55 protein-coding genes (2 of these 55 only partly in view) are annotated in these 57,671 nt (G+C 47.1%); 21 read left to right on the top strand and 34 right to left on the bottom strand.

Going from position 1 to position 57,671, the window contains the following annotated elements; all coding sequences use genetic code 11:
* The 5 genes in view from ASC49_RS04075 to ASC49_RS04055 are tightly spaced (at most 20 nt apart) and all read left to right on the top strand, a layout consistent with a single transcriptional unit that may run on beyond the window.
* On the top strand, positions 1-598 hold the 3' portion of the coding sequence (locus ASC49_RS04075; protein WP_245624628.1) for an AGE family epimerase/isomerase. Its footprint begins 554 nt before the window's first position; only the last 598 of its 1,152 coding nucleotides appear in the window; the start codon falls outside the window, past its left edge; it ends in the stop codon at positions 596-598.
* A 19-nt stretch (positions 599-617) separates the two neighbouring features.
* Entirely contained in the window at positions 618-1,565 is a 948-nt protein-coding gene (rfaD, locus tag ASC49_RS04070; RefSeq protein ID WP_055461941.1) for an ADP-glyceromanno-heptose 6-epimerase, read from the top strand.
* On the top strand, positions 1,558-2,568 hold the full coding sequence (waaF, locus tag ASC49_RS04065) for a lipopolysaccharide heptosyltransferase II (RefSeq protein WP_072242036.1): 1,011 nt from the start codon (positions 1,558-1,560) through the stop codon (positions 2,566-2,568). Before rfaD ends, waaF begins: the two co-directional genes overlap by 8 nt.
* Before the next feature lie 9 nt (positions 2,569-2,577).
* On the top strand, positions 2,578-3,375 hold the full coding sequence (locus ASC49_RS04060; protein ID WP_055461940.1) for a glycosyltransferase family 2 protein: 798 nt from the start codon (positions 2,578-2,580) through the stop codon (positions 3,373-3,375).
* A gap of 20 nt (positions 3,376-3,395) precedes the next feature.
* On the top strand, positions 3,396-3,959 hold the full coding sequence (locus tag ASC49_RS04055) for an acyltransferase (protein ID WP_055461939.1): 564 nt from the start codon (positions 3,396-3,398) through the stop codon (positions 3,957-3,959).
* Positions 3,960-3,980: 21 nt separating this feature from the next.
* Here the strand turns inward: ASC49_RS04055 and ASC49_RS04050 are convergent, their stop codons facing one another.
* From ASC49_RS04050 to ASC49_RS04035, 4 genes are all read right to left on the bottom strand, one after another.
* The gene (locus ASC49_RS04050; protein ID WP_141656788.1) at positions 3,981-5,063 is read right to left on the bottom strand and encodes a glycosyltransferase family 4 protein; all 1,083 of its coding nucleotides are present in this window, start codon (positions 5,061-5,063) and stop codon (positions 3,981-3,983) included.
* A gap of 5 nt (positions 5,064-5,068) precedes the next feature.
* The gene (locus tag ASC49_RS04045) at positions 5,069-6,085 is read right to left on the bottom strand and encodes a glycosyltransferase family 9 protein (protein ID WP_055461937.1); all 1,017 of its coding nucleotides are present in this window, start codon (positions 6,083-6,085) and stop codon (positions 5,069-5,071) included.
* 188 nt (positions 6,086-6,273) lie between these two features.
* Positions 6,274-7,443, bottom strand: coding sequence for a nucleotide sugar dehydrogenase (locus tag ASC49_RS04040; RefSeq protein ID WP_055461936.1), 1,170 nt, complete (start codon positions 7,441-7,443; stop codon positions 6,274-6,276).
* 67 nt (positions 7,444-7,510) lie between these two features.
* On the bottom strand, positions 7,511-8,356 hold the full coding sequence (locus ASC49_RS04035) for a sulfurtransferase (protein ID WP_055461935.1): 846 nt from the start codon (positions 8,354-8,356) through the stop codon (positions 7,511-7,513).
* Positions 8,357-8,465: 109 nt separating this feature from the next.
* Here ASC49_RS04035 and ASC49_RS04030 point away from each other — a divergent pair, with 109 nt between their 5' ends.
* Positions 8,466-9,224: a TlyA family RNA methyltransferase gene (locus ASC49_RS04030; RefSeq protein ID WP_055461934.1), complete on the top strand. Its 759-nt coding sequence runs from the start codon at positions 8,466-8,468 to the stop codon at positions 9,222-9,224.
* On the opposite strand, the gene ASC49_RS04025 is transcribed toward ASC49_RS04030, so the two are convergent.
* The 5 genes from ASC49_RS04025 to ASC49_RS04005 all read right to left on the bottom strand — a co-directional run bounded on the left by ASC49_RS04025 (position 9,225) and on the right by ASC49_RS04005 (position 16,007).
* Positions 9,225-10,610, bottom strand: a complete 1,386-nt coding sequence (locus ASC49_RS04025; RefSeq protein WP_055461933.1) for an MATE family efflux transporter — start codon at positions 10,608-10,610, stop codon at positions 9,225-9,227.
* Positions 10,611-10,734: 124 nt separating this feature from the next.
* Positions 10,735-13,167 carry an endopeptidase La gene (lon, locus tag ASC49_RS04020; RefSeq protein WP_055461932.1) on the bottom strand — a complete coding sequence of 811 codons (2,433 nt, stop codon included), beginning with the start codon at positions 13,165-13,167 and terminating at the stop codon, positions 10,735-10,737.
* A gap of 144 nt (positions 13,168-13,311) precedes the next feature.
* Complete coding sequence (locus ASC49_RS04015) at positions 13,312-13,932, bottom strand: LysE family translocator (protein WP_055461931.1); 621 nt, start codon at positions 13,930-13,932, stop codon at positions 13,312-13,314.
* 1 nt (position 13,933) lies between these two features.
* Positions 13,934-14,581, bottom strand: coding sequence for a TetR/AcrR family transcriptional regulator (locus ASC49_RS04010; RefSeq protein WP_072242035.1), 648 nt, complete (start codon positions 14,579-14,581; stop codon positions 13,934-13,936).
* 292 nt (positions 14,582-14,873) lie between these two features.
* Entirely contained in the window at positions 14,874-16,007 is a 1,134-nt protein-coding gene (locus ASC49_RS04005) for a GGDEF domain-containing protein (RefSeq protein WP_055461929.1), read from the bottom strand.
* 103 nt (positions 16,008-16,110) lie between these two features.
* Here ASC49_RS04005 and ASC49_RS04000 point away from each other — a divergent pair, with 103 nt between their 5' ends.
* From ASC49_RS04000 to ASC49_RS03990, 3 genes are all read left to right on the top strand, one after another.
* Positions 16,111-17,091 (top strand): glutathione S-transferase family protein, encoded by a 981-nt coding sequence (locus ASC49_RS04000; RefSeq protein WP_055461928.1) that lies wholly within the window; start codon positions 16,111-16,113, stop codon positions 17,089-17,091.
* Between the two features lie 173 nt (positions 17,092-17,264).
* Positions 17,265-18,170, top strand: coding sequence for a glucosaminidase domain-containing protein (locus ASC49_RS03995; RefSeq protein ID WP_055461927.1), 906 nt, complete (start codon positions 17,265-17,267; stop codon positions 18,168-18,170).
* Between the two features lie 151 nt (positions 18,171-18,321).
* Entirely contained in the window at positions 18,322-20,238 is a 1,917-nt protein-coding gene (locus tag ASC49_RS03990; protein WP_055461926.1) for a beta-ketoacyl synthase, read from the top strand.
* 20 nt (positions 20,239-20,258) lie between these two features.
* Here ASC49_RS03990 and ASC49_RS03985 read toward each other — a convergent pair whose 3' ends face one another.
* Positions 20,259-21,149 carry a LysR family transcriptional regulator gene (locus ASC49_RS03985; RefSeq protein ID WP_055461925.1) on the bottom strand — a complete coding sequence of 297 codons (891 nt, stop codon included), beginning with the start codon at positions 21,147-21,149 and terminating at the stop codon, positions 20,259-20,261.
* 144 nt (positions 21,150-21,293) lie between these two features.
* Between ASC49_RS03985 and ASC49_RS03980 the strand changes: the two genes are divergently transcribed.
* Entirely contained in the window at positions 21,294-21,836 is a 543-nt protein-coding gene (locus ASC49_RS03980) for a YceI family protein (protein WP_055461924.1), read from the top strand.
* A gap of 12 nt (positions 21,837-21,848) precedes the next feature.
* Positions 21,849-22,697, top strand: coding sequence for a hypothetical protein (locus ASC49_RS03975; protein WP_055461923.1), 849 nt, complete (start codon positions 21,849-21,851; stop codon positions 22,695-22,697).
* 20 nt (positions 22,698-22,717) lie between these two features.
* Here the strand turns inward: ASC49_RS03975 and ASC49_RS03970 are convergent, their stop codons facing one another.
* The 4 genes from ASC49_RS03970 to ASC49_RS03955 form a co-directional block, all read right to left on the bottom strand.
* Positions 22,718-23,116 (bottom strand): hypothetical protein, encoded by a 399-nt coding sequence (locus tag ASC49_RS03970; protein ID WP_055461922.1) that lies wholly within the window; start codon positions 23,114-23,116, stop codon positions 22,718-22,720.
* A gap of 32 nt (positions 23,117-23,148) precedes the next feature.
* The gene (locus ASC49_RS03965) at positions 23,149-24,036 is read right to left on the bottom strand and encodes a sugar nucleotide-binding protein (RefSeq protein WP_245624627.1); all 888 of its coding nucleotides are present in this window, start codon (positions 24,034-24,036) and stop codon (positions 23,149-23,151) included.
* Positions 24,033-24,809 carry a TatD family hydrolase gene (locus ASC49_RS03960; RefSeq protein WP_055461921.1) on the bottom strand — a complete coding sequence of 259 codons (777 nt, stop codon included), beginning with the start codon at positions 24,807-24,809 and terminating at the stop codon, positions 24,033-24,035. Before ASC49_RS03960 ends, ASC49_RS03965 begins: the two co-directional genes overlap by 4 nt.
* 110 nt (positions 24,810-24,919) lie before the next feature.
* Complete coding sequence (locus ASC49_RS03955) at positions 24,920-26,470, bottom strand: phosphoenolpyruvate carboxykinase (RefSeq protein WP_055461920.1); 1,551 nt, start codon at positions 26,468-26,470, stop codon at positions 24,920-24,922.
* Between the two features lie 499 nt (positions 26,471-26,969).
* Here ASC49_RS03955 and gndA point away from each other — a divergent pair, with 499 nt between their 5' ends.
* Complete coding sequence (gene gndA / locus ASC49_RS03950; protein ID WP_055461919.1) at positions 26,970-28,496, top strand: NADP-dependent phosphogluconate dehydrogenase; 1,527 nt, start codon at positions 26,970-26,972, stop codon at positions 28,494-28,496.
* Positions 28,497-28,585: 89 nt separating this feature from the next.
* Here the strand turns inward: gndA and ASC49_RS03945 are convergent, their stop codons facing one another.
* Positions 28,586-29,314, bottom strand: coding sequence for an RNA methyltransferase (locus ASC49_RS03945; RefSeq protein ID WP_055461918.1), 729 nt, complete (start codon positions 29,312-29,314; stop codon positions 28,586-28,588).
* A 251-nt stretch (positions 29,315-29,565) separates the two neighbouring features.
* On the opposite strand from ASC49_RS03945, the gene ASC49_RS03940 reads away from it, so the two are divergent.
* On the top strand, positions 29,566-30,357 hold the full coding sequence (locus ASC49_RS03940) for an inositol monophosphatase family protein (RefSeq protein ID WP_055461917.1): 792 nt from the start codon (positions 29,566-29,568) through the stop codon (positions 30,355-30,357).
* Between the two features lie 78 nt (positions 30,358-30,435).
* Here the strand turns inward: ASC49_RS03940 and galU are convergent, their stop codons facing one another.
* The 3 genes from galU to ASC49_RS03925 form a co-directional block, all read right to left on the bottom strand.
* Positions 30,436-31,266: a UTP--glucose-1-phosphate uridylyltransferase GalU gene (gene galU / locus ASC49_RS03935; protein ID WP_055461916.1), complete on the bottom strand. Its 831-nt coding sequence runs from the start codon at positions 31,264-31,266 to the stop codon at positions 30,436-30,438.
* A gap of 434 nt (positions 31,267-31,700) precedes the next feature.
* Positions 31,701-32,987, bottom strand: coding sequence for an MFS transporter (locus ASC49_RS03930; RefSeq protein ID WP_055461915.1), 1,287 nt, complete (start codon positions 32,985-32,987; stop codon positions 31,701-31,703).
* Between the two features lie 192 nt (positions 32,988-33,179).
* Complete coding sequence (locus ASC49_RS03925; RefSeq protein WP_162265194.1) at positions 33,180-33,683, bottom strand: Spy/CpxP family protein refolding chaperone; 504 nt, start codon at positions 33,681-33,683, stop codon at positions 33,180-33,182.
* Positions 33,684-33,871: 188 nt separating this feature from the next.
* Here ASC49_RS03925 and ASC49_RS03920 point away from each other — a divergent pair, with 188 nt between their 5' ends.
* Both ASC49_RS03920 and cpxA read left to right on the top strand, forming a co-directional pair.
* Positions 33,872-34,561: a response regulator gene (locus ASC49_RS03920; RefSeq protein WP_055461913.1), complete on the top strand. Its 690-nt coding sequence runs from the start codon at positions 33,872-33,874 to the stop codon at positions 34,559-34,561.
* Entirely contained in the window at positions 34,561-35,961 is a 1,401-nt protein-coding gene (gene cpxA / locus ASC49_RS03915) for an envelope stress sensor histidine kinase CpxA (RefSeq protein ID WP_055461912.1), read from the top strand. Before ASC49_RS03920 ends, cpxA begins: the two co-directional genes overlap by 1 nt.
* 81 nt (positions 35,962-36,042) lie before the next feature.
* Here cpxA and ASC49_RS03910 read toward each other — a convergent pair whose 3' ends face one another.
* The 7 genes from ASC49_RS03910 to ligA all read right to left on the bottom strand — a co-directional run bounded on the left by ASC49_RS03910 (position 36,043) and on the right by ligA (position 41,355).
* On the bottom strand, positions 36,043-37,347 hold the full coding sequence (locus tag ASC49_RS03910) for a TRAP transporter large permease (RefSeq protein ID WP_055461911.1): 1,305 nt from the start codon (positions 37,345-37,347) through the stop codon (positions 36,043-36,045).
* The gene (locus ASC49_RS03905) at positions 37,344-37,850 is read right to left on the bottom strand and encodes a TRAP transporter small permease (protein ID WP_055461910.1); all 507 of its coding nucleotides are present in this window, start codon (positions 37,848-37,850) and stop codon (positions 37,344-37,346) included. Before ASC49_RS03905 ends, ASC49_RS03910 begins: the two co-directional genes overlap by 4 nt.
* Before the next feature lie 2 nt (positions 37,851-37,852).
* Positions 37,853-38,833 carry a TRAP transporter substrate-binding protein gene (locus tag ASC49_RS03900; RefSeq protein ID WP_055461909.1) on the bottom strand — a complete coding sequence of 327 codons (981 nt, stop codon included), beginning with the start codon at positions 38,831-38,833 and terminating at the stop codon, positions 37,853-37,855.
* Between the two features lie 129 nt (positions 38,834-38,962).
* Positions 38,963-39,412 (bottom strand): nuclear transport factor 2 family protein, encoded by a 450-nt coding sequence (locus tag ASC49_RS03895; RefSeq protein WP_055461908.1) that lies wholly within the window; start codon positions 39,410-39,412, stop codon positions 38,963-38,965.
* The gene (locus ASC49_RS03890; protein WP_055461907.1) at positions 39,399-40,118 is read right to left on the bottom strand and encodes an alpha/beta fold hydrolase; all 720 of its coding nucleotides are present in this window, start codon (positions 40,116-40,118) and stop codon (positions 39,399-39,401) included. The genes ASC49_RS03895 and ASC49_RS03890 overlap by 14 nt, the downstream gene beginning before the upstream one ends.
* The gene (locus tag ASC49_RS03885; protein ID WP_055461906.1) at positions 40,115-40,963 is read right to left on the bottom strand and encodes a class III extradiol dioxygenase subunit beta; all 849 of its coding nucleotides are present in this window, start codon (positions 40,961-40,963) and stop codon (positions 40,115-40,117) included. Before ASC49_RS03885 ends, ASC49_RS03890 begins: the two co-directional genes overlap by 4 nt.
* Complete coding sequence (gene ligA, locus ASC49_RS03880) at positions 40,963-41,355, bottom strand: protocatechuate 4,5-dioxygenase subunit alpha (protein WP_055461905.1); 393 nt, start codon at positions 41,353-41,355, stop codon at positions 40,963-40,965. Before ligA ends, ASC49_RS03885 begins: the two co-directional genes overlap by 1 nt.
* A 155-nt stretch (positions 41,356-41,510) precedes the next feature.
* Between ligA and ASC49_RS03875 the strand changes: the two genes are divergently transcribed.
* Positions 41,511-42,740 (top strand): LysR family transcriptional regulator, encoded by a 1,230-nt coding sequence (locus ASC49_RS03875; protein WP_055461904.1) that lies wholly within the window; start codon positions 41,511-41,513, stop codon positions 42,738-42,740.
* Here the strand turns inward: ASC49_RS03875 and ASC49_RS03870 are convergent.
* Entirely contained in the window at positions 42,724-43,740 is a 1,017-nt protein-coding gene (locus ASC49_RS03870; RefSeq protein ID WP_055461903.1) for a lipoate--protein ligase, read from the bottom strand. The genes ASC49_RS03875 and ASC49_RS03870 overlap by 17 nt on opposite strands.
* 278 nt (positions 43,741-44,018) lie before the next feature.
* On the opposite strand from ASC49_RS03870, the gene ASC49_RS03865 reads away from it, so the two are divergent.
* From ASC49_RS03865 to darG, 3 genes are read left to right on the top strand one after another with little or no spacing between them, the layout of a single operon-like run.
* A complete protein-coding gene (locus tag ASC49_RS03865; protein ID WP_055461902.1) occupies positions 44,019-44,948 on the top strand; it encodes a restriction endonuclease in 930 nt (309 codons plus the stop codon).
* 3 nt (positions 44,949-44,951) lie between these two features.
* Entirely contained in the window at positions 44,952-45,599 is a 648-nt protein-coding gene (gene darT / locus ASC49_RS03860; protein WP_055461901.1) for a type II toxin-antitoxin system toxin DNA ADP-ribosyl transferase DarT, read from the top strand.
* A 1-nt stretch (position 45,600) separates the two neighbouring features.
* A complete protein-coding gene (gene darG, locus ASC49_RS03855) occupies positions 45,601-46,689 on the top strand; it encodes a type II toxin-antitoxin system antitoxin DNA ADP-ribosyl glycohydrolase DarG (RefSeq protein WP_055461900.1) in 1,089 nt (362 codons plus the stop codon).
* A gap of 35 nt (positions 46,690-46,724) precedes the next feature.
* Here darG and ASC49_RS03850 read toward each other — a convergent pair whose 3' ends face one another.
* On the bottom strand, positions 46,725-46,946 hold the full coding sequence (locus tag ASC49_RS03850; protein ID WP_055461899.1) for a hypothetical protein: 222 nt from the start codon (positions 46,944-46,946) through the stop codon (positions 46,725-46,727).
* 538 nt (positions 46,947-47,484) lie between these two features.
* Positions 47,485-48,834, bottom strand: a complete 1,350-nt coding sequence (gene ccoG / locus ASC49_RS03845) for a cytochrome c oxidase accessory protein CcoG (RefSeq protein ID WP_055461898.1) — start codon at positions 48,832-48,834, stop codon at positions 47,485-47,487.
* A 229-nt stretch (positions 48,835-49,063) separates the two neighbouring features.
* Between ccoG and ASC49_RS03840 the strand changes: the two genes are divergently transcribed.
* Positions 49,064-50,476, top strand: coding sequence for an aminotransferase-like domain-containing protein (locus ASC49_RS03840; protein ID WP_055461897.1), 1,413 nt, complete (start codon positions 49,064-49,066; stop codon positions 50,474-50,476).
* Here the strand turns inward: ASC49_RS03840 and ASC49_RS03835 are convergent.
* From ASC49_RS03835 to ASC49_RS03820, 4 genes are all read right to left on the bottom strand, one after another.
* On the bottom strand, positions 50,470-50,964 hold the full coding sequence (locus tag ASC49_RS03835) for a DUF934 domain-containing protein (RefSeq protein WP_055461896.1): 495 nt from the start codon (positions 50,962-50,964) through the stop codon (positions 50,470-50,472). The genes ASC49_RS03840 and ASC49_RS03835 overlap by 7 nt on opposite strands.
* On the bottom strand, positions 50,961-52,619 hold the full coding sequence (locus ASC49_RS03830; protein ID WP_055461895.1) for a nitrite/sulfite reductase: 1,659 nt from the start codon (positions 52,617-52,619) through the stop codon (positions 50,961-50,963). Before ASC49_RS03830 ends, ASC49_RS03835 begins: the two co-directional genes overlap by 4 nt.
* 144 nt (positions 52,620-52,763) lie before the next feature.
* The gene (gene cydB, locus ASC49_RS03825) at positions 52,764-53,774 is read right to left on the bottom strand and encodes a cytochrome d ubiquinol oxidase subunit II (RefSeq protein ID WP_055461894.1); all 1,011 of its coding nucleotides are present in this window, start codon (positions 53,772-53,774) and stop codon (positions 52,764-52,766) included.
* 11 nt (positions 53,775-53,785) lie between these two features.
* Positions 53,786-55,177 carry a cytochrome ubiquinol oxidase subunit I gene (locus ASC49_RS03820; protein WP_055461893.1) on the bottom strand — a complete coding sequence of 464 codons (1,392 nt, stop codon included), beginning with the start codon at positions 55,175-55,177 and terminating at the stop codon, positions 53,786-53,788.
* A gap of 232 nt (positions 55,178-55,409) precedes the next feature.
* Here ASC49_RS03820 and ASC49_RS03815 point away from each other — a divergent pair, with 232 nt between their 5' ends.
* Positions 55,410-56,237 carry a methylenetetrahydrofolate reductase gene (locus tag ASC49_RS03815; RefSeq protein ID WP_055461892.1) on the top strand — a complete coding sequence of 276 codons (828 nt, stop codon included), beginning with the start codon at positions 55,410-55,412 and terminating at the stop codon, positions 56,235-56,237.
* 161 nt (positions 56,238-56,398) lie between these two features.
* Here the strand turns inward: ASC49_RS03815 and choV are convergent, their stop codons facing one another.
* A complete protein-coding gene (gene choV / locus ASC49_RS03810) occupies positions 56,399-57,580 on the bottom strand; it encodes a choline ABC transporter ATP-binding protein (protein ID WP_055461891.1) in 1,182 nt (393 codons plus the stop codon).
* Between the two features lie 3 nt (positions 57,581-57,583).
* Positions 57,584-57,671, bottom strand: the 3' end of a protein-coding gene (choW, locus tag ASC49_RS03805; RefSeq protein ID WP_055461890.1) for a choline ABC transporter permease subunit. 758 nt of this gene lie beyond the right edge of the window; 88 of the gene's 846 nt are visible here — the last part of the coding sequence; its start codon lies off the right edge, out of view — the gene reads right to left on this strand; it ends in the stop codon at positions 57,584-57,586.

The following is a 57,671-nucleotide window of genomic DNA, read 5'->3' as shown; positions in this document are numbered from 1 at the left end:
AGAAGGATTTGTCGCAGCGTACCACGCCACACAAGATAGCAAATACGCCGAACGCATCAGCGAAATTTGTGAGTTAGCCGAGCAGTATTTTGTCGAGCCGAACACCCAAACGCTGCGTGAGTTTTTCCAAACAGATTTATCTCTAGATTCAGAAACTGGCCACTTGGTTGAGCCTGGACACCATTTTGAGTGGGTCTGGTTGCTACATCAAACCTATGCCATTACGGGGCGCAAGCAAGACCTAGTGTTGGCACAGCAACTTTGGCACACGGCAACCAAACATGGCTTGGCAGCGAATGGTGGCATTGTGAACAGCATCGATGGCAACACATTTAGCATAGTAGATGGCGACAAGCGCATCTGGCCGATTACTGAATATTTAAAAGCCTGCTGTGTCGCCGATATCAGCGAAAGTGAGCGCCAAGAGCGCCTCAACACAGCGCTTGAGTTTCTAGAAACACATTACTTTATTGACCGTGGTCGTTGGATCGAATATCTCGATGCCAACAATCAAAGCAAGGGCTTCCCATTGCCGGGTACCACGGGATATCACATCTTTCTCGGTTTAGCAGAAGTGCTAAAATGGCGAGATTCATAGAGATTACAGGACTTAGACTATGTATATCGTAACTGGCGGCGCCGGCTTTATCGGCAGCAACATCATTAAAGCATTGAACGAGCGCGGTATTCGCAACATTCTGCTTGTGGACGATTTAACGGACGGCAAAAAGTGTCTAAACCTTTCTGACCTAGACATTGCCGATTACATGGACATGTACGACTTCCTAGATCGTATCAAGTCGGATTCTCTGGACATTCAAGCCACAGCTGTTTTCCACGAAGGTGCTTGCTCTGCGACAACAGAATGGAATGGTAAGTACGTTATGGACGTCAACTACCAGTATTCCAAAGCCGTGTTGAAATGGTGTCTAGACCATAAAGTTGCGTTTTCCTATGCCTCTTCTGCTTCAGTTTATGGCCCAGGTCCCGTTTTCCAAGAGTCTCGTGAAAACGAAAACCCGCTAAACATGTACGCGTTCTCGAAGTTCCAATTTGATCAATACGTACGCGAGATTCTACCCACAGCCTCTTCGCAGATCGTTGGTTTCCGTTACTTTAACGTCTACGGCCCTCGTGAAAACCATAAAGGCAGCATGGCCAGTGTGGCATTCCACCTACGCAACCAAGTACTGGCTGGCGAAAATCCGAAACTGTTTGGTGCTTACGACGGTTACGAACCAGGCGGTCAAAGCCGTGACTTCATCTACGTACAAGACTTGGTGAACACCAAACTATGGTTCCTAGATAACCCCGAGAAATCAGGTATTTTCAACCTAGGTACGGGCAATGCGGAGCCATTCAAGACCATCGCCGAAACTGTGATCGAGCATTATGGCAAAGGTGAGATCGAATTCATTCCATTCCCTGAGCATCTAAAAGGCGCTTACCAAAGCTTCACTCAAGCAGACATTAGCAAACTGCGCGAAGCGGGCTATCAAGGTTCGTTCCGTGGACTAGCACAAGGTGTAAAAGATTACATGGCATGGCTAGATAACCGTGGCTAAGTATCTGATTGTTGGCCCCTCTTGGGTGGGCGACATGGTGATGGCGCAAAGTCTGTTTAAAGCGCTTAAACAGCAAGACCCTGACGCCATCATTGATGTGATTGGACCCGCTTGGTCGAGTCCCATCCTTGAGCGCATGCCGGAAGTGCGTCGTGCACTCACGCTTAAAACTGGCCATGGCGAATGGGGCATTGCCACGCGCCGCAAACTGGGCCAATCCTTGCGTAGCGAGCAGTACGATGAAGCCATCGTTCTGCCGCGCTCTTGGAAATCGGCCTTGGTGCCGTTTTTTGCAAAAGTCCCCAAACGCATTGGCTTTCATGGTGAGCAGCGCTATCTCTTGCTGACAGAGCGTCGCAAGCTAGATAAGACGGTGCTCAATCAAACGGTAAAACGCTTTGTCTCGTTAGGTGTGAATAAGTCGGCTGCTTATCCACCTTTGCATTTGCCCAACCCTGCCCTGACAGTGGATCAAGCAAATCAAGCCGCGTTGTATCAAAGCCATGGTTTCGACAGCGCAAGGCCAGCGGTTGCCATGATGGCGGGCGCAGAATACGGCCCAGCCAAACAATGGCCGCTGGCACACTTTCATGAGTTAGCCGAGCGTTTGATTGCACAAGGCTACCAAGTGTGGATTTTAGGTGGTCCGAAAGACATCGACGATGGCAATGTCATCATCAAAAACTTAGGCCAGCATGCTCACAACCTGTGCGGTAAAACCCAATTAGTCGATGCTATTGATCTTCTGGCAGCGGCGGAACTGGCCGTCAGCAATGATTCTGGGTTAATGCACGTGGCGGCGGCAGTCGGCACCAAGGTACACGGCATTTACGGCTCCACCAGTGAAGCCTTTACACCACCACTGACCGACAACAAAGTCATTCACAACCTGCACTTAGAGTGTTCGCCTTGCTTTAAGCGTACTTGTCCGCTGGAACACACGGACTGTTTAAACAAGCTTAAACCTGAGCAAATCATTCAATCGATCCAATTGGAGCACTAGGACGCCGTGATGAATCACTCTACTAAACGCGCCACGGTGACCGCGGCGTTGATTGTTAAAAATGAAGAGAAGAACCTCAAAACCTGCCTAGACAGCCTCGCGGACTGGGTTGATGAGATTGTGCTATTAGACTCTGGCAGCACGGATCGCACCGAAGAGATTGCCCGTCAGTACACAACTCACTTTTACCGCAAAAACCAATGGGAAGGCTTTGGTAAGCAACGCCAAGCGGCACAAGCTTACGTGAAGACGGATTATGTCTTTTGGATTGATGCCGACGAGGTGGTCACACCTGAATTGAAAACCAGCATCTTAGAAGCCCTAGAGCAGCAGACAGCCAATACCGCGTACAGCGTTAACCGTAAGAGCTGGGTATTTGGTCGCTTTATTACTCATTCGGGCTGGTATCCAGATCGCGTTACTCGCCTTTACCGTGTCAACGAAGGTGGCTACTCCGACGACCTAGTACACGAGAAAGTGTTATTGAAAGATGGCGTCAGTACTCAGCCGTTGTCAGGGGATATGACCCACTATACCTACGATGATCTACACCATTATTTGGTAAAATCCGCCTCCTACGCCAAGCTTTCAGCGGATCAGAAACAAAAGCGCGGTAAGACCACCTCATTGAGTTCGGCCAGTCTACATGCCTTTGCCTGCTTTGTGAAAATGTACCTGGTCAAACGCGGCTTTTTAGATGGCAAGCAAGGCTTCTTACTAGCCGTACTCTCGGCCCACTCCACCTTCGTAAAATACGCTGATCTTTGGGTTCGACAACAATCTAAGCGTCCAGACGACAGCAAATAAAACTTACCAGAGGATGGTTTATGTCATTGGTTAAAAAGCTTAAATTAAAGCTGTTCAACACCTTCCGAGTGCAGCCTAACAACCTTGTTGATATTCACCCTCAGAGTAAGATCAAAGGCTGCCGTATCTCGATCAAAGGCACAAACAACCGTCTAGAAATTGCCCAAGGCTGTAACCTACGCGGTGTGTTGATTGAACTTAATGGTGAAGGCTGCCAAATCAAGATTGAACGAGGCACCATCATTGGCGAAGACTGCTATCTATCTTCACGAGAAAAAGGCACGCAGCTCACCATCGGCGCAGACTGCATGTTTTCGCGTAATGTGAAAATCATGACCAGCGATGGTCATGATATTTTGCGAGGACAACAGCGAATCAATCCCGCCCAATCGATTCATATTGGTAATCATGTCTGGCTAGCAGATAACGTCACCATCTTAAAAGGTGTGAGGATTGGCGACGGTTCAGTGGTGGGCATCAACTCCACCCTTACCAAGAGCATCGCTGAGCAGCAAATTGCGGTAGGCTCGCCTGCCAAAGTGGTGGCAAGCGAGGTTACTTGGCGCGATGAGCTGACCTTTTAATCCGCTCATCTCTTATCAAGCCTAGAGTGCCTGATAAACTCCCAGTAGTTTCTGCACATGCACCTTTTGGTCAAATTCTTGCTGGGCTCGCTGGCGCGCTGCTTGTGCTAAAGCGTCACGCTTAGTTTGATCCAAGCACAAGTCCTGCATCGCCGTCGCGAGCGCCTCGATATTCATCGGATCCACCAACACACCAGTGTTATCAAGAATCTCAGGAATTGCCCCGGTGTTGGCACCAATAATAGCCTTACCCTGAGCCATGGCTTCAATCACCGTCAAACCAAAGGCTTCCAAATGGGAAGGAATCGCCACCACATCCATACCTGACAGTTGCTTTTCCGGGGTCGAGGAGAAGCCATAGAAGGTCACTTTTTGGGCCAAGTTATTATCTGCAACATAGGCCTGCAGCTTAGCAATATAAGGGGCATCGCCCCCTTGTTTGGCGTTTAAGCCACCGACAATCACCAAATGAAAACGCTCATCTAGCTGTCGCATCGCTTGCAGCAATTCGTAATGCCCTTTGCCCGGTGATAAGCGACCAACAATACCTATAATGGCTGTTTCTGGCGGTAAATTAAGCTCTGTCTTGAGATCCAGTTTTTCGCTCAATTGCTCAGGAATGTCAGTGCCTAACCAAAGTGCTTGAATCGCATTTTCCGCCACAGGCAAGGCATGTTTATTATGCGCCAAGGTGAAATGACTGATCGATAATACCTGATCGACATTGCGGTAGATAAAGCGGTGAAAGACATCTTTCTTCGGCTTTTTCACGCCCATATGATCGGTGTAAATCAACTTAAAACCACACAGTTTTTTTAATAACACCGCTAAGGCTAAGTCCGACGACTTATGACAATGGACGTACTGGATTTGATGCTGCTTGATCCATTTCGCCAAGGCCAACACATGGCGATAGCCATAACCACGGCTGTCAATCGCTAAACTATCATCAAACTCTTGCCCCATGACCTCGTCAATGGATGAGCCTTGAAAAGCGATCCCAAACACACGATGACCTTGTTTTTTCATTTGTTTGCCCACCCGTAGCGGATACATTTCCAAGCCACCAAAGCCATAGGACAAACACATGTGCAGAATATTCACGCTGATTACTTCCCTAATGTCTCACACCAAGCTTGGATGTCAGCTAAGTGCGGTTCGACTTCAAACTGTGATAAATCTTCTTGCTGCTCACTTGGCGTAAACGGTAACCAGCGCCCTGCGCTGTTAAGCGTCTGCCAACGCAGAGGCGTCGACGAACGCTTCTTAGGATAAAAACCTATCGTTGGCACATCCAGTGCACCAGCAATATGCAGCGGCCCGGTGGAGCCGGCAATAAATAGATCCGCAACAGAGATAGAGCGCATAAAGTCTTCTACCCCATCGTTCTTATCGTACAGGCTAATACGCTCCACCTGCCCCGTCATAGCATCGACCAACGCCTTGGACACCGCGCTTTCACCTGGGCCAGCTGTAATCACAAAATGGGTTGGAGTTAACTGATCCAAAAAGGCGATCAGTTTGCACCATTGCGCTTGGCTTAGGGTGTTAGAAGAGCCACCCGTGACCGGATGAATAAAACAGGTACGTTCAGCAAAGCTCACACCCAAGGCTTCAGTCAACTTTTCTTTCTGCGCGGCCTTTTGCTCATTGGTAAAAGCCAACAACTGATGTGGCGAGGTAGTTTGAACCTGCCCTTTCAGCACTTCAATCAGGTAATAAGCCAACTCTAGGTTGTATTGAAACTCAGGTTTTTCTGATTTGGATCGACGTTGCTTAAGCGTGTGCGTATAAAGCAATTGCACCCACTTGGTCGCAGGCGCTACACGCACGGGGATACGCGCTTTACGCACCAGCTTGGCATTATAACTATTAGAAAATAGACAGATCGCTGCATCGAATTGCTGTGTCTGTAACAGTTTGGCAAAGCTTTTGATCTGCTCTGGTTTCTGCGGATCAACAATCGCTTCATCAATCCATTCACAAGCGTTAGCGATTTCCAAGGTGTAAGCAGGCACAAGCGCTACCACCTTTGCCTGCGGAAAAGCTTGTTTGATTGCTTTAAAAGCGGGCAAAGCAAGGACAAAATCGCCGATCTTGTCATTACGTACGACTAAAATTTTCATCTGCAGGATCACATTACAAGCATTGATAAGTGTGAATGCACCCTATTCATCAAGGATCACGCACAATGCGGTTATGTCATTATGCAGGGCACACTGTTATAGGGCGATATTTTAAAGCTTATTACCTCTCAAGTAGAGGGGTTGCCAAAAGAAAGCCGCTACAACCGTATGCTTTGAACTAAAAACTGTCAGGCATCCCCACCGAATAGGTCACGGGTAAAGACTTTATCTAACACATCACTGAGATCATCGGTCACGCGATTCGCAATGATCACGTCCGCCTGCTGCTTGAATTGAACTAAATCTTTTTCGACACGAGAATTAAAGAAGCTTTCTTCTATCATTACGGGTTCATAGATAATCACTTCTATGCCTTTGGCCTTGATACGCTTCATCACCCCTTGAATAGCCGAAGCACGGAAATTATCCGAGCCCGCTTTCATCACCAGACGATAAATACCCACCACTTTCGGCCGACGGCGAATAACCTCGTCAGCAATAAAGTCCTTACGCGTACCATTGGCATCGACGATGGCACGAATTAAGTTATTCGGAACCTGATCGTAGTTAGCCAACAACTGTTTGGTGTCTTTAGGCAAACAATAGCCACCATAACCAAACGAAGGATTATTGTAGTGGTTGCCAATACGCGGATCTAAACAAACCCCATCAATAATTTGACGCGTATCCAAACCGTGAGTCGAAGCATAAGAATCCAACTCATTAAAGTAAGCCACACGCATCGCCAAGTAAGTGTTGGCAAATAACTTGATCGCTTCAGCCTCGGTAGATCCTGTCAGAAGCACATCAACATCTTGTTTCTCAGCCCCTTGAGCCAAAAGGTTGGCAAAGGCTTGAGCACGCTCGGACTGCTCCCCAACAATGATACGCGACGGATATAGGTTATCGTACAGCGCTTTACCCTCTCGCAAAAACTCTGGAGAGAAAATAAGGTTTTCGGTACCAAAGCGCTCACAGGCTTCTTTGGTAAAACCCACCGGAATGGTGGACTTGATCACCATAGTGGCACGCGGATTAAATGCAATCACGTCTTGAATCACCGACTCAACATGCTGGGTATTAAAGTAGTTGGTATCAGGATCATAGTCGGTAGGGGTGGCGATGATGATAAACTCCGCTCCCTCATAGGCCTCATTCGGATCTAAAGTGGCACGAAAGTTCAATGTTTCGTTAGCCAAATAGTGTTCAACCTCATGATCCTGAATAGGAGATTTACCTTGATTAAGCATGGCCACTTTTTCGGGCACCACATCCAGCGCCACCACTTCATTGTGTTTCGCTAACAACAAAGCATTCGAGATACCCACGTACCCCGTACCTACTACCGCAATTTTCATTAATGGTCCTTACCTTGTATAACTTTTCTTTTATTGTGCGTCACAAAGATAACAACTCTATGACGAGCTATGCGTTAGCCTCATCTATTTTGCGCAGTATACGTTTCGCCCATTGACTCCAAGAGCCTACGTACACATGCTTGGCTTCCAGCCCCGCATAGTTCATCGCTAAAACATTATGGCACGCTGTCACTCCCGAACCGCAGTAGTAAACAATCGGCTTTTCAATGTCTTGCAGTAGGCTTGTCCACTCTTCCAGCAACAATGATGGCGCTTTCATCAAGCCGTGCTCATTAAGATTTTGCATAAACGGGCGATTAACTGCCCCTGGGATATGGCCAGCGACAGGATCCATGGTTTCATTTTCTCCTTGGAAACGATCTGCCGCTCGGGCGTCCAGCAACTGGAAGCGCTCAGTTTCAAGATTCGCGACCACATCGTCTTCGGACACCAACCAAGGGTAACTAATGGTTAAGCGCTGTTCAGCAACGGTTGCTTGGTTGCATCCCGCCTCAATGGCATATCCTGCCCGCTGCCAAGTAGGAAAGCCACCGTCCAAAACAAAGACTTCAATGCCCTGCTGCACCAGCATCCACCAAGCTCGAGCAGCCATGGCGCCGCCCATATCATCGTACACCACTACTTGTGTCTGACTGTCGATCCCCAGATTCATTAAGGTGTCGGCTAGCTCACTCGGCTCAGGTAATGGATGACGGCCAGTTTGCTCTGTTTCGTCGCCCGCTAACTGATGATGCAGATCGACAAATAGCGCCCCCGGGATATGCCCCAGCTCATATTGCTGACGACCTTTTTGCAAATCCGTTAGGTAAAAACGACTGTCGAGAATCACTAGATCGTTTTGTTCAAGTATTTCATGAAGTTGTGCAGCAGAAATCAACGTTGGCAAAGCCATGAAGGGATCTCCTAAATCAGCAGGTAATGACGAACAATTGACAATAGCCTACTGCGATTCACTCGCTTTTGCTATGATGCACGCGCATTGACTTTAGAAAGCCCAATCTATGAAACGTATCGATCAACTTCTGACTGAAAAACAACTGTGTAAATCTCGCTCACAAGCACAAACTTTTATTAGCCAAGGCAAAGTCTCCGTCCAAGACAAGGGTCAATGGACTGTAGTCGCCAAACCTAGCTTAAAAGTGGCAGACGACATTGAAATCAAACTTGAGCTGGATGAAGACGATCGCTACGTATCGCGTGGCGCGTTAAAATTGGCCGGCGCATTGACTTCGTCTGGATTAAGTCTACAAGGTTTTACGGTACTGGATGTGGGGCAGTCCACCGGCGGTTTTACCGATTGTGCGTTACAACACGGTGCCAGTAAGGTCGTTGGAGTAGAAGTTGGCCATGATCAGCTCGACTCACGTTTACGCGAGCGTGATGAGGTGGTGTGTCTAGAAGGCTTAAACGCACGTCATTTAAGTGCGGAGGATTTAGGCGAGCACCTTCCAGAAGCAGGATTTGATGCTGCTGTCATGGACGTATCTTTTATTTCGCAAACCAAAATCTTGCCGCAACTGCCCTCTTTAATTCGCTCTCAGGGCTATTTAATCACCTTGGTCAAACCTCAGTTTGAGCTAGGTAAAGAAGCCATTGGCAAAGGTGGCATCGTGCGCGATCAACAAAAGGTCAGACAATTAGAATTCGATATGAAGCAGCTGATAGAGCAGCTAGGTTTTGCTGTCATTAGCTATGAAAAAAGCGCCATCAAAGGCGGCGATGGCAACCAAGAATTCGTGCTGTTCGCTCAGCGCCACTGATCAACTATTCGGACAAACGTCTTGCTGCAAAGGAGAGGCTTCCGCAATGGCTACCTCTTCTTTTAATTCCAACTCATGCAAGTATCGACGAGCCATCACAAAGCCGATACAGCCAAAGATTACCGAACCGACTGCCTGTCCGACAATAATCCCGTCCGCGCCCATCAACCAGCCAAACAAGGCAATTAATGGCCAAGTGCCAAGTGTCGCACGGCCAAAGTTGAGCAAGGTGCTACTAAGCGGTCGACCAAGATTATTAAACACAGCAATGGCAATAAATAATAAGCTTTGAAAGAAGAAACTAAACGAGCCGTACGTGGCAAAGAAATGAATCAAACTGGCTGTCTCTTCTGAGGCATTAAAAATTGACACCAAAAAATCTTGCGCCAAATACAGAGCGGTACACAAGAAAAGACAATAGACTAATGCATATATCACTGCGCTAGACATGGCATTGTGCATACGCTGAAACTGACGCGCACCATAGTTTTGCGCCAAAATCGGCCCCACAGCCCCAGACAAAGCAAATAAGCCACCAAACACCACAGGTATAATTCGACCAACGATGGCAATCCCCGCCACCGCGTGATCGCCAAAGTCAGCGGCATACTCCATGACAATGGCATTGGCCAGCGGAGATGACATATTCGTTAACATCGCAGGCACAGCAATCAAGGCAATCGGCTTTAAATCTTTGACACACTCAACAAGATCGAATTGCCCTAACATACGGTGCACTTTCACCACACCATAGTAGCTAACCGCTACCATTGAAAAACGCGCCAACAAGGAGGCAATGGCTGCACCGTGAATACCTAAGCCAAACACAAAAATCAGAATTGGATCGAGCACCGCATTAACCAAGCTACACACTAGGGTTGCATACATCGCCCGACGCGCATCACCTAAGGCTCGCATAATGCCGGAGGCAATCATACCAATCATGACCGCAGGCATGCCCAGTAGCAGGATCTGAAGATACCCCGTCGCCAAATCCAAGGTTCTAAGGTTTGCGCCTAGAAAATAAAGCACTTCCGGAATGTGCGGCCACAAAAACCACACCACTAGGCTAGAAAAGACGATACCAATACCGAGGACATTGGTGGCTCGTCGCTTGGCCAGTTCAATATCCCCTTGCCCCATCGCCCGTGCAACTAAGGCGGTGGCAGAAATGGAGACCGCAATACTGATCGACACCGTAAAAAACATTACCGTACTAGCAAAGCCAACGGCGGCAACAATTTCACGCTCTCCAAGCATCGACAGGAACAGCATATCGACCAAGTCCACCAAGAACATCGCCATCAATCCTAATGCGCCAGTAAACGACATGATTGAGACGTGTTTAAAGGTTGATCCCTTTGTCAATGTTGCCTGTTTCGGCATGCCTATCCTCGAAAAAGAACGAAGCGCTATACGCTGATAATAAAAAAGCCGAACCTTATCAGAGGCTCGGCTTAATTATTATCTCACCTTTTAGCAGGTGGTAGAACGTCAGAATAAGGAGTATTTAGTGAATACCACGGTCAGATTTGGCAAAGACAATTTTTTCTACGTCTGCAAAGCGCTCTGCAAAATGTACTGTCATGTCCGCTTTAACTGACTCAGGCAATTCCTCAAAATCACGACGGTTCGCTTCAGGCAAAATTACTTCATTGATCTTGCTGCGCTTCGCGGCAATGATTTTTTCCCGAATACCACCCACCGGCAGCACCTGGCCTGTCAGCGTTAGCTCACCAGTCATAGCCAATGGGCGCTGTACTGGCTCACCTTTTGCCAACGACATCAATGCCGTCGCCATGGTGATACCCGCGCTAGGCCCATCTTTTGGCGTCGCACCTTCTGGCACGTGTAAGTGGATCATGCACTTATCAAAGAACTCGGCGTTCTTTTGATAGCTTTTAGTGTGGGACAAGACATAAGAGTAAGCAATTTCAGCGGACTCCTTCATGACCTCTCCAAGCTTGCCCGTCAACTTCAGACCACGACTTAACTCATGTACCTTGTTGGCCTCCACCGGCAAGGTCGCTCCCCCCATGGATGTCCAAGCAAGGCCGGTCACAACCCCAACGCCTCGCAGGGTCTTCTCATTGCGGAAGTACGGCATTCCTAGGAAGGTCTCCACATCTTTGACACCAACATTGATGCTGTCTTTCTCACCCGTCATCAGTTGTACTACACATTTACGCAGGATTTTCTGCAATAGCTTGTCGAGACCGCGCACTCCAGCTTCACGTGCATAAGATTCAATGATGTACTTCAGTGCGGCGTCGGTGATGTTCAGCTGCTTCTTCAAAAGCTTATTTTTCTTCAGAAGCTTAGGCCACAGGTGCTGCTTGGCAATCGCCAATTTCTCTTCGGCAATGTAGCCAGACAGACGAATCACATCCATACGGTCTAGCAGCGGCGCAGGAATGGTATCTAACTGGTTGGCAGTACACACAAACAACGCCTTAGATAGATCCACTCGCATGTCTAGGTAATGATCTAAAAATTCCACGTTCTGTTCCGGATCGAGAGCCTCCAACAGTGCAGACGCAGGATCGCCTTGGAAAGAAGAGCCAATTTTGTCGATTTCATCGAGCATGATCACAGGGTTCTCTACTTCTACATCTTTCAATGCCTGCACAAATTTACCAGGTAAAGCACCAATGTAAGTACGACGGTGACCTTTGATCTCGGACTCATCACGCATGCCGCCTAAACTAAAGCGATAGAACTGACGATTTAATGCCTCGGCAATGGATTTACCAATGGAGGTTTTACCCACCCCTGGCGGCCCCACCAATAGCATAATAGAGCCCCCCATTTCTTGACGATGGGCTCCTAATGCGAGGAATTCAACAATGCGATCTTTGACATCGCCAAGCCCAGCGTGATGTTGTTCCAGCACTTCACGAGCCTTGTTGATATCTAGGTTATCTTTGGAATGTACGCCCCAAGGAATGGACGTCGCCCAATCTAGATAATTACGTGTCACGCCATATTCAGGAGAACCGGACTCTAAGATGCTGAGCTTATGCAACTCTTCGTCAATTTTTTTCATGGCCGCTTCCGGCACAGTTTTACCAGCTAGACGCTCTTCAAACATTTCCACATCAGAAGTACGATCATCCTTCGAAATGCCCAACTCTTTTTGAATCACTTTGAGCTGTTCTTTCAAGAAGAACTCACGCTGATGTTTACTAATCTTGTCGTTTACTTCCGCGCTAATCTCTTTCTGCAGACGGGCGATTTCTAACTCTTTTCGCAGTAAGGTCAATGCCGAATTTAAACGAGGAATGATCGGTAAAGTGGCCAACACATCGTAAAGCTCATGCGGGTCAGCAGATGTAATCGAAGCCGCAAAATCGGCTAATAAGCCCGGCTCATTAAAAGAGAAACGACCTAGGTATTGGCGCAAGTCTTCACTGAACAGTGGATTTAAGCGAATCAGCTCTTTGATCGCATCCAGAATCGCAATCGAATAAGCCTTAGACTCATCATCACGCACGGTCGAATCACTGATGTAGCGCACGCGCGCGCGGTAAGGCGCTTCGGTGCTAAGCCATTCAACCACCTCAATACGTTTCAAGCCTTGGGCTAAGAAGGTAATTTTTTCGTCCGTTTTCTCGGCTCGATGAGTTTTCGCCACACAACCAACGTGAGAAAACGTTTCGACTTTCGGCGCACCTGGACCAAGACGCTCTGCATAAATCAAGCCCACCACCGCCTGCGGCTGATCGGCAATGTATTCTAAAGTGTCTTCCCATGGCTCTGCATCCACCATCACTGGCTGAACTTGAGCAGGAAAGAATGGTCGGCTAGACACCGGCAAAATGTAAAGGGTGTCAGGAAGGACATCATCAGGTAAAGCGAGTGCACGCGGGTCACTAATGGACACTTCATCGGTATCAACAACATTATCTTCAGATGGATCTAAATACTTTTCGTCGTCACTCATAGTTTCTATCTCTCTTGGAACCGTTCAAAAAACGGTTAAGGAACAATAAAAACTTATGTAGTGACGTTTGAAAAAATTACAATCCACAAAATGCGGCTGCATCATCTCTCCTTGATATTTGCATTACCCGAGGCTTATTTGAGGTTAGCCTCGTAACGCTAGGAAAGCCCCTGCTCCCGCCATAATGCTACCCGCGCCTTGATTCATGCGTTTCATAGCACGATCTGACTTCATCAAACGACGGGCTTGAGAAGCACTGTAAGAGATCAAGGTCAAACCCAACATTAGCGCCACAAACGCTAGCAATGCCGCAAGCACTATGTCATGACCTTGCAACACCGTAACGTCCATAAAAGTCGGCAAGAAGGCAATATAAAACAGCACAACCTTGGGGTTAGAAGAAGAAATCAGAAAGCCTTGTAACGCGGCTCCCCAACCTTGCTTACGGGTGTTTTCCGTCACTTCTCCAGATTCAATAGAAACCGGTGCGGTCCACATTTTCCAACCAAGGTACAACAAGTAAGCCGCACCAATGTAACGAATGGCGATAAATACCATTTCCCACTGTTGAGCTATCGCCGCTAAGCCAAAGCAGGCCATAACCAAGTACATAATATCGCCACAAGTCATGCCTGCGTACAGTGGCACAGTTTTCATCACTCCATGAGAAATACTTTTGGCAATAATCGCGAACACTCCAGGTCCTGGTGTGATGCCAAAAATAAAGATCGCAATAAAAAAGGTGATGGCACTTTCTAGGGTCATATCAGATATCCTCAATACCGCAGCTTAATAACACCATTCGGGTGACGAACTGTTTAGCTTCGTCAAAATCAGACTCTTCTAACTCATCCTTCTTAAGTAGAATTTTTACCTGCGCATCGAAATCAGCATAGGTCTGAGTCATGGCCCAAATAGTAATAAATAAATGCTCTACCGCAACAGGTTTCATTAAGCCTTGTTCCACCCAGCGATTAATGGTCTGCTTTTCTTTTTGCAGCTCATCAACAAAGAAGCGACGCAAGAATTCCAAAACAAAGGGCTCTTCACCAATCAAAGCCATGGCAAACACTTTCGAAGCATTTGGATTTAAACGCGACTGGTCCAGTTTCTCACTGATGTAGCGTGTTAAATTATAACGCGGGCCGGTTTCAACATTGAATTGGCTCACTGAATCCAGCCATAACTGTAGAATGCTTTCCAGCACAGCTTCGAGCAAATCTTTCTTAGAACGGTAATAATAATGGATATTAGCTTTCGGTAGCCCCGCTTCATCGGCAATCATCTGCGTAGTCGTCTTAGCCAAGCCTTGACGCGCAAACACACGCTCAGCTGTCGTCAAAATCAAGGCCTGATTTTGAGCCCGAATATGACTTTTCAACTGAGTTTTTGTGCGTTTAGGGGATTCTGACACGTTCGCCTCGATAGCAATTATTAAGAATTAAAGACGTGCAAATTATAGGGGGAAATGACAGGAGTTACATTAAAAATGGGGAGCAAAGCTCCCCGTTCCCCTCACAACAGATAGGTGTTAGGCGTACACCTAGTGTGCTGCTGTACCACGTTGGCTCAGTTTACCAATGACTCGACATCATTAAGCAATCTGGTTTTGTCATGCGAACACGACATAAGCTTGAATAGAGATTCAGGTTACACGCTATTATTTTTCTGTGCAAGACAAAACTAACCAATCGTTCAACTTTTTTTTAAGCAGCCACGACAACACGATTTCGACCTTTCTTTTTCGCTTGATACAAGGCTTGGTCAGCACGCTTAATCACTTCACTCGGCGCATCGCTACTATGACCGAGGGCCAACCCCATACTGACAGTGACCGTCACCATTTTCTCTTTACTCTCGGTGGAGACATCTAACTGCTCTAACTGTACCTCTGTGCGAATCTGCTCCAGAACAGCCTGGGCGTCTTCAACGTTCCGCCCCTTGAAAAGCAACGTAAACTCTTCTCCACCATAACGATAGATAGAGGCTCGATTGTCATAACGCTGCATAACCCGCGCAACTTGTTTAAGGGCCTCATCACCTTTAGCATGACCGTAGCTATCGTTAAACTTCTTGAAATGATCTACATCGAGCATCGCAATGGCATAATGTCGTGGCAAAGCCAACATCGCTTCATTCAGCGCTCGGCGACTTGGCAACTGCGTTAACTCATCGCGATAAGCCATACGATGGCTTTCCGCTACCACGAACCAGACCCACACCAGAATTTGCGCGCTACGTACCGCAGACTCTTGATGCACAGTGAAAGACATACACTCAATCAACAATAAGGTTGCCAAACTCACCAATACAGCTGTGGAGAAGCCATCCGCTTTACGCCACCAAGTGATCAAGCTCAAGATTGAGGTCAAAGCGATCATCAACCAGCAGAGAAGCGATGACAGCGATATTTTCAGCAACGGCACAGATATCGCTAAAAAGTTAAAATTGATGACATTTTTCTCATAACTAACACTCCACGCCACCAACATGCCCAAAAACAGAATGCGGTTAAACACAAAACGATTGAAGAAACCGCGCTCTCGCAATAACAGCAACAAGCCCAAACCAATCGCTGCCACCGTAGTAAAACTGCTTGGTAAAGACTCACTTTCCACATATGGATAAAAGGTTGGTAGTAATACCAAGCCACCCGCCAATAGAACTTTACCGCGATTAAAATGCCACGCCATAAATACCATGACGCACGCCAAAACATACGGTAACCATGGTAAAAGATCTAACGCTAATGCAGGCAACACACGTGTGTAGACACTGGCGAATAAACCTGCCAGCAGTATAAAAAGGGGAATAAGCAGGGAGCCTGTTCTTTGAGGCATTCGTTAACCTATCGAACCATTCGATCAAAACAAATCAATATCTTGCCCCGAAAACAGAACATTTTCATTAATAATTAAACAAAACTATCAACAAGAGGTCATCATGGGACTTTTAATAGACGGTAAATGGCACGACCAGTGGTACGACACTGAAGCCACTCAAGGAAAATTCGTACGTTCACAATCACAGTTTCGCAATTGGATAGTGTCTCCAACTGAGTTAGATCCAAACGATGACACCCATTTCCCTGCCGAATCAGGACGCTATCATTTATATGTGTCATTAGCGTGTCCGTGGGCTCATCGCACTCTAATATTTCGCCATTTAAAACAACTGGAACAACATATCAGTGTCAGCTGCGTCCACCCACACATGCTAGAAAACGGTTGGGAATTTAAAGACGAGCCACGCTTTCAAGATAAACATGTCGCCGCTGGCGACCCCCTACATGACTTTCAGTTCGCCCATCAACTGTACACACATGCAAACCCCGATTACTCAGGTCGCGTCACCGTACCCATTCTATGGGATAAACAGAGACATACGATTGTCTCCAATGAATCGGCCGACATCATTCGCATGTTTAATAGCGCCTTCAACCATCTCACCGGAGATCAAGAGGATTACTACCCAGAATCGCTGCGTAGCGAAATCGATACTTTAAATGAACGTATTTACGATACCGTCAATAACGGTGTCTATAAATCCGGCTTTGCGACCACACAAGCCGCTTATGAAGAAGCGCTTCACCCATTATTCGAAACCCTCGAGTTTCTTGAGCAACGACTGGCAAGCAAGCTTTACTTAACTGGCGATCAGATTACAGAAGCGGATTGGCGCTTGTTTACCACTCTCATTCGCTTCGATCCGGTCTATTACGGCCACTTCAAGTGCAATCTAAAACGCATTATGGATTACCCAAATTTGAATGCGTATCTAGAACGTTTATATAAAACCCAAGAGGTGGCAAATACTGTTAACCTCGAACATATCAAGCAACATTACTACTACAGCCACGACACTATAAACCCAACTCGGGTGGTGCCAGTGGGCCCAGCAATCCTTTTTCGCACTGAAATTTAAGGATAAATTTAGGGAAAGTTGAGCACTTTTTGACAATATTCAAACTATCAGCTATCAAATGTTCTGTTTTTTTCAGATAATGCATTGCTCATATATTGAACTTTCAGAGCGAGCATCAGGTTAACCTGCTGCTCGTTTTGTATATAAACGCTCTAATAAAATGATGGTTGAATATGGAACGTAAGTTACTTTGGGTTATCTCGAGTATCGTGATCTTGATTTTATGGTTCAAAATTGAACCCCAGGATACTCAACAAGCTGATTCTAAAATCGGAAGCTCGGAACAAGCTCAAACAAAAGCCAAAATCGCTGAAAAAGAGCCCGTTCAAAGCTCACGTGAATCCTCTATAACGCAGGAAGAAAAGGAATACTTCCAAGGCCATCCTATTGATGGCAGCAAGCCTGATTTTGCAGCCATCACGGACGTGCAGGAACGCAAAGCGGCTTTCTTCGATTACTTGCTTCCATTTGTGACAGAAAAAAACGAGCTTCTGCTTAAAGACCGTAGCCGTATCCAAGCGATTCTAGACAATCCCGAGCCGCCTTCACGAGAAGAGAAAACTTGGATAGGTGCATTACGAAGCCTTCACAAGCTACGTAAGTTAGGGGTTTACACTCATGAAGACATTGCAGTGTTGTTGCGTTACGTAGACATCATCCCTGCATCCTTGGTATTGGCGCAGGCCGCCAACGAATCCGCTTGGGGAACATCACGCTTTGCTTTAGAAGGTAACAACTACTTTGGACAATGGTGTTTCACCAATGGCTGTGGCTTGATACCAAATGCCCGTGGCGAAGACCAAGACCATGAGGTACGCAAATTCTCCGATGCTCGCGAATCAGTATTTGCTTACATTGATAACCTGAACAGCAATTCAGCTTACAAAGAACTACGAAGCATCCGCTCTCAACTTCGCAAGGATGGCGAAAACATCACTGGCCTAGCGTTGGTTCACGGCCTAGAAAATTACTCTCAGCGTGGCCAAGATTATATTGATGAAATCGAAAGTTTGATTGATTACAACGAATTATGGCGTTTCAACGTGCATACCGATGAAGCGACTTATAATAACGAGTAAACAAATGACGAAAACCTAGGGTTTCGCGTATTTCTTTTGCGAACACAGTGTTTTACCGGAAAATTCGCTCCGTATAGGGTGGCGGTGAATCGCCCCCATCCTTTACAATACCGAGCGTTAATATCCAAAATTATAAATCGAGGACATTCCTTTGGCCCGTTTACCTGTTATTGTTGGCTTTGGCGGAATCAATTCGGCTGGACGTACATCCTTTCATCAGGCTTATCGCCGAATCATTTTTGACCTACTTCCCCAGAGCATTCAGCAAGAGGTCCTTCTCGACCTTGCCACCATCACAAACATTGCTGAATACCAAAACGGCGCTTGGCTAACTCACGACGGTGAGGCTTTGGATGCTGACACGCTGATCGACACCTTCGGGGAAGAAATTTTAGCACGCACGTTAATTCGTCGTATTCACCCAAGCTTATTCGATGTCGACAATGTTGTTGTTCACAAAAGTTCAGCTTTAACGTCTGTTGCTGAAGGTGAAAAGCTAAGCTTTAGTGTTAAAACACGCTCCCTTCCGGACAATATTCCTGCCAACTGGCAAGTAAAAGAGCTGTCAAAAACGCACAGTGAAATTACGGTAGATGGCACCCTTGAAGCATTTATCAAGGACTCAAAACCCCTGACAGTGAAAGCTGCAGGGCAGCTACCAACAGGATTTGACCCTTCAAAACTTTACCAAAGTCGTAACCATCCTCGTGGTCTACAGATGACCGTATACGGTGCGTCTGATGCCATTCTAAGCAGTGGTTTGGATTGGGACAAAGTGCGCAACCTTGTGGCACCAGACCAAGTTGCTGTATACGCCGCAAACTCCATCGGTCAGATGGACGACCTCGGCTTTGGCGGCATGCTGAAATCCGCACTAATGGGCAAACGTACCACGTCCAAGCATCTACCGCTTGGCTACGCACAAATGCCTGCAGATTTCGTTAACGCCTACATTTTAGGCTCAGTCGGCAATGTTGGCACCTCTATTGGTGCATGTGCGACTTACTTCTTTAACCTTGAGCGCGCTGTTGAACAGATCAAATCTGGTAAAGTCCGCATTGCCATGGTGGGTGGCAGTGACGCACCGATCACACCGGAAATCATCGAAGGCTTCCGTACCATGGGAGCATTGGCTGAAGACTCTGCTCTGTTGGCACTGGATCAACTAGAAAATCAGAAAGAGCCAGACCATACCCGTAGTTGCCGACCTTTCGCGCAAAACTGTGGTTTCACTATCGGTGAGTCCAGCCAATGGACACTACTAATGGATGATGAATTAGCCCTAGAAGTGGGCGCGACTATCCATGGTGCCATTCCTGCAGTATATGCTTATGCTGATGGCTATAAAAAGTCTATCTCCGCACCTGGTGTAGGTAACTACCTCACTATGAGCAAGGCGATGGCGTATTTGAAGAACATCATTGGTTTAGATGGCCTACAAGATCGTACTTTCATTCAAGCGCACGGCACAAGCACACCACAAAACCGTGTGACGGAATCTCACGTATTGAGCCAGGCTGCCACCAGCTTTGGTGCAACAGCGATACCAGTGACGGCAATGAAAGCTTATTTGGGGCACTCCCAAGGCACCGCAGGTGGCGACCAACTTCATCTGTCTTTAGGCGTATGGGAACATGGCGTATTGCCGGGCATTGTGACCTCATCCGCAGTGGCTGATGACGTCTATACTGACGGTCTTAAAATTCAGCTGAAGCATGAGGAATACGGTGCAGATCATTTTGACGCCGCCCTTCTGAACTCAAAAGGTTTCGGCGGCAACAACGCAACGGCCATTCTACTGTCACCTAAGAAATCGCTGGCAATGCTGAAAAAGCGCTATTCTGCTGAACAGTTCACAGCTTACCAAGAGAAGAACGCTGCCATTAAGGAAGCTGCTGAGGCCTATAATCAGGCAATGATCCGTGGTGAAATAGAGCCGATCTACCGCTTTGGCTACAACGTTCTAGGTGGCGAAGAGCTGGATATCAGCGATACTAAGATCAACCTACCGGGCTACCAATTACCAGTGGATCTAAATGTCAAAAATGACTTTGATGATCTAGTTTAATATCAAGCAACAATCCCCAGCTACGCTGGGGATTGTAGTTTTTGAACTAAGAAATCAATCAACAAACGCACCTTTTTTGGCTGCAACTTTCGCTCTGCATAAACCGCATAGAATTGCCCTGTAAAGGTTTCGTACTCGTCAAACAACGACAGCAGCTCACCACTTTCTAGGTATCGCTCTACCAAAAAGTCTGGTTGCATAATAATCCCTGAGCCCGCCACTGCTAAGCGCGTCAGTGCCCCACCGTTATTGCCCAACAAAGGCCCCTTTACGTTCACCTCAAATTCTTCTTCGGCAGATTTAAAGCTCCATTTACCAGCGTAAGGCGCATTGGTATACACCAGGCAATCGTGTTGCTTTAAGTCTCGAGGGTGGCTAGGTATACCTTTGCGAGCCAGATATTTTGGTGAGGCACAAACGTAACCTCGCATACTGCACAGCGGTCGCGCAATAAAGTGATCTCCCCCCAAGTCTCCACCGCGTACCGCTAAATCGATCCCTGATTCAGTCAAATCCACACGCTTATCACTAAAATCCACCTCCAAGGTTATCTCTGGATACAACTCAGAGAACTCCGATAGAATCGGCACCATATGCGTTAAGCCAAAATCCATTGGCACACTCAAACGTAGACGGCCTTTCGGTTGATGGGTTAAATCACCAAGTTCACCTTCCGCCTCTTCAATCGCCTCAAGAATATTCACACAATGCTGATAGTAGAGCTTACCTGCGTGAGTGACACTAATATTGCGCGTATTACGATGTAGCAGCTTAGCGCCAAGATCCTCTTCTAGGGCATTGATGTAGCGCGTGACCATCGGTCGTGAAATATCCAATGATTCACTGGCTAGCTTAAAGCTTTCTGCTTCATAGACTCGACAGAACACCTTCATTGCTTGCAGCTTATCCATACAACTTACCTTTATCAAAAAAGTTCCACACAAATTATTCAGTATTACGAAATAGTGAATTGTATTTACGAGTGATTATGTATTCTTAGAACAAGATTATACTAGGGCATCTCGTTAATCACTTGTCCTTTTTGGAGGCTCTCTATGAAAGCATTACTTATTTCTTCTGCAGCGGTTCTTGTCTCAACAAGCGTTATGGCAGCGGATTTCAAGGTTGACCCTGCACACTCATTTGTTACATTCGAAGTGGGTCACCTTGGTGTCAGTACCACTACTGGCCGATTCAATGAATTCGAAGGTTCTTTTAACTTAGCAGACGAGGGCAAATCAGGTAACGCAGAGTTCACCATTCAAGCCGCTAGCGTTGATACCAACCACGAAGCACGTGACAAGCACCTACGCAGCCCAGACTTCCTAGACGTTAAACAATTCCCAACGATCACCTTCAAAAGCACATCCTTTGATGGCGAAGAACTGAAGGGTGATCTAACCATTCACGGCGTAACCAAACCTGTTACTTTTGAAGTCGAAAAAGTTGGCGAAGGCAACGACCCATGGGGTGGCTACCGTGCAGGTTTCGAAGCAAGCACAACCATCAAGCGTAGCGAATTTGGCGTTTCTTACTTCATTCCAGGCGTAACCGATGAAACTGAAATCGACGTTTTCATCGAAGGTATTCGCCAATAATTAGGAGTCAACATGTACGAGGAAGCAGGTAACTCAAACCTACTTATGCTACTAAACACAGCGGTTTATCCATTTTTAGTGGCAGCGGTAATCACTTTAATTGGTAAGTTTAGCGCGCGCCTAAGTATCTTAGGTGTTGCAGCTGGCTTCCTCGTTGCTTTAAGCCTGATTCACACAGGCTTAAGCTTTCCACCGAGTAAAGCCTTAGATTTTCTGACCATTAGCGTAATTTTAGGCGTTACTATTAGCTTGGTAAGAGAGTTCAAATTAGGCGTTAAGACACGTAATACAATCAGCTTCATTGGGTTGCTGGTGAGTTTTTACCTATTACTCAATCCCGTATTACAACATCAATCACAGCTATTAAGTATGGCTTGGGCCAGCATCAGTGCGGCGCTGGTCATGCTAATGTTTGGTCTACAAAAAAGTACGGCCGCACCAAACCACTCGCAAGCCTCAATGGCCTCTTTAGCCATTATCTCTGCGGCCACGGCGCCAGTGGTTTCTATTGGTGGTAGCCTATTAATTGGACAACTACTAGGTGGTTTCGCTGCCAGCGTGGTGGGATTTGTGTTGGTGCAACACTTCGTCTGTAAACAACCTAGTTCAAATGCGCTTTTACTAGGTTCTTTTATTTTGGCAGGCTTACTTGCTCAAGCCCATGTACTTGCAGATTTGCCACTCTCAGTGATGCTGAACGCCTATCTTGCAGTGTCGGTTAATATTCTGAGCAATTTACGGATTAAGGAAGACGGTAAAGTGAGCACTACGATTATCGCCTTGATACCACAGATCCTAGTCAGTGGTGTTATTGCCGGAATCTCGTTGTGGTCAGTATGGCCAGAAAGCAGCTTATATTAAGCTGCTTTCTTGGTGTTACCTTACCCTTTAAAAATCGAGCGACTTGCGCGCCAAAAGGGCAGAATAAACCCCGCTATCAAACAGCAGATAAAACCAAACGACAATATATAGCCCACTCCCATCTGCGACATATCAACAAACATACTCATAAAAAGAATGTTCGGCAGCACAATAAACAGCCAACTACTGATCGTCAGCACCAAGCGCTCAAAACTGGAACGTAAATTCGTTTTCGCCAGTAACCAAGCACTAAAAAAAGTATAGACAAAGAGTGCGATGCAAAACCCAACGATACTCGAGACTGACACACCTTCCAGTGCCGGCCCATGCTGGGCGATGTCTGCAGGCGCTGCGGAGTACCAAACCGCCCCCGCTAAAAGCTGCAACGAATAGACCAATAAGATTGCTTTAAAGTTCACCGTTTAACCGCCTTAAATTTCTGTTTGCCACCTCAATTCGATGGAATGTTATACATGTCACGAATCAATGCTCTCAACACTGGGCGCCAAGAACGCTGCTTAATCCCATAATGACCAAAAATCTTACGGCAAGACAAAGATTGTCGCTTGATCTCAGTAGCCATCTCCAAAGCATTGGCAGTATCCCCCATCAGCTCTAAAGCACTTTGCGCCTTTGGATCGAACTGTCCAGCGGTCGTTAATACCGCTTCCACCAACCCCATCCAACTGATTTCTTCAGAGCAGCAGTAGTGGTACACGCCGGAATTGAGCGCTCCGTAGTGACGCTGCTTCACTACAGACAAAAGTACACGAGCCACATCAGAAACAGGCGTTGGACAACCAATCGCCGTATCGTGAAATTCAATGGGAGAGCCTGCACGGACCAGGTTAATTGTATTAGCAATAAAGTCATCTTGGGCGCCGCTGAATAACCAGCCGGTACGCAATACAATATGCCTCTCAGAGGAAAGCACCTTTTGCTCAGCCTCCACCAAACGACGAGCAAAACGACTGCGCGCATCAGGCTCATCAGTTTCCAAGTAAGAAGACTCTTTTTCACCCAAGAACACCTGCACGCCACTCAGCATGTAAAACAGCGGACAAGTATCGCGTAACACTAACGTCCCCAATAGCTCTAAATACTGGTCGTAGTCATTCTGCAAGGCGCTTCGTAGCGAATAAGCATCGATAATGGCATCACAATACTGTTGATCCAATACCGAAGAAGACACCTTAGCCAGCACTTCATGACAAGGCACTTCTAGCCAGTCGAAGTCGTAGTCATTGTCGTAATATTGACGAATAGCACGACCTAACTCAGTATCACTTCCTAGTAGCACCACTCGCATCGGTGCATTGATATTCTCTAGAGTTGTCAATTTTTAACCTTATGCCAATTGGGCAACACTCGTTGTAAGTTAGCGCAGGTATTCTGTGCAACTGCTAACACAGACTGCTGACGCAATTCTGAAACCGTTTGCGCGACATCCAGTACTCGCAGGGGGGTATTTATTTGACCTTGATGGCCACAAATAGGCATATCTGGGGAATCCGTTTCCAAAACATAATCACGATCATCTAACGCCTGCAACACACGTCGCGCTTTTTGTGCTCTTGGATAGGTCACCGTCCCACCAATACCTAGCACGAAGCCCAAGTCAATAAAACGCTTCGCTTGCTCTAAGCTACCATTAAAAGCATGCACGATTCCGCCTTGGGAAAACTTGCTTTGACGCAACAGTTTCAGCAGATCGTCTTCACTTTTTCGCGCATGGAGAATCACAGGCAGTGACTGACTACTCGCGATTGCAAGCTGGGCCAAAAAGACTTTCTGCTGTAACCTGTAATCCGGTAAATTAGGCCACTTATCTAGCCCTATTTCCCCCACTGCAACAACCTTGTGCTGTGCTAGACAACACTCTAATCGCTGCAAATCACTCGACTGGTAATGCGCTAAAAAATAAGGGTGTAAACCCAATGCCACCTTAATGGCTGGATAGTCCTGTTGCAGCGCTAAGACATCAGACCATGAAGCAGATGCCGTACTGGGCACGAGAAATTCCGCGACGCCAGCTGCCTGACTCTGATGTATCAGACTAGCTAAATCATCGAATACAGGAAAATCTAGATGGCAGTGACTATCGATAAACATGCACAAAGATTACATGATCAGACTTGAACACTCTAGCAGGAAGATAGGTAGGAATGTAAAAAAGCCGCGCATTTAGCGCGGCCTTTTTGTAAAGCTTTGTCAGAATAAAATTAAAGCTTTGGACCAGCGTTAATAATTTCTTCCGATACCGTCTCAAACTTCTTGAAGTTCTCAACGAATTGCGCAATCAAGCCTTTCGCCTGCTCATCGTATGCGGCTTTGTCTTCCCAAGTATCACGAGGATTCAACAGCACAGAATCCACCCCTTCAACTTGAGTTGGCACGTCTACATTTAGTTGCTCTAGATGAACCGTTTCAACGTCTACTAGGGCTCCAGATTGGATTGCAGCAATCACAGCACGCGTTGTTGGGATGCTAAAGCGTTTTCCGCCTTTACCATGAGCACCACCAGTCCAACCAGTATTTACTAGGTAAACTTTACTACCGAATTCTTCAATACGCTTAATCAGTAGGTCGGCGTACACATCGGCAGAACGCGGGAAGAATGGCGCACCAAAACACGTAGAGAAAGTAGATTTGATACCGCTACCCGCACCCATCTCAGTAGAGCCTACTAGCGCTGTGTAACCGCTTAGGAAGTGATAAGCAGCCGCTTCTTTTGTCAAGATAGACACAGGCGGCAATACACCAGTCAAATCACAAGTCAGGAAGATCACGGAATTCGGTTCGCCAGCGCGATTGTGCTCTGAGCGCTTATCAACACTTGTCAGTGGGTAGCCCGCACGACCATTTTGCGTTAGAGAAACATCTGTGTAGTCCGCGTGACGCTGACCATCCAACACTACGTTCTCAAGAACTGTACCGAATTTGATCGCTTTCCAAATCACCGGCTCATTCTTTTCAGAAAGGTCGATGGTTTTGGCGTAGCAACCACCTTCAATGTTAAATACCGTTCCTTTACCCCAACCGTGCTCGTCGTCACCAATTAGGAAACGAGATTCATCGGCAGAGAGGGTTGTTTTACCGGTACCAGATAGACCGAAGAACAAAGTTACATCGCCTTCACTGCCTACGTTCGCCGCACAGTGCATTGGTAGCACATCTTGCGCAGGCAACAGGTAGTTTTGCACTGAGAACATGGCCTTCTTCATTTCACCCGCGTAACGCATGCCGGCAATCAGAACCTTACGTTCTTTAAAGTTTAAGATGACGCAACCATCAGAGTTAGTACCATCGCGCTCTGGCTGGCATTCAAATGTTGGAACGTTCAAGATTTTCCATTCATTTTTCGCCGCTGGGTTGTAAGACTCAGGATCAATGAATAGATTGCGACCAAACAAATGTTGCCAAGCCGTTTCAGTTCGCATCTGCACAGGGATGTAATACTCATCGCCAGCACCAACATGAACTTCTGATTGGTAAGACTTTTTCGCATCTAGGTACGCTTCAACGCGATCCCAAAGCGGTGCGAATTTTTCTTCAGGAAATGGGCGATTTACTGGACCCCAATGAATCGTATCTTTTGTTGTATCTTCTTCAACAATGAAACGATCCATAGGAGATCGACCTGTACGAGCACCAGTTTCTACAACTAGAGCGCCAGTATCTGCCAGAACACCTTCACCATCAGCCAACGCATTCTCTACTAGCTGAGCGGTATTTAAGTTACGTAGGATTAGGTCATTAGTTCTATTGTTCATACTCTATGGTCCTCTGAACAAAAGGTTACACATTTTTTTAATAGTTATTATTGGGGATGGATCTATAGTAACAAACGAATCTAAAAAAACATATTGATATAACAAAGTGTTATTTTATTTCAACTCAACACAACCAAAAACGACACTTAAGTTGTTGATATAGCTAAGCTTTAGGTTTGAATAGATGATAGATAGATTAATATTTAAACTGTAATAATAAAATATTTATGAAAATAAATTACAGTTTTGTTTTTATATTACATTTTTCTATAGCGTAAAGTTATATAGCCTGTGGTTTACGTATTTTTTAGAACTAACGACTATTTCAGGATTATTGCTCGAAATTACGCGAATTCTCGACTAAAATCCCCGCTGAAATTATTAACTTCCACAATAATTCAACTTTTAACCTGCCCATAAGTCAGGCTTGAAAGCCCAGGTTCATGGTAGGATTCTTTCTAACCTTCCCCCTGTTCGAAACAAAGGTAGACCTAAAGCTATGCAAAACGTGAATCAGAGCTGCAACATCGGATTCGTTGGACTAGGTGTCATGGGTAAAAACTTGGCCCTTAACCTAGCCGACCACGGTTATCGCGTTGCGGGTTTTGATCTCGACAAAGATAAAGTACAAGACGTACTGGCAACTGAAGCCAAAGAGCGTCCTGACTCCGTCGACGAAGCGAGAATCATTGGTTGTGACAACATTAAGCAAATGCTCGATATGCTGGTTAGCCCACGCGTTATTGTGGTTCTAGTACCAGCGGGTGACCCAGTGGATGCGGTTTGCCAAAACTTGATTGAAGCAGGCCTGAACCCTGAAGACATCGTTGTAGATTGCGGCAATAGCCAATGGACAGACACTATTCGCCGAGAAAGCCAGTACAAAGATCAATTCAAATTCTTTGGTACAGCCGTATCGGGTGGGGAAGTTGGTGCTCGTTTTGGTCCTTCTCTAATGCCAGGCGGTGACGCAGACTCTTGGAAATACCTGCAGCCAATGTGGGAAGCGGTAGCAGCCAAAGTCGATGCCAACGGCAAGCCTATTGAAACTCGCACACCTGGTCAGCCTGTTAAAGAAGGTGAACCATGTACCGCCTACTTAGGCCCTAATGGTGCCGGCCACTATGTTAAGATGGTCCACAATGGCATCGAATACGCGGACATGCAGCTTATTTGTGAAGCCTACCATTTACTTCGCTCTCTACTGGGCTACGAGCCAGCAGAAATCGGCAAGTTATTTGAAAAATGGAACCAAGGCGTTCTGAACAGCTACCTAGTAGAAATCTCCGCCGACATTCTACAGCAGTACGACGCTAAAACAGGCGCGCCGCTGGTCGACATGATTCTGGACAGCGCTGGCCAAAAAGGCACAGGACGTTGGACATCAATTAGCGCTACACAAATGGGCGTGCCTGCAGGCATTATCAGTGAATCTGTCTACGCTCGCGCGCTGTCAACTCTGACAGCAGAACGTGAGAAAGCCTCTAGCTTCCTAACCGCAGACATCGACTTCTCCGAAATCGATGCTGATGCCGTTGTACAAGCCATCGAAAACGCACTCTACTGCGCCAAGATTTGCGCCTACGCACAAGGCTTCCAGTTAATGCGTGCTGCGCAAGCAGAATATAACTGGGAACTGAACTTTATCGGCATCGCTAAAATTTGGCGTGGTGGTTGTATCATTCGTGCCTCTTTCCTACAAAAGATCGCCGATGCATTTGAGAAAAACCACGAGCTGGAAAACCTATTACTAGACGACTACTTTGCTAACGCGATGGCAGAGAAACAAAAAGGTCTACGTGATGCAGTGGTATTGGCCGCTCAGTCAGGTATCCCAACACCGTCATTCTACTCTGCCCTAGCTTACTTCGATGGCTACCGCTCAGAAGTGCTACCTGCGAACTTGCTTCAAGCACAACGGGACTACTTCGGCGCTCACACTTACGAGCGTATCGATGCTGAACCGGGTGAGAAATTTCACACCCATTGGCAGGAAGAAGGCCGCCCAGAAACAAAAGTAAAATAAGCTTTTGTAGTGCCTCTCAGCTCATACTAAAAGGCCCGCTTAGCATGCTAAGCGGGCCTTTTGTTTGCTGAAAAAAAGCCGCCAAAGGTTTATTCTCCTTTAGGCTGCTGCTTCTCAATAGCCGTTAACATGCCACGCAACATGCCTACTTCCTGTTGATCTAATTGTGAACGTTGAAACAAGCGACGGAAACGGGTCATGACCTGACGTGGCGCTTTAGGATCCAGAAATTCAATGTCTCCTAATACTTTCTCAAGGTGACCAAGCATGTAATCCAGTTGCTCAGAAGTCGCTGCTGGAACATCCCACTTACTCTTTACAATTGGACCGTCCTGCAAGCTCAACTCTTGCATACGCAGTTCGTAAGCAATCACTTGCACCGCAGCAGCTAAGTTCAGTGAACTAAAGCCTTCTACCGATGGAATATGAACATGGTAGTGGCAACGCTGTAGCTCTTCGTTGGTTAAGCCTCGATCTTCACGGCCAAACACAAATGCGGTTTTCAGCTGCTCTTTAAAAACCAAATCCGCTGCCTGACGAGGATCCACTAGTGGCCATGGTATATGACGTTCACGGGCGCTCGTACCAATTGCCAACTGGCAATCTGCGATCGCTTCCTCTAGGGTCGCAACAATTCTAGCATTGTCCAAAATATCGGTTGCGCCAGAGGCACGACTGACCGCTTCATCATGAGGGAAAAGCTTGGGATCAACCAATACCAGTTCACTCAATCCCATGTTTTTCATGGCGCGTGCTGCGCCACCAATGTTGCCGGGATGGGACGTATTCACCAGCACGATTTTAATGTTTTGTTGCATATCGACGTTATACCAATGTTCTCAGGTGCAATAAGGACACCATGGTATCAGAGAATTAACAATAACCCAGCATTTGAACAGAATTTAACCACTTTTTAGCTAGATTAGTCTGAGCTTTTGGGCTAGAATTCGCGCCCACTGAAATTGATGCGTAAACAGTATCATTGCATCAAACACGCTCTTTAACACTTTAACCGCAACGAACTGTCCACAAGACAGTAGCTGCCCTATTGATTCAATATTGGTATCCCATGCAACCACGAATTAATGTCGCTATGAAAGCGGCTCGCGCTGCCGCAGACTTCATCATCCACGCGCAAGAAAAAATGCTTTTTGACAAAGAAGCAGGTCAAAATGCTGCAGAAGTTTATCAAAACGTATGCACAGGCGCAGAGCGTAGTATTGTTCACCACTTAGAAAAAGCTTACCCAGCAGACAAGATTACTACTCGTCTACAGGGCACCGTTCAAGAAGGTAAAGAAGGTGAATGGGTGGTAGATGCAATTCAAGGCCAGCACTTGTTTACTCGTGGTCTATCTGGTTACGCAATCACTATTAGCTACCTAGTTGCGGGTAAAGTGGAGCATGCTCTACTAGTTAACCCATCTACTCGTGACGAGTTTTACGCAAGTAAAGGTCGTGGCGCATACCTAAACAACTCTCGTATTCGTACTGGCGCTGCACGCTCTCTTGAGAACACTACGCTTGCGACTCAGTTCCCTGGTACGGAAAATACGATTGCCTACGCAACAGGCCAATTTAAAGTACTAGAAGAAGTAGCCAACAAAGGCGCACGTGTTGTTATGCAGGACGCTCCTGCAACGATGCTAGCAAACGTTGCGGCAGGTCGTTTAGACGCTGCTTGGGGTCTTGACCTACGTGAATGGGAAGTACAAGCGCCGCTATTTATCGCGAAAGAAGCTGGCTGCCTATTTGCTGGCTTTGATGGCGCGCCAAACTACGAGACTGGTAATGTACTGTGTGCCAACCCTCGTCTATTCAAATACTTGCTACCAATCCTAAACAAGCAACTCGGTGCGTAAGCCCTGTGGTTTGATTGCGTTCAAAGCATAAAAAAGCCAGCTCATTCGAGCTGGCTTTTTCGTTTCAAGCTAAAACACTTACTTCGCTTTGTAGATGTTCTCGTAGCAGTAGTTGGTTGCTTCAACAAAACCATCCACACTACCACAGTCAAAACGGCGACCTTTGAATTTGTATGCCAACACACAGCCTTCTTGGGCTTGACGCAAAATCGCATCGGTAATTTGCACTTCACCGTTGGCACCTGGTGGTGTTTCGCGGATCTTTTCGAAGATATCCGGTGTTAGGATGTAACGCCCAATGATCGCTAAATTAGAAGGCGCATCTTCTTTCTTAGGTTTTTCCACCATGTTAGTAACACGGAAAATATCATCACTAATGGATTCACCCGCAATCACACCGTACTTGTGCACCTCATCTTCAGGCACTTCTTGAATAGCCACAATCGAACAACGGAACTGTTTAAACAGCTTCGCCATTTGCGCCATCACACCATCGTATTCGCCACCAATGCATAGGTCATCGGCCAACACTACACCAAAAGCCTCATCACCAATTAATGGCTCGCCGGTTAAGATCGCATGACCCAACCCTTTCATTTCATGTTGGCGAGTGAACGAGAAATTTACCTGATCAATGATTTTACGAATACCAACTAAATACTCTTCTTTGGCCGTGCCAGCAATTTGGTGTTCAAGTTCGTAACTGATATCAAAGTGGTCAGCGATGGCGCGTTTACCGCGACCGGTTACAAAAGTAATGTTATCAAGACCCGCTTCAACCGCTTCCTCAACACCGTACTGCACCAACGGCTTATTAACGATAGGAAGCATTTCCTTTGGCATAGACTTCGTTGCAGGTAAGAAACGCGTGCCATAACCCGCTACAGGGAACAAACATTTACGAATCATAATCTTTCCTTATAAAACAAGCTCACAGGCCGCCTATCCAATACCGCACGGCAGACCCCAATAAAATAACACTGTTCGAGTGGCACTCTGAACAACCTGAGTTAAAAACTCTAACACAGGGCTTCCCAACTCATATCCATACTCTAAAAACAGCATGGGAAACGCCAAAGTAGGAAAAGAGAACTGGGGTTGCCACTCTACAGCGTCTCTTAAATGTGTACCCTTATTATCGAAGCATAGACCGTGCCAGACTCTTTAATGCGCAAGATTCGAAACTGCACATCGCTCTTAAGCAAGACCATACTCTTTACTCAGGGAAACTTAGTGGAACACATCATAAACTCAACCGAGCTTCCCTGAACAGAGGCGTTTGACAATGTTCACAAGTTTTACAACGGACTTACTTAGAGATTACTGACATCAGCGAAAACGCCCTATAACTTCATTTCAACTTCATTAGACTGTGATGTATTAGGGGTGTTTACATCTGCTTCAGAGAGCATTTCTGCTGCCACCACAGGCGACATGGCAATCCCCACATGCACATGATCGCCCTGCTCTTCCACTGTGATTGGCGCGGCCTTAGCGCGAATACGTGTCCAAGCAAAAGCAGCCATCGCTAGATTCATGCAGGCAATCATGACAAACAACGCATCGAGATGCAGGAAGTCCATCATCGCCGAAGCCACCAACGGTCCTAAAACACCACCAGCGCCATTGAGCAAAATCAAGCCACTACTGGCCGACAAAATCTGCTCTGGGCGTAAGTGATCATTTAAATGAGAAGACGATAGAGAATACATCGGGAAAGTGAACGCACCGACCAAGAACATACCGATCATCATGACAACCAAGCTCTCCATACCGTGACCGATTGGTACGACCAACGCCGTAATACCTGCCACAACGCCCACCCACAAAATAGTCATGCGACGATCTTGGTTATCAGAAAACTTGCCGATTGGCCATTGCAGCAACATGCCACCAATGTAGCTAGCCCCCATAAAAATGGAGATTTCCGCCACATCTAAACCGATACTTTTACCATAGAGCGCCCCTAAGCCAAGGATCGCCCCAGAGGTAATCCCAGCCACAAAAGCGCCGCTTGCACCTAACGGCGCAGCCTTGATGAGTCCCGCCAAATTAAGCTTCTCTGGTACTTCGATCGTAGGGGATGGGGTACGCACCAGCAGTAACGGTACCAATGCCATAGAAATCAAGACGGAAGTCAGAATGAAAAGGCCATAACCACTTGGAGAAGAGACGTTTAACAAGAACTGGCCGAGGGTTTGGCTGGCCCAAATTTCGATAATATAGATCGAAAACAAACGCCCGCGAGTATTATTGGTTGCAATACCGTTTAGCCAGCTTTCCGTAACAATAAACAAACCGGCATAACATAAGCCTGTCCCCATCCGCATGCTCATCCAAAACCAAGGATTCACGACCACAGATTGCATCAGAATAGTGACAGAGGCCAAGGATGCTACCGCTGCAAAGACACGAATATGACCGACATTCTTTACCCATATCGGGACTAAAATCGAACCTAAGATAAATCCGACATAGTAGGACGACATGATCAAACCTGTGGCCGTCGTATTGAACGCTTCAATTGAAGCTCGGATACCAATCAACGAACTTTGCAACGCACTGGCCATCGTAATAATGGCCACCCCAAACAATAGGCTCCAAATCGGTAGCAAGGTTTGTTTAAACACGAATCGCACTCCTAGGATTCACAGCGTTATCAACATGTGTATAGCATACACTGTGTCACTAAATCCTTTAACTGTATAGGGAATTGTTCACGCAACTCACATGCAGCACGACCTTGTTTAAACAGCAAACACCGCAGAGCAATGCGCTGCGGTGTTTGGCGTTAATCATAAAACATCAACAAAACAAGATTACTAATTTTTACCGTGACGTTTCTTACCATGCTCGTCTTGGCAGGCTTGCTTTTGCTCCTGCTTAAGCTTGGCGTACTTCACTTTTTGTTCAGCGCTTAATAGACTCACCATCTGATGTTCGGCTTGCAGTTTTTTCACCATCATACTGGCCTGCTTTTGCGCTTTACCATCCGCTAATTTTTGTGCTGCCTTTTCGTCGAACGAGTCTGCCATGACCAGTTTTTGCATGTCAGCTTGCTGTTTTTGTCGCTCGGCCATCATCCCTTCACCGTGCTGCTCGAAATACGCCTTCATTTGCTCACGGTTCGCCTGACGCAAAGCTTTGACTTCAGACTTTTGCTCATCGGTTAAATTCAGCTCGGCCATCAGAGCCGATTCATCACCACAAGCACCGTGTCCTTTTTTAGCGTGACTACCTTTATCACCTTGATGACCATCTGCGTAGGCAGCAGAGCCTAGGAACAGTGGTAATGCTAGCGCAGCAGCGATTAGTTTTTTATTCATGTTCATCTTCAGTACCTCTATCAATGGGATGTCGTTTGGCTGATGTCTCAGCGCTTGAAGATAGAATAATTCGCGCAAGGTAAAGCGCTGTCTGGCAAAGGTAAAGTATCGTAAAGACAGGACAGCCTGAGGCGTTTCTCAGTACACTTAAGACAATTTTTTTGCACAACCCGACACGCGAGACATTCATGGCCCATATTCTTCTTATCGACGATGACGTAGAACTGACTGAGCTACTGACCGAAGTATTCACCTATGAAAATTTTACGGTATCAGTCGCTCATGACGGAGAAGCTGGATTAGCGATGCTCACTCCGCAGATCGATCTGATTCTGCTGGATGTGATGATGCCTAAGCTGAACGGTATCGACACCCTACGTCGCTTACGAGAGCATTCAGATACACCGGTGTTAATGCTGACCGCTAAAGGCGAAGAGATTGACCGTGTTGTCGGACTAGAGCTTGGTGCGGACGATTACTTGGCGAAACCTTTTAGTGAACGAGAGCTACTGGCGCGCATGCGCGCGATTTTACGGCGGGTACAAACTCGACAACACTCGCCCCATGCCGATGTCATTGAATACTTCGATATCAAACTTTATCCCGGCAAGATTGAAGCCTACTGCGACGATACGTTACTGGAGTTGACCAGCACCGAGTTTGCGCTGTTGCATCACTTCTTGTTACATCCGGGCCAAATTTTGACGAAAGAAAGTCTGAGTCTCGATGTGCTGGGCAAACGCCTTGCGCCTTTTGACCGTGCCATAGATATGCACGTCTCCAACCTACGAAAAAAACTCCCCGATTGGGATAATGGCAAACCACGAATCAAAACACTTCGTGGCCGTGGTTACTTACTCACCGAAGGCGATAGTTGATGCGTCTACCCAAAATCACCAACCTTTACGGTCGCATCTTTGCCATTTTTTGGTTCACCATGTTTTTGGTATTGATGGCAGTGCTGTCATTACAGCACCTTGATCCACGTAAAATGACCGATGTACCAAAAGACCACTACCAGCGCTTACTTGAGATACGAGACCGCATCGAAAAACAATTTGCCGATCAAAACGATATTAAAAGCATCGTTTGGCAAATCAAACAACGCACCGATGAACGTCACCAACACAATGCACATGGCAATGACGGCGGTTTAGAGCTGTTTATTACCGACGCCGAAGGCAATCTATTATCCCCCTACGAGCATCGCTCAATGAGTGCGCGCGCACTGCGAAACTTTGTCACGAATATTGAAGATGACAAGGTGCCGCAGCAACGATTGTATGGGCGCTTTCTATTGGCAGGTCCAATGCCCATCCAACTGGCTAACAGCGATTACGTGCTGTATGTCGGTATTAAATGGGCACGCCCGCCGAGCTTTTTAATCCAACTGTTTGATCACCCCTTCCAGCTGTTATTAGTCACCATGTTGATTAGTACACCGTTATTATTATGGCTCGCATGGGCGTTAAGCCAGCCCGCACGCCGTCTTGAAAAAGCCGCTCAACGGGTGGCTCGTGGTGAATTTAGCATTGACCCAGAGCTTGAAAAAGGCAGCACCGAATTCCGACAGGCTGGCGCCAGTTTTAATCAGATGGTAGAGGCGGTGAATCAAATGATTTCTCGTCAACAACGCTTACTGTCAGACATTTCCCACGAATTGCGCTCCCCCTTGACGCGACTCGGTATGGCGAACTCTCTGGCCCAACGAAAACTCGGTCAAAGCCCCGAACTGACACGCATTGAAACTGAAGCACAGCGTTTAGAATCCATGATTAGCAACCTATTAGAATTGTCACGCATGCAGGTAGATAGTCATAATCAGCGAGAGCAGCAACCGCTGCAAAGCCTATGGGAAGAGCTACTTAAAGACACTCAATACGAAGCTGAGCAGATGGGAAAAAACCTTACCTTTTCCCACATCCCTGATCGTACGATTCTATGCCATCCGCCACTCTTGATGAGTGCTTTGGAAAATATTGTACGCAACGCTATTTACTACGGTAAATCGAACATTCTCGTGACCCTGACTGCAGACCATCGACAATTGACTATCCTCGTCGAAGACGACGGTGACGGCGTCGAGGAAGAGGAACGAGAAGCCATCTTCCGCCCCTTCTATCGAGTCTCTACCGCCCGTGATCAACACTCTGGCGGCACAGGCTTAGGACTGGCTATTACCGAGAATGCGATCCGTCAGCACAATGGCAGTATTCGCGCGCTCAGAAGTGATCTAGGCGGATTGAAAATAGAAATTAAACTGCCGCTCGTCAGCTAAAAAGCACAATTCAATTAATACAAAAGTGGCTTTAAATCTTCATTTAAAGCCACTTTCTTCTCCTATCAGCAAAATTTCAAGCTAACCAAACATGGTATTGGGTAGCACCAATACAATTTGCGGGAAAGCCATCAACAAAGCCACGGCTAAGATCATCATCAACCAGAATGGCAACACGCCACGGAAGATATCACCCAACTCCACATTCGGAGCGACCGATTTCACAATAAACACGTTAATTCCCACCGGAGGAGAAATCAGCCCCATTTCAAGGGTCAACACAGTGAGCACACCAAACCAAATGGGATCAATGCCTAGCTGCATTATGATCGGAAAGAAGATCGGCAAGGTCAGCACCAACATCGCAAACCCTTCCAAGAAGCAGCCCAGCACCAGATAAATCATTAAGATTAAAATCAACGTCCCAGTCACCCCAAGATCCAGCATCGACAAAAACTCACCGACGGCCGTGGGGATATGACTAAGCGCCATAAACGGATTAATCATGTGTGCAGCAATCAAAATTAACATCACCGTAGCGGTCGTGACTACCGCATCGCGGGCCGCTTTCCACAGCATTCTTATGTTTAAAGAGCGACTAACAAAGCCCACTAAAATGACAAAACCTGCCCCCACGGCCGCTGCTTCAACAGGTGAAAATAAACCACCGTAGATGCCGCCAATCGTCAGCAAAATCACCGCCACGATCGGACCTGCGCCAAGAATCGCTTTGCTCTTTTCTTGTAAATTCGTCTTTGGTCCCGCGGGACCAAAATCCGGTTTGAAATAGCAAATCACCATGATCATGACGATGAACAGTAGCAGCAACAGAATGCCCGGCAACACGCCTGCTAAGAACAAGCGCCCAATGCTTTGCTCGGTTAAGATGGCATAGATGACAAAGCCTGTAGACGGCGGAATCAAGATTCCCAAAGTACCACCCGCCGCCACCACACCCGTCGATAAACGAGTGTTGTAGTTAAAACGATCCATCTGCCCAAGCGCTACCTTACCCATCGTCAAGGCTGAGGCCACCGACGAGCCCGATAACGCGGCAAAACCACCACAACCAATCACCGTCGCGGACGCTAAACCGCCTCGAAATTGGCCAATAATGGCATAGGCCGCATCGTATAAGCGTTGGCTCATACCCGTGACGGATGCCACATTCCCCATCAGAATAAACAACGGAATCACCACTAGCTCAGGAGACGACGCTAAGGTAAAGCTCTCTGAGGCTAATAAGCTAAACGCCGAGCGACTACTGTCCAGAATGGTAATGCCAGCGAAGCCTACCGCAAACATGGCAAACGCTACGGGTACGCGTAATACCAGCAACACAAACATGATCAGAATACCGAGCATGCCAATCATTGAAGCACTCATACTGCGCCCCCCTTACGTACATCACGTCCCGAAAAAGTGAGCTCTATTGCGCGCAGCAATATACCTATTGCCGTTAACAACGCGAACACTGACAAACCATTTTGAAACCAGACTTTTGGCAGGCGCAGCAAGTTGGTCGACAAGTTCAACATGGCAGATAGCTTGGCACTTTCATTCACCGCGTAGGCAATACCAACAAAGATGACGACACCCAATAAAGCAGCAAGAATATCAATGACACGGTTCAGCCAAGTAGGATAGGTACGCTCAAACAAGTCCACAGAAATATGGCCACCTGTGCGATCACAGATGGCCATAGCACCAAATACCACCACCGTCATCGACATGGTAATAATGTCCTGCGAGCCGTACATGGGCGAACCAAAAGCCCGCCCAATCACGTCCACAAGGATCACCAACATAATGAAGATCAGACCCAGCGCTCCGATTGCAGCGGACAGGCTAATTAGCCCATCCGCCAGCTTTCTAATGGTGATCAGCATACTTAATTGCCTTGCATCGCCGCTAGGGCATCTTCACCGTCAACGCTTTTCACATAGCTATTTACGACACCGGAAACCGCCTTAGTAAAGGCCTCTTTTTCAGCATCGGTTAGCTCGACGATGGCATTGGCACTGTCTTCGCGCGCGGCTGCTAACGCGGCATTAGCCGTGGCTAGCCAAGCATCTTCGGCACTTTTCGATAACTCAGCACCGCTGGCTGCGTCCACCGCTGCCTGCTGATCCGCACTAAGGTCGCTATAAACCTGCGCATTTAACACGGTAAAAAATGCCAAACGTCCTAGTGGTGCGCCGAGAGTTAAGGCATCGGCCACTTCGTCCAATTTAAAGTCTTTCAAAGTGGATGCGCCCGTAATTACGCCGTCAATCAAACCGGTTTGCATGGCGTTATACACTTGGCTAATAGGCATTTGCACTGGCGTAGCACCTAAGGCTTTTGCCACCTCTGCAGCGGTAGCCCCAGCGACACGCACTTTCAGCCCTTTTAAATCTTGCGGTGAACGAATCACTTTGTCTCGCATAATGAAAATGTTGGGCTCAGACGTCCAAAGCGCGAGCGGTTTAGTGCCTGGGAATTCTTGGCTAAGGTTGTCATCAAATGCACGCCACAACGCTTGATAGCCTGGCATGTCTTCTGGAATTGCCCCCGGTAACTCAGCAATCATGGTTTTACCAAATTGTGAGGAGGTATAGCCAGGTAAGCCCCACGCCATATCCGCAGCGCCTTGTAGTACACGAATGTATTGCTCTGCAGGGCCCGAGCCCAACTCGCCGCCATGATAACCACGTACCGTCAACGAACCATTGGTCGCGGCAGATAAGTCATTGTTTAGTTTTTCAATGACTGAGGCATTAATGGTATGAAATGGTGGTGTGAAGTTGGCAAACTTTAGTTCTTCGGCAACCACTTGGCTGGTCAATACAATCGCCGTCGATGCGGCAATAAGCAGTTTACTGACATTCATATGATGACTCCCATCTTGATCTTAGTGCCCTAAAAGGACGTTTTTTATTTTGGACCGAAGGACGAAGCTTATCTGTGCAGCGCCCTATTTTTAAAATTCATATGTTGGCGGCCAATTAGGCGTTTTTGATCAACTCCCTTTGAAGTGTAGTTCAATCGATCCTTGCCTCTTGGCAATTAACCATTCGCCATCGACCTTTTTTAATTGATCAACAAAGCGGCCAATAAACACGTTGGCTTTGGCCATCACTATCGTCTCGATATCCGGCGCTTTTTGCTCACCAGAAAAAAGTACCACTCGGGATACCACGGTCGCGGACAGCGAATCATGAACTGTCACTTCCATATTGCTCAAGGCATGACAGGTTTCTTTGCTTGGACGCTCGGTAAACGATTTCAGGATCGCCGCCCGTCCTTCGATTTTGTCTAGTGGTGCGCTCGGGCGATACAATACGGCATCTTCGCTGTAGCACTCAGACAGCTCTTGCCAGCGGCTTTGGTCCAGTAAATTAATGGAACGCGTCACTAATTTCTGACATTGCCATTCGATCAACATAGTGTCTAAATCAGCGCTTTTCATAAGCCTCACTTCCTTTCTCTAACCAAGCTTGCATCGCCACGGCAACTTTTTCCGGGTCTTCCACAGGGGCCATGTGGCCCACGCCTTCAACCACTACCAGCTCGCTACCAGTGATGGACTCTTGCATGGCTTGATGCTGTGCCGCAGGGCTCCAAGTATCCTCAGTGCCAGATAGCAGTAATGTTGGCACCGTAATCGTGGCTAAAATGGCCTGCGCATTAGGGCGATTCAAAAGAGCGTTTATTTGCCCAGCAAACTGCTCTACAGAGTAAGCACTCACCATCCCCTCAAGCTTCACCATTAAAGCACTATTCGACAGCCCCTTAGATGACATCATCGGTCTTAACCAATCCACGGCAAGCGCCTTGGTGCCCTGCTCTTGCGCAAGCTCAAGTAAGCGTATACGCCCGGGGACTTCTTTCTCAGATTTCGGATGCACTCCGGTATTCAGCAACGCCAAATGAGTCACACGCTCGGGTGCTAAGCGGTACACTTCCAACGCCACCCGAGCCCCCATGGAATGACCAGCTAAAGCGAATTCACCATGAACCTGCTCTAATACATGCTGCGCCATGGCTGTTAAGTCATCAAAGCCAGCAAAGCTGATAATGCTGACATCCGCAATTGCTTCTAGCCGTTTAGCTACCTCTTGCCACACCAACTCATCGCAAAGCAGGCCAGTTAGACAGACTAGTTTCGGTTTCATTGGGACACCTCTTCTTCAAAAATAATGTGACCCAGAGCCGTATTAGAGACAGGAACGTGATAATGACGATGCACCTCTTTGACCTTGGCTTTAAGTGCGCCACGCATAATCAGCCACATCACCATTTCACAGCCTTCGGTACCCGACTCACGGATGTACTCTACCTGTGAAATCCCTGCTAAACGCTGGTAGTCGTCCGCTAAACTGTCCATAAACGCGATATCCCAAGGCTGATTGATCAAGCCTGCTCGCTCTCCAAGTAGTTGATGACTCATGCCACCAGTCCCCCACACTTGGACGTTCAAATCTTCGGGAAATTGTTCAATCGCCTCTCGAAGCGCTTTACCTAATGCCAAACAACGCTCACCCGTGGGCGCAGGATAGACCACTGTATTCACCGCCAAAGGAATGACCCGACAAGGCCACTCTTCGACCTCACCGAATACCATAGACAGCGGTACTGTCAGACCATGATCCACATCCATTTCATTCACGATGGTCATATCAAAACCTTGCAAGATAAGCGATTCCGTTAGGTGCCATGCCAGTTCTGGAGCACCTTTTACGATGGGCACAGGACGCGCGCCATAACCTTCATCAGCAGGTTGAAACGCTTCAGCGCAGCCAATCGCAAAGGTCGGGATAAACTTCATATCAAAAGTCGTGGCGTGATCGTTGTATACCAAAATGACCACATCGGGCTGTTGCTCTTTGATCCATTGCCGAGTGAAGTCAAAGCCCGAGAAGACTGGCGCCCATTCAGCTTTATGACTATCGCCAATATCCATAATGCGTCCCAATAAAGGGATATGAGAGGTGCCGAGTCCCGCATGAATTTTTGCCATTACTGCTGCTCCTTACGATAGCGATTCCCTTCCGGTGAACGACCACCGTTACGCATCATATCAAGGTACTCTTCGGTGCTGAGATCCGTCATGGTAGACACTGCTGCGGCGACGCTTAAGCCGTCGCAGGAGCTGATTTTGACGAGGTAATAGATGTTGCCGCCAAGGGCAATAAGCTGGGTAAAGTCCCGAGCCAATACGGCTTGTTTCTGAGCATTCGTCAGTGGGTAGCGGTCTAGGTAAGCGCTTTCATTATGCTTAAACGCTTCTCGGTTCGCGGCTTTCATTAACGACATGCAAAATTGATTCAAATGAAACCCTTTGCGCGCCATGTTGCCATCAAATACCGTGGTACCAGGTATATCGCTGTAGTTGTTATTATTAGAATTCATACTCTTCCTGCTTCAGCCTAAAGATGTATTAGTACTTTCCATTAAAACTACACAGCCAATTTGCATCTGTCCTATGCACTTTTATAAACATTCTTTAAAATTTGGTTATATCTTAAAATCAATGCGCGTCTAGGCAGGCAATCAGGACAACACCCATGCATCACAGTACCAGCGGAACACCTCTCACATTGAAGCAATGCCGCGTCATCCGTGAAGTAATGAGAAAAGGCTCGGAACAAAGCGCCAGTGCCGCACTGAATCTCAGTCAATCCAGTGTGTCGCGGTCACTAGCGCAAGAAGAGCAAGCGCTTGACGTGAGTATTTTCACGCGGGGCTGGAGCGGCGCCGAGCTGACCGCAGATGGCGAAGTGGTGATGGCCACTTGCGATGCGCTACTCAATGCGATCCTTGAGGTGGAACAACACCTGCAGAAAAGTGCTCACACCGTTTTAACCCTAAGAAATCATCTGGAATGGCGCCATTTGATGGTGGCCGAAGCCGTGTGTCGCTTAGGCAGCGCCTCGGTGGCAGCGGAAGTGCTTGGCATCACGCAGCCAGCGGTCAGCAAAACCCTTAAAGAATTGGAAAATATGGTACGACAGCCATTATTTGCTCGACTGCGTCATGGGTTAACACCACAGCCAGCGGCCAAGGAGCTGGCTGCCCTGTATCTTAGAGCCCAGCCAATTGCGCAGTCTCTGCACCAAGCGCTGCAATCCCGCCCCAATGAATTAAATGGCCGCCTCTCTGTCGGCATGCTCTCGTTTTCTTGCCAAGACATAGTGCCGATTGCCTTTGCTTCCATTTTTAAGCGGCATCCACGCATCCGCTTACAAGCCATGCAAGGCCCTTATCACATGCTGGCAAATGCCTTGGTACAGGGGGAAATTGATTGCTTTCTAGGGTTATTAAGAACTGGGCCGATTCATCCAGATTTGATCGAGATTCCTCTGTTACATGCGCAGTACACGCTGATCGCCCGAGCCGATCATCCCGTGCATCAAAAGGCGATGGGGCTTAAGGACTTAACCGATGAGCGCTGGATTGTGGCACGCCACGGCACACCGATTCGAGAATATTTTGAAACGCTATTTCACAGTATCGATAACAAACCACCGATCCAAGCATTAGAGATGCTGACGTTTGCGTCTTCAGAAGAACTGGTGATTCATAGTGATGCCATCGCTCTGCTATTTTACGACGACTGGAATATTCAGCGGCTAAATCCGCGGCTCAAGCAAGTGCCAATCGACCTGCCTTCGCCGGATTGCACCATCGGCATTACGCTTCACAAAGCGCACCAATCTGCGATCATTGACACCTTTATTGAGGAACTTAAGGCGGTTATCAAGCGCAAAATAGCTTGGGTTATTCCAGCTGAGTAATGAGCCAATCACTCAGCTCAGCCATCCACATAGCATATTGCGGGTAGGTGTTCTTAAGTTGATCCACTGCGTCGACCACATTGGCGACATTATAATGAACACCTTCTAAGCGCTGCGTTAAATTTTCCAACGGCGCTGGATCTAGCATATCGGTATATACCGTGGCCTGCTTGATGATGCCTTTCTCTACATCTAACAACAGCTCTACACCGCCCCATTCAAAGCGCTCTTCTAAACTATGAGTAAAGGGTGGCGTCTGACCAAAGTTCCAGTCCCAGCTACTTTGTAGGGCAAAACGCTCACTAAAACCGGGCAGATTTTGAAAATGCTCAGGAGCAATCAACTCCGGTTCAACATGCTCGCCGTAATACTCAGAAAAAGCCGCGATAATCGCATCGCACACCATGTCATGGTCAATATCAGGCTTAATCTGGTTTAAATTGGTCACTCGAGAGCGTACCGAAGTAATACCTTTGGCTTGCAGCTTTTTCTCATCTGGATTTAAGTAATCCCCCAAACGCTGCATGTCTGCACTCAATAACAAGGTGCCATGATGAAAGCCTCGATCGGCTGTTTCACGGTAAGCGGAACCAGAAAATTTCTTAATCACATCGCCTTCCATCACCACCAGATCATTGCGCCCATTGGCTTGACCTTTAATACCTAACTTTTCTAAACCCGCCAGCACGATATTGGTCGACACCTCTTTATCGTACTCGGGCTTGGGTGCCATAAAGGTAAAATTAGTATTACCCAAATCATGGAACACCGCACCACCACCTGTCTGACGTCGAGCCAACTTTACCGCATCTTGTTTCATACGCTCAGTATTGCATTCACGCCAAGGATTTTGAGCACGACCAATCACAATCGTCTCCGCATTGCGCCACAAAAATAACACCCGCTGATCCGCAGGCATGGAACGAAAAATCGTATCCTCCACCGCCAAATTAAACCAAGGATCAAAAGTCGTCGAAATCAGGATACGTGTCTTATGCATAACTACTCGCTTCCGTGTGCCAAATGAGAGAAGAGTGAATCGGGGCCACTCATTGAATTAAAGCACAGTGCTCAGAAAAACAGCCAGTAACAATTAGTTAAAAGCCCAGCCTCGACTAAGCTTGTACAACCTAGAAACCAGCCCCAGAAAACTTTCTCACATGAATAAACATCTAGAAGCCTTTCTGCTTTGATTTATTAGCCAAACGTATAATAAAGTCACGTATCTCCCAACAGCCATGACCAATCGCCCTCTTTGAGTGCTTAAGGAAGAGCCGAATGATTCCGAACTACCAACAAATCATGCAACCGCTATTGCAAGAGCTTGCCTCGCAACCTGGCCAAGACGTTCGCGTTCGAGACCTCGTCACAGCGATTGCCGACCACTTTCAGCTATCCGATGAAGAGCGCAATGAGTTTTTTGCAAGTGGCAATCAGCGAATCATAGATAACCGTGTTGCTTGGGCTCGTACCTACCTCTTAAAAGCGGGGCTGATCGACAGCCCTAAACGAGCCCATCTAATCATTACTGAGCGTGGCCTTGAAGCCCTCGCAGCCAACGTCGATATCAACAATGACTACTTGAAGCAGTTCGACGAATTCCAAGCGTTCAAGAACAAGAGTAATGAGATTGAGAGCACAGATAGCAGAGATTGCACCTCTGCAATCCAACAGAGCGACGAGGAGATTACACCCGATGAAGCATTAATTAAGGCTTACCATCGTATTAACCAAGCCCTTGAAGAAGAGCTGTTAACACGAACCAGAAACGTCTCGCCGGCGTTTTTTGAGCAACTGCTAATCGACCTCCTACTCGCAATGGGCTACGGCGGCACAGGCGAAAGCACCGCCCATGCCCTCGGCCAGACCGGTGATAACGGTGTCGATGGCGTGATCAACCAAGACCCGCTGGGGGTCGATCAGATCTACATCCAAGCCAAACGCTATGCCGCAGGCAACAACGTCAGCTCTAGCGACATACGAGACTTCTTTGGCGCGCTTAACTTGAAGAGAGCTCAGAAAGGGCTATTTATCACCACCTCCGACTTCACGGCCTCCGCGATCAAAACCGCCAATGACCTTGGCTCACGCATCGTGTTAATCAACGGACAACAACTTGCGAAGCTTATGCTGCGCTACAATATCGGCAGTAGAAATGAGCAGACTCTTCATCTTAAGAAGATCGATGAAGAGTTTTTTGAGGGCTAAAACATGTCAGGTCGCTATCAGAGTTTGAATCCTCAAAAAGGCCTTATATGGCGCATCGTCCACGTAAGCAACATACCTTGGATTTTAGATAATGGTCTTTATAGTGCGAATTCAACTGTTCAGTCACCTAACTACCAAGCCATTGGTAATCCCGAGCTGATTCAAAAAAGAACACAAAGGGCTGTCCCTATTGAGCCATACGGAACACTAAGTGATTACGTTCCATTTTACTTCACGCCGTTTTCTCCCATGATGTACAACATCTTTACTGGAATAGGCGTAGCAAAACGACGCAACGAAGAAATAGTAATATTGGTTTCATCAATCCCAAAGCTACTGGAAAACAATATTCCTTTCGTATTCACTGATCGACACGCTTACACTCAGTTGGCAGAATTTTTCAATCAATATAACGACTTAGTTAACCTAGACTGGAACATTCTGCAAAATAGAGATTTCCAACGGGATGCAAACGATCCAGAAAAAATAGAGCGCTATCAAGCGGAGGCACTTGTCTACCAACACCTTCCTGTTCAAAGCTTATTAGGCATTGTTTGTTATACTGAAGATATTAAGCTTCAACTAGAGCAAGCTATTCAGGTAAGATCGCTTGCCCTAGAGGTCCACAAAATGACGCAATGGTATTTCTAATATGATTCATTACACACAAGGTAACTTGCTCGACGCAGAGGTAGATGCCCTAGTTAACACGGTAAATACCGTAGGTGTAATGGGCAAAGGAATCGCACTCATGTTTAAAGAGCGTTTTCCTAAAAACATGAGTATCTACGCTCAAGCATGTAAAGCTAAACAAGTACAAACAGGTAAGATGTTTGTTACATCAACAGATGAGCTCACTGGCCCGCGATGGATCATAAACTTCCCAACAAAGCAGCATTGGCGCAGTCCATCTAAAATGGAATGGATTGTAGAGGGACTAAAGGACTTAAGGTCATTTATTATTGAGAGCGATGTTCGATCTATCGCTATTCCTCCTTTAGGCGCAGGCAATGGACAGCTCAACTGGACAGATGTAAAGCCTCAAATTGAGCAAATTCTTTCTGACTTGGATAACGTGGATATCTTTATCTATGAGCCCACATCCCAGTATCAAAATGTGGCTAAACGCAAAGGCGAGCTCAAACTGACGCCTGCTCGCGCCATGATTGCAGAGCTTGTGCGTCAATACTGGACGCTGGGGGTCGAGTGTAGCTTACTAGAGATTCAAAAACTCGCTTGGTTCTTGGAGCGTTCTATCGAGCGCCACCCAGAATTACCAAGTAACCCTTTAGAATTACGCTTTAGAGCTAATATTTATGGCCCTTATGCCGACCGCCTTCGTCATGTGTTAGAGCATCTAGACGGCACTTATCTAAAGTGTGAAAAGCGTATCAGCGACTGTGATCCGCTTGATGTGATCTGGTTCGACGACGCGCAAAAAGAACGCCTCGAGGCTTATCTGAAAAGCAGTGAAATGAAGCCATTCAGCTCGGCATTGACTGAAACGATTCAGCTGATCGATGGTTTTGAAACCCCCTTCGGCCTTGAGCTACTTTCTACACTGGATTGGCTAATCTATAAGGAAGATATTGAACCGAGCAAAGCAGCGTTAATTGACGGTATCGGCAAATGGCCAGCTGGTGCAGGCGCTGCGGCGCGAAAGAGTAAAATCTTTCATGAAAAAGCCATCTCGGTGGCACTTGACCGCTTAAAACCTTTCTATCGACTTGAGCTTGCGTAAGTCTGAACTAGAAAGGTGGCTCCCTAGTCGCCTTTCTATCTCATCGACTCTGATGTAGCTTTGGTTTGCTTTCTAAAAGCAGTCATTGCGCGCTTATTCTCAGTAACATCGCTGTTATCAGCTTGCTCACTGCCACAAAAATCACACTTGGCCAAGCGGCTTTTGATCTTGCTTGTATGACCTTCATAATCAACATCAATCCACTCGACGATTGCTTTCAAACTCCCTTTCTCACAAATTTGGCAGGTTTTGTTCATAGGTTCTATCTCCAGCCTATTGAGTAGTTACCGTGTAAATCAGCTCAATTTATCAATTTGATATTGATATATTTGCCTTGTGTACTTATCGTTCACATATCTCATCTACCATGTGTAGAAGGAGTTACGGCACCGTCTCCAGTAGGGGGCGATGCCAGCTTTATACCCCTCCATTTCGTTTCCGGCTTCACTCTTTCGTGATCATATTCAATATAGAATGCCGTCCAAGGCAGGATATAGTCACCTCTGCCGTCTAATACAACCAGATAATCTTCGTACCAGATATGGATGCGGCGATTGCCTCTGCGTTTGCTTGGTAATGATATCGGTTTCTGTGAGATTGGCTTTGTTGATTCCATGAGACATAGAGGCATCCATAACGATCAATATTGATCCGATAATAACGCACTTCTTGGGCCTTTCCGATACGATAAAAGTGACATTTGTCTGAGTGCAATAAAAAGCCCCTCGCACTGAGGTGTGAGGGGCTGAGAGGCGTTTACATGGCTAGGATTATCTTAGCGCTAGAGGTTGTGTTCTAAAGTGGCCTTGGGGCAAAGAACGTCACTTGCTTTTCAGTGCCAGCCTCCCCTGCAGTGAATGTCATATTAACGATTGATTTACCTGGCACTGGGGTGTCTGTACACAGTCGCACACCACGCCAGTATGCATCGCCTTTTTCTAACGCTACCGTTGCGTTGCCATAAATGGTGTAACTTGGTGTGGTGACTGACATTTTCATTTGCTCAGCGGCAATATTAAATGCCTCCGCTTTTACCTTATAGAAGTTACAAACTTCGCCATTGCCCTGCACGGTATACATCGCGCCTCGTTCGCGGTTGAATTCAACTAACAAGTCAGTCGTTTGCGTAAAGCCATACACCACCGTTGTTAAAGCCACAAACACGACCGATAGATAACCCAGCAAACGGGGGCGGAACAGCTGATAGGCTTGTCCTTGCAACTCGGATTCACTGGCAAAGCGGATCAGTCCTAATGGCTTTGATAATTTCTTCATAACTGAGTCACAGGCATCAATGCAGGCACCACAGTTGATACAAGGCGCCTGTAAGCCTTGGCGAATATCAATGCCGACCGGGCAAACTTGAATACATAAGGTGCAATCAACACAGTCACCTTGTTTCACAGCACCAGTGGACTGTTTCACCGCTCGCGGTTCACCTCTGCCTTCATCGTAGGAGACAATTTTACTGTGTTGGTCCAGCATCACCGATTGGAAACGAGAATACGGGCAGGCATGTAGACAGATTTGCTCACGCATTAAGCCAGCATTGAGATAGGTTAAGCCAACCGCCGTCAGTAGCCAAACCGCAATATAAATCGGCATTTCAAAATGCCAAGCTTGCCACAGCAGGTGATACACATCGGTAAAGTAGCCAGTAAAGGTGAGCGCTGTGAGGATCGACACCAATAGCCACAAGCCATGCTTGATGACACGTCTTAGTAGTACATTGGTTTGTATCGGTTGTTTATCTTGCTTGGCGCGACGGTTCGCTTTGCCTTCAACTAGGTCTTCAATACGGATAAAAATCCATGTCCAAATACTCTGCGGACAAGCAAAGCCACACCAAACTCGCCCCGCCAGCATAGAAAGGAAAAACAGCAAGGCGGCTCCAGCAATCAAGAGTCCACCCAGCAGTTGCAAGTCGTACCAAGACAGCTCGAATCCAAATAACAGAATGCGATGAGTTGAGAATGAAAACATCAATAAAGGCTCACCGTCTACCCGCAGCCAAGCCATCAAAAAGAAAGCCGCCAGCAGTGGCCAGCTGACGATGCGACGTAAAGTCTGAAAGCGGCCACTCATTAGCCGGACATAGATTTTGCCATGATGTTGGGTGGTATCTTTTAATGGAATCTTTTGCATGATTTAGGCCTCAACGAAACATTGAGGCTACTTTAGAGAGATAACTATCGAAAATTAGAGACAGATAAAGAGCAAAAGAATAGGCACAGGCGGAGTTACGATTTCATTTGATATAACGCATACTTTTGAGTGGTTAAACCGATCCGCGGTCTTCAACAGACACAGATTAGCAAAAGGCACAAAAAATTCGTTAAAATAGACCCAGACTACTTATTGAAGGACTCATGCTATGAGCGTATTTCGCTACGAGGCTCTGGAAGTTTTTTTACGTCAGCAAATACAGACAGGTCGCTATAAAGTGGGTGAGAAGCTGCCGTCGGTACGAACCCTGTGTCAGCAACATGAGCTGTCCAAAGCCACTGTGATTCACGCGTTACACAAGCTTGAAGCTGACCAGCTGATCTATGCTGTGCCCAAGTCAGGTTACTTTGTGGCCGAAGTCAGTAGCGACTACAATACGCCGCAAAAGGTCCCCACCCCTTCGATCCCGGCTCAAGTCAACGTCCCCGATCTCTTTCGCGATATCATGTCACGCAGTGCCGCTTTTGATATTTTGCCCAGTGATCGCTCCACCGCTACCGCACAGCACTTGATTAACCTAAATCGAATGATCGGTAAGGCCTCTCGTTTCCATCCCGAGCAGAAAGCCCATTATTACGATGAGCCAAAGGGTCTTGTCAGGCTTCGCAGTGCCATCGTTGATCTTTATCGCCAACGTGAGACAAGTTTGGCAGCAGAGGATTTATGCATCACATCGGGATGCCAACATGCGCTCTTCTTGGCACTGATGGCAACCTGCCAGAAAGGAGATACGGTAGCCATCGAGTCGCCGGCTTTTTACGGCGCATTACAGCAGCTTGAGCAGTTAGGTCTGCATGTCATTGAAATCTCTTCTGACCCCAATACTGGATTAGACTTGCAAGAGTTAGCAGACAAAATCCAAGACTGGCCGATAAAAGCCTGTATCGTCACCCCTAATTTTCACACGCCCACCGGCTCTAAAATGCCCGTGTCGAATATGAAAGCGCTCGTGAAACTCGCAAATCAGCATGATTTCTATGTCATTGAAGACGATATTTATGGCGAGTTAAGTTTTCACAATGAGCTCTGCCCGCCGCTTAAGAGTGTTTGCCGCGAAGGACGTGTAATCTTGTGTGGCTCGTTTTCGAAATGTTTGTCCAGAGAGCTTCGTATCGGTTGGATCGCTGGCGGCCTATTGCACGATAAAATTGTCCAGCTAAAACTGATTACTCAATTGGCGAACCCCCAAGCGGTCCAAGAAGGCTTAGCCGAGTTTATCAGTCAGGGACATTTCAAACGCTATGTGAATCAGCGTCGCCAACAATTGAAAGAACAACGGGATCAGTTAATCGCGGAGCTTAGACAGCATTGGGGCGCGCACATAAAATTCAGTAAGCCCAATGGCGGTATGAGTTGCTGGCTGGAGTTACCCAGCCATATTGATACTCAGCAGAGTTATAAGGCGTTGCTTGAAAAAGGCATTGTCTTAACGCCTGGCGTGCTGTTTTCAGCCCATGGTCTGTATAAGAATCACATGCGCCTAAGCTTCTCGCAGCCCTTAACTGAGCGCCGTCGAGCGGCGCTGCATTTATTGTTTCAAACCCTACTAAAGGATCAGTAACGTCTGACCCGCTTAAACAGCGGTGAAGGGTTGTTCACACTGGAAGAATAGGTCACAGAGAGCCCTTTGATGCCTTTTAACGCATCAAAGGGATCTTTGCCTTGTTTGATAGCAAAACTACTGAAGCCACATTGGCGCATCAAGCTCAACTGATCTCGCAACACATCCCCGACCGCACGCAGATCTCCCTTAAAATGAAGCCTTGTTCTCAGCAAGTACGCCAAGCTGTAAGCTCTACCATCCTTGAAATCTTTAAACTCTAAGGCCATGAGTTTAAAGCTCTCTAGGTAAGGCGCTACCAGCTCTAGCTCCTCCTCTTGTTGAATCAACACCCCTTGTGCACGTAACGCCACAGGTGTGTTGAGCCAAGTAGTGACGTCTTCGATGCGGTGAGTAGGATCAATGGCGTCATGCTCTTGAGCCCATTGCCAAGGATCATTGAGATCCACCTTCGCCTCGCCATCCATCAATGAAATAACGTTATTCATACCTGAGCCTCCGGATACAGGGCTTCCTTAAAGGGCTCTAACCCTAAACGGTCCACGGTTTGGATAAAGCTTTCATCGACCTCTCGGTATTTTCGGTACACGTCAAACAGCGTTCGAATCGCATTCGGCAGCTCTGCTTCAGCAATGGCAGGCCCCAACACCTTGCCCAATCGACTATCCATGCCTTGACGTCCTCCCAATGTGATTTGGTAATGATCCGTTTTACTTTTATTGAGTCCCAACATACCAATGTTGGCAATATGGTGGTGGGCACAGGAGTTAATACACCCAGATAAATTCATACTCACTGAACCAATCTCTTGCTGCTCTTGCAGCGTAAACGCTTGAACCACTTGTTCAGCCACAGGGAAAGAATGGGCCGTGGCTAAATTACAGTAGCTTGCCCCGGGGCAGACAATCATATCCGACAGCAAAGCATGATTCGCAAGCCCTAGACCTAATTCATTGAGCTGGGTCCAGACTGCCAACAAAGCGGACTTGGGAATGTCCGGCAACACTAAGTTTTGTTCATGGGTCACTCGAATTTCGCCAAAGCCATATTGCTCGGCAATCGTGGCAATTCCGCGCATCTGATCACTGGTCACATCGCCCGGAATATTATTCGGGAACTTAGTAGAAATGACGACCGAGCGATAACCAGACACTTTATGAGGGCGCACATTCAGGTCATACCAGTCAGAAAAAGCCGAATTGTTTTGCAAGTGGGTCGCAAACTCTAAATCCGTTTCTCCCAATGACTGATACACAGCCGGTAGAAACTGTGAGGCAATACGACTTAACTCACTGTCGGTTATACGGTTGATCTCTTTAGGGATCTGTTGAAACTCTTGTTCAACGTCGGCCCTAAAGGCTTCGATACCTAGGGTGCTGACGAGAATTTTAATGCGCGCTTTATATTTGCTGTCGCGACGGCCATAACGGTTAAACACCCTCAGCACCGCTTCCAGATAGGTGAGCAAATCTTGCCATGGCAGCTTTTCATTAAGGACTTGACTAAGAAAAGGCGTACGTCCTAAGCCGCCGCCGACCATCACTTTAAAGAAAAGCTCCCCTGCTTCATCACGGAACAGATACAACCCCACATCGTGAATGCGCACGGCGGCGCGGTCTTCCTCAGAAGCACTGACGGCGATCTTGAACTTTCTCGGCAGGAATAAGAACTCCGGATTAATAGTCGACCATTGGCGAATAATTTCTGCAAAAATACGCGGATCGTAGACTTCATCATCCGCTACCCCCGCAAAGGCTTCCGTCGTGACATTGCGCACCACATTGCCTGACGTTTGAATCGCATGCATATCATGCTCTGCTAGGTAAGCGAGTAAATCCGGTACTTCAGGTAATTTCACCCAATTAAACTGAATGTTTTGGCGGGTGGTAAAATGGCCATAGCCTTTGTCAAAGGTATCCCCTACATGAGCCAAGGCGCGCAATTGTTTCGCAGAAAGCACCCCATACGGAATGGCCACACGCAGCATATAGGCATGCTTTTGCAGATACAGGCCATTTTGTAAGCGTAATGGCAAAAACTCATCTTCGCTCAGTTGACCCGCTTGATAGCGTGCCACTTGGTCACGAAATTGTGCGACACGCTCTGTTACAAGAGCACGGTCGTAGTCGTCATATTGATACATTGATTATCCTTAGAAATTAGATGATATTGCCTAGCCAAAGGTTAAAAAGATGATTCCTTTTAAGGCATAACCCGCTCCAGTCACCGTGAAAAAACCCAGCAGCCAAAGCAGCACTAACCATTTCAAATTTTGCCAACGACTCATTTAGTGGTACCCCTCTGTATCACGTACCTTGCCGCGAAATACATGGTAAGACCAAAAGGTATAGCCAAGGATAATGGGGACAATGATAAGGACACCCCACAGGGCAAAGCGCAGGCTGGATTGCGGTGCAGCCGCTTCATAAATGGTGATGTTAGGCGGAATAATATTGGGCCAAAGGCTGGTTATTAGGGTGAAATAGGCCGTCCCGAGCAAAGCCAACGTGATCGCGAAGGGCCATTTTTCCCAATCTGAAAAGCGAATCACGTAGTACAACCAAGTGAACAGCATGAGCCCCAGCATGGGGACAAAGCTCATGTAGAAAAAGTTGGGCAAGGTCAACCAGCGCTCTCTTAATGACTCGGTTAAGAAAGGCGTTATCAACAGCAATGCGATCATGGCGAAGCCCAACCAGACCAGCAAATGGCGCGAGTAATGACGCATTTTCTTGTACAAGTCACCTTCGGTTTTGATCAATAGCCAAGTCGAGCCGAGCAACGCGTAGGCGGGAAGCAAACTAAAGCCCGTCAAGATGCTAAAGCCATTCAACCAATCCCAAGCACCACCGACATATTGATGATTCTCCACGGCAAAACCTTGGATCACCGCTCCCATAGCAGCACCTTGGAAAAAGGTCGCCAACAAAGAGCCAACACAAAACAACACATCCCAAATACCTTGGTGTTGGGCAATTGCTTTAAAGCGAAACTCAAAGGCGACACCACGTAAAATCAAGCCAAACAGCATGATTAGTAGCGGTACATATAAGGCTTCTAAGATCACCGAATACGCCAAGGGAAAGGCTGCCATCAAACCTGCGCCACCTAACACCAGCCAGGTTTCATTGCCATCCCACACCGGCGCAACCGAGTTCACCATAAGGTCGCGATCATGTTTATCACGAACCCCTAAAAACAGTAGCCCGATACCTAAATCGAAGCCATCTAACAGGACATACATCATCAAGCCGAAACCGATGATAAGTGTCCAAGTGGTAACTAAATCCAATCCCATCGCCATTCCCCTTAATCAATCAAATCGTTCACAGCAGACAACGGTCTAGCGGGACGCTGGGCAGAAGTCGGTGTGTTATTGCTAAGCTCAGGGCCTTTTCCTAGTAGCCGAATCAGATAAAAAATACCCAGTCCGAAAATGGCCAAATAGCCCACCACAAAACAGATCAATGAAATAGACATGGTTTGCGCACTGTGCGCCGATGATGCTTCCATGGTGCGCAATACTCCGTAGACAACCCATGGTTGGCGTCCTACTTCCGTGACAAACCAACCGGCAAGTAACGCCACTAAGCCGCTTGGCCCCATGCAAACCAACAGTTTTAAGAAGCCTGTTTTCTCAAAAAGCGTACCTTGACGGCGCAACCATAGACCGATCCAAGCTAATGCAATCATTGCAATGCCCAAGGCGACCATGACTCGAAAGCTCCAAAAGACCAACGCAACATTGGGACGATCTGCTGCTGGAACAGACATCAGTGCAGGAATATCGCCATCAAAAGAGTGAGTCAGAATTAAACTGGCAAGATGTGGAATTTCCACGGCGAAATGGTTAGTTTCCGCATCATTATCGGGCCAAGCAAACAGCACCAAGGGAACGCCTTCCCCCTCCTCAGCAGCGTGCCAATGACCTTCCATCGCAGCCACCTTAATCGGTTGATGCTGTAGTGTATTAAGTCCATGGTGATCGCCTACTAGAGCTTGAAGTGGGGCAACAATCGCTAGCATCCACAACGCCATCATGACCATCTTGCGTGACTCAACCTGATATTGATTTTTAAGCAGGTGATAAGCACCAGTGGCCGCCACTAACAATGCGGTACACAGGAAAGCGGCTAAGCCCATGTGCACCAATCGGTAGGGAAAAGAGGGATTAAAGATGATTTCGAACCAATCCACTGGCACGACAATACCGTCTACAATTTCATGTCCTTGAGGGGTTTGCATCCAACTATTTGAAGCCAGAATCCACGTCATCGATACCAATGTACCGATCGCTACCAAGCAGGTAGCAACGAAGTGAGTGCGCTCTGTGACTTTATTCCAGCCAAATAACATAACACCCAAGAAGCCCGCCTCTAAGAAGAAGGCTGTGAGCACTTCGTAGGTTAAAAGAGGCCCCGTAACACTGCCTGCAACGGTCGAAAAACCGCTCCAATTGGTGCCAAACTGATACGCCATCACAATGCCAGACACAACGCCCATGGCGAAATTCACGGCAAAGATTTTCATCCAGAACTTACAAAGTGTGAGATACACCGGATTGCGGGTGCGCAACCAAGTGCCTTCTAACACCGCTAAATAGCTGGCTAAACCAATCGTGATAGCAGGAAAAATAATGTGAAAAGAGACTGTGAACGCAAACTGTATTCGCGCCAAATCTATAGCAGAAAGATCGATCATATCGAGACCTCATCATCTTATGATGAAGTCAATATTAGGAGGGATAATCAGATCGACACAGGCACAAAAAGAAAGAGAATTATTAGGGACAGATGATCAAATAAGCTCGATGATTAGCGGCAAAGCCTGTCTTTTCTGTCACTATTTTTTAAGTGAGTAACTGTTCCTATTACTTTAGCGACAAGCACATCACTATTGAGCTTTCACAAGACCTTTTCCTAGGGTATACATCATGTTTTCTCTACCTCCATTTAGCCTTGAAACAACCGGAAAAAGCGCGCATGAGCTGGCATCTGTCGCTGATCTTTTTGCGGCACACACACCGGTGAATATCGCGTTTCTTGGTAATGAATCCCATGCACAACGAATCCAAGCCGCAGCCACAATAAAATCCTTAGGGCTGGAGCCGACACCGATCATTTCCTCGAGACGCTTACAATCAAAAGAGGACTTTTATCATTATGTCGATCCTCTAGTAAAACAATCTCACATCAAACGATTGATGGTTGTAGGAGGTGACCCAAAGCAGCCCCAAGGCCCTTATAACGATTCCATTGGCTTATTAAAAAGTGATCTATTGAAATCCTGTGAGCTAGAGACCGTCGTGATTGCTGGCTACCCTGAAGGCCATCCTCATATCAGGTCGCAGCAGTTGATCGAATCGTTGAAGTGGAAAGTCGCTTTTCTGAAACAGCAGAATGTTAAGGTTGAGATCACGACACAACTGGCATTTTGCACTGAAAGCATTGTTAAGTGGATTGAGACCATCAGATCGTCTGGGATACATGAGCCTATTCGTATCGGCGTGCCTAGCTCGACAAGGGTGAAAACCCTAAGTTATTTCGCTCAGCAATTTGGCGTCGAAATATCTGCAGCGTCCTTAGAAAAATACGCCATGGATACAACGGATGAGACTCTCGAAGCCAAAACCGATGCGCTTTACCAAGAGCTCACCCAGACCATTAAGCGCCACGGCTATGAGAACATTTATTTTCATCTCTATACGTTAGATGGCATGGTAAAAAGCAAAGCGTGGCTAGAAAATTTTCTTCGTCCATAAAAAAAGCATTAGGTCATGCGTTGAACCTAATGCTTAGTAAAATGAAGGATCCATCAAAGCGAAAACATATCCCTTCCCCTACAGAATTGCGCTGAGTAAGGCATCACGTTTGCCTCATTCTGCGACGATATGCTTCGCTCTGACTTCACCAAAACGGATAATTAGGAAGCGCGACTAAAGTGCTTACCTAATAGAGCATGGTAGAACTGGTGGTCTCCAAGCACGCCGACACATTGGCCATTTTCTTGTAACACCAAAGGCATTTTTGTGTGGTAGCGAATTTCCACCGCATCACGCATGGAGATGTCCACAGGCGCCAAGACCACTGTGTTCTCAGGCATGTTCTCGATGTCCATACCTTCTTCCCATTTGCTGATAGCAATGTTTTGACCGTGTGAGGAAGCCGCTTTTAAAGCACCATTTTGAATATCTAAGGCCAAGTTTTCATTCACATGGTACAAGTCATCAAGCTGTGCCATTTGTGCCAGCGGCGTCATTAGGGCATTGCCTCGTAGCACGTTAAGAGGATTGGTGTGCGCGACGAATTTCTCGACGTATTCGGTGGCAGGGTTCAACACGATTTGTTCAGGCACGTCTTCTTGAATGATGCGCGCCGATTCCATAATAGCGATCTTAGAGCCAATTTTTAGCGCTTCGTCCAAATCGTGACTTACGAAGATAATGGTCTTCTTAAGACGTTTTTGGAGCTCGATCAATTCGTCTTGTAGCTGAGAGCGAATCAACGGGTCCAGTGCTGAAAAGGGTTCATCCATCAATAAGATGTCAGAGTCCATCACAAAGGCACGAGCCAGACCCACACGCTGACGCATACCACCAGACAGCTCATCCGGTTTCTTATCACGCCAGTCGTACAGCCCCACCATTTTCAATTGTTTGTTAGCACGCTCCTCGCGCTCTTTCTTTGGCATGCCTTGCATCTCAAGACCAAACGCGACGTTTTCCAGTACCGTCATCCATGGCATCAAGGCAAAGCTTTGGAACACCATGGAAACGCGGTTGGTGCGCATGTGACGCAAAGTGTTTTCATCACATTTCGCCATGTCGACCATACGATCGCCATCTTTGACTAAACAACGGCCACGAGCGACCTTGTTTAAGCCGTTGATAGCACGCAGCAAGGTTGATTTACCAGAGCCAGATAACCCCATTAGGACACAGATCTCACCTTCTTCGATATTGATCGAGGCGTTTTGCACACCGATCACATCTCCTGTGCGGGCCAGAATCTCTGGGCGGGTTAAGCCCTTGTCTAGCAGGCGGAGCGATTCCATTTTTTGATTACCAAAGACAATATCTAGGTTTTCAATTTGAACCATTGGCATAGCTTAGCCCTCCGCTTTTGAATTAGGTGTTTTACAGATACGGTCAAGCATGATGGCTACCAATACGATGGCCACACCAGCCTCAAAGCCT

Origin of the sequence: Marinomonas fungiae (assembly GCF_001418205.1) — a bacterium.
In the GTDB taxonomy this organism is placed as follows: domain Bacteria; phylum Pseudomonadota; class Gammaproteobacteria; order Pseudomonadales; family Marinomonadaceae; genus Marinomonas; species Marinomonas fungiae.
Note: the sequence above shows the minus strand (reverse complement) of the source record. Positions and strands in the feature narration are given on the sequence as shown.

Coding starts and splice junctions, on each gene's coding strand:
- ASC49_RS03850 (WP_055461899.1), bottom strand. CDS start 46,946: ATGAACAAAACCTGCCAAATTTGTGAGAAAGGGAGTTTGAAAGCAATC.
- ASC49_RS03995 (WP_055461927.1), top strand. CDS start 17,265: ATGGAACGTAAGTTACTTTGGGTTATCTCGAGTATCGTGATCTTGATT.
- ASC49_RS04025 (WP_055461933.1), bottom strand. CDS start 10,610: ATGCCGAAACAGGCAACATTGACAAAGGGATCAACCTTTAAACACGTC.
- ASC49_RS04015 (WP_055461931.1), bottom strand. CDS start 13,932: ATGACCCTAGAAAGTGCCATCACCTTTTTTATTGCGATCTTTATTTTT.
- ASC49_RS03985 (WP_055461925.1), bottom strand. CDS start 21,149: ATGGATAAGCTGCAAGCAATGAAGGTGTTCTGTCGAGTCTATGAAGCA.
- ASC49_RS03830 (WP_055461895.1), bottom strand. CDS start 52,619: ATGTATCAATATGACGACTACGACCGTGCTCTTGTAACAGAGCGTGTC.
- cydB (WP_055461894.1), bottom strand. CDS start 53,774: ATGGGATTGGATTTAGTTACCACTTGGACACTTATCATCGGTTTCGGC.
- ASC49_RS04000 (WP_055461928.1), top strand. CDS start 16,111: ATGGGACTTTTAATAGACGGTAAATGGCACGACCAGTGGTACGACACT.
- ASC49_RS03980 (WP_055461924.1), top strand. CDS start 21,294: ATGAAAGCATTACTTATTTCTTCTGCAGCGGTTCTTGTCTCAACAAGC.
- ASC49_RS04040 (WP_055461936.1), bottom strand. CDS start 7,443: ATGAAAATTGCGGTAGTAGGTACGGGGTACGTGGGTATCTCGAATGCT.
- darT (WP_055461901.1), top strand. CDS start 44,952: ATGTCAGGTCGCTATCAGAGTTTGAATCCTCAAAAAGGCCTTATATGG.
- gndA (WP_055461919.1), top strand. CDS start 26,970: ATGCAAAACGTGAATCAGAGCTGCAACATCGGATTCGTTGGACTAGGT.
- ASC49_RS03840 (WP_055461897.1), top strand. CDS start 49,064: ATGAGCGTATTTCGCTACGAGGCTCTGGAAGTTTTTTTACGTCAGCAA.
- choV (WP_055461891.1), bottom strand. CDS start 57,580: ATGCCAATGGTTCAAATTGAAAACCTAGATATTGTCTTTGGTAATCAA.
- rfaD (WP_055461941.1), top strand. CDS start 618: ATGTATATCGTAACTGGCGGCGCCGGCTTTATCGGCAGCAACATCATT.
- ASC49_RS03910 (WP_055461911.1), bottom strand. CDS start 37,347: ATGAGTGCTTCAATGATTGGCATGCTCGGTATTCTGATCATGTTTGTG.
- ASC49_RS03975 (WP_055461923.1), top strand. CDS start 21,849: ATGTACGAGGAAGCAGGTAACTCAAACCTACTTATGCTACTAAACACA.
- galU (WP_055461916.1), bottom strand. CDS start 31,266: ATGATTCGTAAATGTTTGTTCCCTGTAGCGGGTTATGGCACGCGTTTC.
- lon (WP_055461932.1), bottom strand. CDS start 13,167: ATGAGTGACGACGAAAAGTATTTAGATCCATCTGAAGATAATGTTGTT.
- ASC49_RS03815 (WP_055461892.1), top strand. CDS start 55,410: ATGTTTTCTCTACCTCCATTTAGCCTTGAAACAACCGGAAAAAGCGCG.
- ASC49_RS03890 (WP_055461907.1), bottom strand. CDS start 40,118: ATGAAACCGAAACTAGTCTGTCTAACTGGCCTGCTTTGCGATGAGTTG.
- ASC49_RS04055 (WP_055461939.1), top strand. CDS start 3,396: ATGTCATTGGTTAAAAAGCTTAAATTAAAGCTGTTCAACACCTTCCGA.
- ligA (WP_055461905.1), bottom strand. CDS start 41,355: ATGAATTCTAATAATAACAACTACAGCGATATACCTGGTACCACGGTA.
- ASC49_RS03920 (WP_055461913.1), top strand. CDS start 33,872: ATGGCCCATATTCTTCTTATCGACGATGACGTAGAACTGACTGAGCTA.
- ASC49_RS04005 (WP_055461929.1), bottom strand. CDS start 16,007: ATGCCTCAAAGAACAGGCTCCCTGCTTATTCCCCTTTTTATACTGCTG.
- ASC49_RS04030 (WP_055461934.1), top strand. CDS start 8,466: ATGAAACGTATCGATCAACTTCTGACTGAAAAACAACTGTGTAAATCT.
- ASC49_RS03940 (WP_055461917.1), top strand. CDS start 29,566: ATGCAACCACGAATTAATGTCGCTATGAAAGCGGCTCGCGCTGCCGCA.
- darG (WP_055461900.1), top strand. CDS start 45,601: ATGATTCATTACACACAAGGTAACTTGCTCGACGCAGAGGTAGATGCC.
- ASC49_RS03900 (WP_055461909.1), bottom strand. CDS start 38,833: ATGAATGTCAGTAAACTGCTTATTGCCGCATCGACGGCGATTGTATTG.
- ASC49_RS03925 (WP_162265194.1), bottom strand. CDS start 33,683: ATGAATAAAAAACTAATCGCTGCTGCGCTAGCATTACCACTGTTCCTA.
- ASC49_RS04035 (WP_055461935.1), bottom strand. CDS start 8,356: ATGGCTTTGCCAACGTTGATTTCTGCTGCACAACTTCATGAAATACTT.
- ASC49_RS03875 (WP_055461904.1), top strand. CDS start 41,511: ATGCATCACAGTACCAGCGGAACACCTCTCACATTGAAGCAATGCCGC.
- ASC49_RS03870 (WP_055461903.1), bottom strand. CDS start 43,740: ATGCATAAGACACGTATCCTGATTTCGACGACTTTTGATCCTTGGTTT.
- cpxA (WP_055461912.1), top strand. CDS start 34,561: ATGCGTCTACCCAAAATCACCAACCTTTACGGTCGCATCTTTGCCATT.
- ASC49_RS03820 (WP_055461893.1), bottom strand. CDS start 55,177: ATGATCGATCTTTCTGCTATAGATTTGGCGCGAATACAGTTTGCGTTC.
- ASC49_RS04045 (WP_055461937.1), bottom strand. CDS start 6,085: ATGAAAATTTTAGTCGTACGTAATGACAAGATCGGCGATTTTGTCCTT.
- ASC49_RS03960 (WP_055461921.1), bottom strand. CDS start 24,809: ATGTTTATCGATAGTCACTGCCATCTAGATTTTCCTGTATTCGATGAT.
- ASC49_RS03885 (WP_055461906.1), bottom strand. CDS start 40,963: ATGGCAAAAATTCATGCGGGACTCGGCACCTCTCATATCCCTTTATTG.
- ASC49_RS03905 (WP_055461910.1), bottom strand. CDS start 37,850: ATGCTGATCACCATTAGAAAGCTGGCGGATGGGCTAATTAGCCTGTCC.
- ASC49_RS03945 (WP_055461918.1), bottom strand. CDS start 29,314: ATGCAACAAAACATTAAAATCGTGCTGGTGAATACGTCCCATCCCGGC.
- ASC49_RS03955 (WP_055461920.1), bottom strand. CDS start 26,470: ATGAACAATAGAACTAATGACCTAATCCTACGTAACTTAAATACCGCT.
- ASC49_RS03835 (WP_055461896.1), bottom strand. CDS start 50,964: ATGAATAACGTTATTTCATTGATGGATGGCGAGGCGAAGGTGGATCTC.
- ccoG (WP_055461898.1), bottom strand. CDS start 48,834: ATGCAAAAGATTCCATTAAAAGATACCACCCAACATCATGGCAAAATC.
- ASC49_RS03895 (WP_055461908.1), bottom strand. CDS start 39,412: ATGAAAAGCGCTGATTTAGACACTATGTTGATCGAATGGCAATGTCAG.
- ASC49_RS04060 (WP_055461940.1), top strand. CDS start 2,578: ATGAATCACTCTACTAAACGCGCCACGGTGACCGCGGCGTTGATTGTT.
- ASC49_RS03865 (WP_055461902.1), top strand. CDS start 44,019: ATGATTCCGAACTACCAACAAATCATGCAACCGCTATTGCAAGAGCTT.